Origin of the sequence: Streptomyces sp. NPDC057743, from assembly GCF_042798755.1 — a bacterium.
Classification (GTDB): Bacteria; Actinomycetota; Actinomycetes; order Streptomycetales; family Streptomycetaceae; genus Streptomyces.
Genome location: NZ_JBHVJX010000011.1, coordinates 169888 through 227558, shown reverse-complemented (window position 1 = coordinate 227558; position 57671 = coordinate 169888). Strand labels below are relative to the sequence as shown.

Sequence of the window (57671 nt, the reverse complement as noted above, 5' to 3'; positions counted from 1 at the left end):
CGGCCCCCGTCTCCGCCGCCACCGCGCCCGCACACAGCACGGTGACCGCCACCCTCGACGGCCGCTCCGGCACCTGGCCGGTCCACGACGGCGAATCGCTCCTGGAAGCCGTGCTCCGCAACCGCCCGGACGCCCCCTACGCCTGCAAGGGCGGCGTCTGCGGCACCTGCCGCGCCTTCCTGGTCTCCGGCGACGTCCGCATGGACCGGAACTTCGCCCTGGAGGCCGAAGAGGTCGACTCCGGCTATGTGTTGGCGTGCCAGTCCCACCCCGGCACGGAGCGGGTCGAGCTGGACTTCGACCGCTGAGCCCCGGCCACCGCCGTCCACACCATTCCCAATTCCTGCAACATGTTCTACCTTGACGCCTCGTCAGATCTCGCTCTCTGATTCCGGCGGCGCGCAGGAGGACGGACCAGTGGACTTCACCTTCACCGAAGAACAACAGGCTGCCCTCGAAGCGGCCCGCGCCGTCTTCGCCGACGTCGCCCCGGACACCGTCCCCAGCCCGGCACTCACCCACGGCCCCGTCACCGACGACTTCGACCGCCCCCTATGGCGCACGCTCGCCGGCGCCGACCTGCTCGGCCTGCCCATCGCAGCCGAGCACGGCGGCGCGGGCCTCGACCCGATCGCCCTCTGCCTGGTCCTGCGCGCCGCCGCCCAAGCGCTCGCCCGCGTCCCCCTCCTGGAGACCTACGCCGCCGCCCACACCCTGCAACGGCACGCCCCCGCCGAACTCCAGGCGGACGTACTGCCGCGGATCGCCGCCGGCGAACTCGCCCTCACCGCCGCCTCCGCCGGCCGCACCGGCCACGACCCGGCCGAACTCGCCGTCAACGCTCGCCCGGACGGCACCACTTGGATACTCGACGGCGCCCAGACCGCCGTCCCCTGGGCCGCCACCGCCGACCGGATCCTGCTCCCCGCCAGCGCCCCCGACGGCCGCGCCGTCCTCGCGCTCGTCCCCCGGAGCAGCCCCGGCCTCACCCTCAACGACCAGACGTCCACCAACGGCGAGCGCTACGCCGAGGTCCGCCTCGACTCCGTACGGGTGGATGCCCCAGAAACCCTCACCGACCCGGCCGCCTGGGAAACCCTGCGCGACCTGCTCACCACCGGCACCTGCGCGCTCGCCCTGGGCATCGGCGACCGCGTCCTCGCCATGACCAGCAACTACACCGGAAAACGCGAGCAGTTCGGCTTCCCCCTGGCCACCTTCCAGGCCGTCGCGGTGCAGACCGCCGACCGGTTCATCGACCTGCGCGCCATGGAGGCCACCCTCTGGCAGGCCGCCTGGCGCCTCACCACCGGCGCCGCTGGCGCCCTACCGCCCGCCGGGGACATCGCGGTCGCCAAGATCTGGGCCGCCGAGGGCATCCGCCGCATCGTCCAGACCGCGCAGCATCTGCACGGCGGCTTCGGCGCCGACACCGACTACCCGCTACACCGCTACCACGCCTGGGCCAAACAGCTGGAACTCTCCCTGGGCCCCGCCGCCGCCCACGAGGAGGCCCTCGGCGAACTCCTCGCCGCGCACCCGCTGAGCTGATCCGACGACGCACCGGAAACGACACGGGGGCGTGACCGTCAAGCCCGCCCCCGCGCGGCGACCTAGATGACCGTCCCCACGCCACCCTTGCCGTCCGACACCGGTCGCCCGGCCGCCTCCCACGCCTGCATGCCACCCGCGACGTTCACCGCGTCGAGGCCCTGCTGGACCAGGTACTGCGCCACCTGAGCCGACCGCCCGCCGACCCGGCACAGCACATAGATCTTGCCGTCCTCGGGCGCCGCCTCGGTCAACTCCCCGTAACGGGCGACGAATTCGCTCATCGGGATGTGCAGCGCACCCTCGGCGTGCCCGGCCGCCCACTCGTCGTCCTCCCGGACGTCCAGGAGGAAGGCCCCGGGCGTGAGGGCATCGACACCGACCGTGGGAACAGAACCAAATTGCATGCTTCCGACGCTACCCGACCAGCTGAGCGAGGTATGCCTCGCGCTCCCGGACGTCGGCCAGCAGCTTCTCGGCGATCTCGTCCAGCAGGCCGTCCGGATCGTCCGGCGCCATCCGGATCATCGCGCCGATCGCGCTGCCCTCCAGCTCCACGACCAACGACGCCAGCATCTCCTTGCGCTCGGCCAGCCACTCCAGCCGGGCGTAGAGCTCCTCGCTCTCGCTCGGCCGCCGCTCGACGGGCGCCGGACCGGCCTCCCACTCCCGGACCAGCGCCAGCAGCGTCGCCTCGTCGCCCCGCCCGTACGCGGCATTGACCCGCGCGATGAACCCGTCCCGCCGGGCCCGCTCCGCGTCGTCCCGCGCCAGATCCGGGTGCGCCCGGCGGACCAGATCGCGGTAGATCTTGCGGGCCTCCTCGCTGGGCCGCACCTTCTGCGGCGGCTGCACCGGCTGGTCCGTGAGCATCGCCTGCGCCTCGGGGAACAGCCCCTCCGACCCGAGCCAGCCGTGGAAGAGCTCCTCCACCTCCGGCATCGGCAACACCGACGCCCGCGCCTCACGGGCCTTGCGGATGTCCTCGGGGTCGCCGGTACGCGCCGCCACGGCCTCGGCGATCTGCGCGTCCAGCTCATCAAGCCGCGCATACATGGGGCCGAGCCGCTGGTGGTGCAGCCGGGAGAAGTTCTCCACCTCCACCCGGAAGGTCTCGACGGCGATCTCGAACTCGATCAGCGCCTGCTCCGCCGCCAGCACGGCCTTCGCCAACCGCCGGGTCGCCTCCTCGTCACGGGCGCCTTCACCGCCGCCCGCACCCTCTCGGCTCCCTCCCAGTGCAGCGGCGCCCCCGCCGCTCTGCTCCGCGCCCGACGCCTCCCCGCGGGCATCCGCCGCTCGCGGTTCGCCCGGGTCACCGGGTGCCCCCGGCACCTCCGGTCGGTCCTGGCCGTCCTGCGCGTTCTCCGCCTGCGAGTTCGTCACCCGGTCAGCGTACGGCCCCACCGGGCCGGGGGACTGGGGCACGTCTGGGAGCTGGGGCGGGGGTGAGGAGAACCGGGAGCGGGAGGGCCGCCAGGCGGTGGGGCGGGAGGAGGTGAGGGGTGGGGCACGCCGGGAGGCAGGTGGCGGGCCGACGGCGGGCAAGGGGCAACGGGCAACGGGCAACGGGCAACGGGCAACGGGCAACGCTACGCAAACCTCACGCCCCGGGGCCCCTCCCCCCCCCGCCCCTCCCCTCGCCCCCCGTCAGATCGCCCCCACAACCCATCACACCCCCGTAGCCCTCACACCCCCCCTCTCCGCGGCAATGCGTCCGCTGCGGATTGCCGCGACCAGGTCCGCGTGATCCGCTTCCATGCGCTCCGCGTAGGCAACCGCGAAGGTCGCTATCGCCTCGTCGAGCGCATCCCCCTTCCCGCCGTAGCCGGCCACCACGCGTGGGTCGGCGCTGTGGGCGTGAGCGCGGGCCAGGAGCGCGCCGGTCATCCGGGCGTAGTCGTCGAGCTGCCCGCCGGACAGCCGGACCGGGTCCACGCTGCCCTTGTGGTTGCGGAACTGCCGCACCTGGAACGGAAGCCCCGCCCCCGCACCGCCCGCCGCTCCCGAAGCACCCGAACCACCCGGCCGACGACGCCCACCGGCTATCCCCGGTATGCCACCCGACCGCCTCTCACCTGCCACTGCCGTCACATGCGCGCCAGCTCCCCGTCCGCGTGCTCCTCTCCCGTGTTCGCCGTTCGCCCTGTCCTCCTGCACCGTCGTCCATCCCACCGTCGTCCATCCCAGCAGCGGGTCGCTGACCACCTGCATCCGCTGCTGGCCGAGCACCACGCGCCGCCCCTCGTGTCCCGCCGGAGGTGCCGGGAGGCCGGCCTTCGCCAGGTAGGGCGCAAGCACCGAGCGCCGGGCCTCCTTCACCTGAAGGACCAGCGGCTCGCCTCGGTGATCCAGCAACAGCACCACGTACGACCGCAGTCCGACGCTGCCGGTCCCGACTATTCGAAAGGCCACGTCGTGCACCGCATATCTGGCCAGCAGCGGCAGCCGGTCCTCGGGCAGCGTCTGGAGATAACCGGCGAGTGACGCTGCGACCGCCGCCGCCTCGTCGTCCGGCACCCGGCGCAGCACAGGCGGGGCATCCACGAACCTCAGGCCGCCGTCCGGCCCGCGCTCGGTGGATCGGGCCACGAACCGTGCGCTGGTGTTCTTGCGTGCCTGGGCCTCGGCCCGTTCCAAGGTGTCCAGCAGGTCCCGGGCGTCGCTGTGCGTACCCAACTCCTCGTCGGCGAGGGCGTTCCAGGCTTCGGTCACCGGGAGCTTCGCCAGCAGCCGCATGGTGCGCCGGTAGGTGCCGGCGGCGTCCCGGGCCGCGGTCCGGCAGTCGTCCTCGCTCGCGCCCGCTTCCCGGCCGGCCAGGACCAGCGAGGTCGAGAGCCGTTTGACATCCCATTCCCACGGGCCGTGGACGGTTTCGTCGAAGTCGTTGAGGTCGATGACCAGTTCGCCACGGGCATCGCCGTAGAGGCCGAAGTTGGCGGCGTGCGCGTCCCCGCAGAGCTGGGCCCCGATTCCCGTGACGGGGCCTTCCGCCAGATCGTGGGCCATGAGTCCGGCCGAGCCGCGGAGGAAGGCGAAGGGACTGGCGGCCATCCGCCCGACGCGGATGGGCGTCAGCTCGGGCAGCCGCCCGGCGTTGGATGTCTCGACCGCCGTCACCGCATCGGGCCGCTCGGCGGCAATCCGCAGCACCGCCTGTTCCTCGCGCGGTAGTTGCTCCCGCAGGGCCCGACCCACGGCCTTGGCCGACGGCCCCTCCTCGTCCGCCCTTGCGAACCCCGGTACGTATGGCACTCGCGTCATGGCGGGCCACCTCCCCCTTCACGCCCCTGGCTTCCCGCACGCCCTTGTTTCACGCGACGGTTCAGGGATGCCCCGCACCCCCGACAGCCGCCGCGTCCGTCGGCTCGCCGGTCTTTCCGGCTCGCTGGTCATCGACGTTACCGAGATCCGCCCGCGACCGATCGGGCCTGTGGATAACTTTCCCAGGCGGGTCCCATGCCACCCAACGCACCGCCCCAAAGCCCCACTTGGGCACCTCACTCGCCCCCTCGACCAAGCACACCCAACAGCAGGCGCTCAAGCCCCCTTCGCCCCACCCCACCCTTCTCCACCGCGCTTAACCCCACACCCGCGACGAAAGGCCCGCCCCTCACACCTCGAAGACAAAAGGCAAGGCCGAGCAGGGCACTGCAAGGCAGGGCAGAGCACGGCAAAAGGCAGCGCGGGGCAGGCCACCAAGCCCCGCCCCGCGCCCCCACCGCCCACGGCCTCCCCGCCGTCCCCTACACCCCCACGGCCTCCTCCATCTCCTCCTCCGTCGCCAACTCCGCCTGTCCGAGCCCCCGTTCCGGCATGGCCGCGGCCACCGCGGCGGCCGCCACCGCGCCGGCGTTGGCCACCGCTTCCGCCTCGGCCGCGCGCCGCCGCCTCTCGGCGAGGCCCGCCACGCCGACCATCAGGAGGCCGACGAGCAGCCACGCCACCAGGGTCCAGACGTGTCCGGCGAGGCCGTGGCCGTCGAAGTAGACGTGGCTACGGGTGCCCTCCATGAAGCCGGCGCCGTTCCAGAACGAGTGCAGCGAGGCGAAGAAGCCGTTCTGCATCTCGGGGCGGAAGATCCCGCCGGAGGAGGTGAAGTTGAGCATTACGAAGAGCGCCATGACGCCGAGGGTGGTCCAGCGCTTGAGGAAGGTGTGCAGGCCGGTGCCTATGAGGAGGATGCCGGCGGAGTACAGCCAGGCCATGCCCCACAGGCCCGTCAGGCCGTGGTCGACGAGATGGAAGACCGGCCCGGCGAAGAGCGTCCCGATGACGCTGACCACGATGGAGGTGCCGATCGCCAGCGCCGCCCGGATGCGCATGGGGAGGACGGCGCCGGCGCCGCCGATGACGGCGACCGAGGCGTAGGAGCCAATGCTGAGGGCGACGAGCAGGAAGAAGATGCCCTGACCGGTCGGGTCGTCCTTGGCGGTGGGTGCCACGTCGGTGACCTTCAGAGGCGCGCCCTGTTGGGCGGCGAGCGGGGTGAAGACCTTCTGGACGACGCTGGCGCTGGTGTCGGATCCGGCGGTTGCCACGAGCAGTTCGGGGCCGCCCTGCCCGCCCTTACCGGAGGCGGCGGTGGCCCGGCCGGTAGCGCCACCACCCGTAGCAGCAGCCCCCGTAGCAGCGCCACCGTGGCCACCGGGTGCGTGGCCGCCGACCAGGTAGGCGCCGAAGATCTCCTGCTTCTTGAGCTGGTCGATGCCGGTGGCCCGGTCGGGGACGGTGTGGACCTCCAGTTCACCGTGCGCCTTGTCGTTGAGCGTCTGGGCGAGCACCTGGGCCTGGGTGCCGTTGCCGACGATGGCGACGGGGAGGTGGTGCGGTGACGGGTTGGCGAACGCGCCGAGGTAGGCGAGCCCCATTCCGACGCACATCAGGAGCGGGGTGATCAGGTGCGTCAGCACGTGGCGCAGCTCGCCCGGGCGGACGGTGCGGCGCTGGCTCCGGTGGTTGCTGCGGTGGTGGTCGGGACGTTGGTCCGCGGTCATGGGCAAGGCTTCTCCGTGGTCGTCCGGGGCCGGCCGGTGGGGCGGCTGCCCGGTCGTGGTGCAGGTGTGGCCGGTGGGTGACCGGTTTCGGGCGGAGACAGTAGTTGGCTATTACAACTCTCACGCCACGTTGTACTATACAACTACTTCACCGAAAGGCAACCCGTGACCCACCGCGACGACTCCGTCGAGACCATCCAGCAGGAGATGACCGCGTTCGCCCGGCGCGCCCGCGCGACCGCCGCCCGGATGCACCCCGAGCTCTCCCTGGTCTCCTACACCCTGCTCGCCCACCTCGACGACCAGCAGGGCTGCCGCGCCACCGACCTCGCGGCGCACTACTACCTGGACAAGTCCACGGTCAGCCGACAGATCGCCGCCCTGGAGAAACTCGGCTTCGTGGAGCGACGGATCGACCCGGACGACCACCGCGTCCAGGTACTGCACCCCACCGAGGCGGGCGCCCAGGTACTGGCGAACGTGACCGCCAGCCGCCGCCAGGCGTTCCACGAGCGACTCGCGGACTGGGACGAGGCGGACCTCGACCGCTTCGCCTCGTACCTGCTGCGCTACAACGCCGCCCAGGAGCGGCTCGGTTGAGCTACCGGGACCGGCAGCGCGCCCGGTATACCCGGGCTACTTCCGGAAGCGCTCCGGACACTGCCCACCGTCGGCAAGGTAGGTCTCGGCCCAGCGACCCAGCTCCTTGAGCGCGGGCTCCATGGCGCGGCCGGCCTCGGTGAGGCGATAGGAGACACGCAGCGGCGGCCCGGCGTCGACCTCGCGGACGACCAGGCCGGTCGCCGCCAGCTCCATCAAGCGGTCGGAGAGCATCCGCTCACTGATGCCGGGGATGGCCCGCCGCAGATCGGCGAAGTGGACGGGGCCAGGCATGAGGGTGGCCACGATCAGGCCCGTCCAGCGCTTCCCGAACAGCTCGAAGACGCGCGTCATGTCGCCGTCGACCTGCCTGCACATCGCCTCGCCGTGGTCCGCCATGCACCCAGGGTACCGCCCTCCCGTTGGCTACTGCAGAAAAGTAAGTCCCTGTGCTATGAATAGTGACGTACGGATTTCAATTAACCGGCCGGTCCCGCCCGGCCCGTAGCGAAGGACCGATCCCCATGGCCACGCTCCTGCTCATCGACTCGTCCGTCTTCCCCGAGGGCGGCTCCGCCTCCCGTTCGGTGACCGCCGCCTTCCGCACGTCCTGGGAGGAGCAGCACCCCGACGGCACCGTCATCCACCGCGACCTGGCCGCCGAGCCGCTGCCGCACCTCGACGCCGTCGCCGCCTCCGCGGGCTTCTCCGACCCGGCCACGCACACCCCGGAGCAGCAGGCCGCCTTCGCGCTGCGCACGCAGCTCGCCGAGGAGTTGGAGCAGGCCGACGCCATCGTCATAGGCGCGCCGATGTACAACTTCACGATCCCCTCGACCCTCAAGGCGTGGCTCGACCAGGCGATCATCATGGGCCGCACCGCCGGCGAGAACGCCTCGGTGAAGGGCAAGCCGGTCATCGTGGTCGCCAGCCGTGGTGGCTCCTACGCGCCGGGCACCCCGCGCGAGCCGTTCGAGTACGTCCAGAACTACCTGGAGGCCGTCCTGAACGGCGCCTTCGGCCTCGACGTGGAGTTCATCGTGCCGGAGCTGACCATGGCCCCCAGCAACCCGGCGATGGCCGAGCTGATCCCGCTCTACGAGACCTCCCGCGAGCAGGCCCACGAGCAGGCCGCCGCCAAGGCCAAGGAACTGGTCGCACGCTTCGCCGCCTGAAGGGGGCGCGCGACAGCGCACCGCCCCGGGGACGCGGGCGGGCCCGCCGGCCCGTAGTCCCGCGCCCCGGGCGCGCACCCGTTCACCTCAGTGCGCCGCCGCGGTCTTCCGGGCCGGAGCCTTGCCCAGTGCCACGGCCAGCAGCGCCCCCACCGCGAGCGCGCCGCCCAGCCCGATCACGCCGCCGGTCCCCCAGCAGTCCGCGGCCTGCCCACCGGCCAACGAGCCCGCCGCGATGGCCCCGTTGAACACCCCCACGAACAGCGCGGAGGCCGCCTCCCGCGCATCCGGCGCGGCCGTCATCAACCAGGTCTGCGTGCTCACCGACACGCCCCCGTAGGCCAGCCCCCACACCGCGACCAGGGCCGCGGCGCCCAGTACACCGGCGGTGCGCCCCATCGGGGGCACCAACATGACCGCGCCCGCCAGGACCGCGCAGATCACCAGCAGCGTGGCCCGCGGGGAGCGCGCCGCGCCGGCGCCGGCCGCGAAGTTCCCCACCAGCCCGGCGATCCCGAAGGCCAACAGCACGGTGCTGATCTGCCCGGGCTGCGCGCCGGCCACCGCCTCCAGAACCGGTCGCACATAGGTGTACGCCGCGAAGTGCCCCGCTACCAGGAGCGCGACCAGCACCAGCCCGGTGCACACCGGGGGCCGCCGCAACAGCCCCAGCACCCCGCCCAGCCGTACGGCACCGGGCGCGGGCAGCGGCGGCAGCACCACGATCAGGGCCACCATCACGACCGCGCACACCCCGGCCATCGCCGCGAAGGCCGCGCGCCAGCCGCCCAGTTCACCCACCAGCGCACCGGCGGGCACACCCAGGACGGACGCCGCCGCGACCCCGCTGAATATCAGGGAGGTGGCCGCGGCCACCCGCCGCTCCGGAACCAGCCGCACCGCCAGCCCCGAGGCAATCGCCCACACCCCACCCATCCCGAACCCCACCAACACCCGGGCCACCAGCAGCACCGCGACGTTCGGGGCGTACATGGCCAGGAGGTTGGCCGCGGTCAACGTGGCCATCAGGGCGGCCAGTACGGTGCGACGGTCCCGGCGCCCGATGAGCAGCGTCAGCACCGGTGCGGCGAGGGCCGCGACCACGCCGGTGACGGTCACCGTCAGCCCGGCCGTCCCGTCCGACACCCCCAGGTCCCGGCCGATCGGCGTGAGCAGCCCCACCGGCAGCATCTCCGACGTCACCACCGTGAACGTCCCCGCCGCCAACACCCCCACGGCCGGCCACCCACCACCTGGCCGACGCCTCAACACATCACCAGACACACCTGGTTGACGTTCACTCACCTCCGCGACGGCACCCACGGTGTCCCCCGCCCTCTCGCTCTTCACCATGGCTCCAGCCAACGCCCACCGCCACAGGGGAACAACGGCGAACTCCTCACCCTTCTATGAGCAGAACTCATCGATCGCCCACCCCTGGAAGGGACTCATGAGCGGCCCGACCGCCCCCGCCGACCCCGTCGGCGCGCCCGGCCTCGAACTCCGCGAGCTGGAGTGCTTCCTGGTGCTCTCCGAGGAGCTGCACTTCGGCCGCACCGGCGAGCGCCTCTACGTCTCGCAGAGCCGGATCAGCCAGCTGCTGCGCTCCCTGGAGTCCCGGATCGGCGCGCGCCTGGTGGACCGCACCAGCCGCCGGGTGTGCCTCACGCCCCTGGGGGAGGAGTTCCGCGCGTCCCTGCGCCCGGCCTACGACGCACTGCGCGCCACGGTGGACAGCGCCCGCACCGCCGCCCGCGGCATCGAGGGCCGGCTCACCGTCGGCTTCCAGGGGACCGCGGACGACCGGATCATGCGGGCCATCGACGCCTTCCACACCCGGCATCCGCGCTGTGCCACCAGGGTCGTGGAGATCCCGCTCTGCGACCCGTTCGGTGCGCTGCGCAGCGGTGCGGTGGACGTCGCCGTGACGCTGCTCCCAGTTGCCGAGCCGGACCTCGTACTGGGCCCGGTGTTCTCGGCCCAACAACAGACGGTGGCGCTGTCCGTACGCCACCCCCTGGCGTCCCGCGCCTCCCTGAGCGCCGAGGAGCTGGCGGGGCTGCCCCTGATTTCCCCGGACGAGCCGGCGCCGGTGTACTGGCGCACCGCGCACGCGCCCACCGCCACCCCCGGAGGCCGCCCGATCCCCGCCGGCCCCAGGGTCAGCACGCTGCAGGAGGGCCTGACGCTGGCCGCGGCGGGCCGGGGCGGAATGCTGCTGTGCCGGCCGACGGCCGAGTACCACGGCCGCCGCGACGTCGTCTTCGTCCCGGTCACCGGCCTGCCGGACTCGGCGCTGGGCGTGGTGCACCACGCGGCCCGGGAGACCGCCCGGGTCCGCGCCTTCGCCGCCACGGTGCGCGATGTGACGGCAGTCACCCCCGCGCCGGCCTGAGGTCGCGAACGCCCTCGCCCCACACGGGATGTGACGTAGAACTCACGTCTCCCCGGTCACGTGGCGGCCCTCACTTCGGAGTTGGCCCCGCGCACCGCCGAGGCCCGTGGGAACAGCGGGAGTCGAGGGAACAAACGAGAGACCCCCGGTCTCCGGATTTCTCCGGAGACCGGGGGTCTCATTCTGTGCGCGAGGGGGGAGTTGAACCCCCACGCCCTTTCGGGCACTGGAACCTGAATCCAGCGCGTCTGCCTATTCCGCCACCCGCGCATGGGTGCTGCCGGTTTATTCTCTCACGCGATCCGGGCCGTTCGGTCCGGGTCTTGCGGGAGCGCCTTCCGACATCGAGAACATTAGCACGGTGTTGGGGGTGCCTTCACACGCCTTTCCCCCGGTCCCCGGCCTGCGGGACCGCGGGGGCACTCCGGTGCGCCCCCGCGCGTTCCTCGGAGGGGTTCGGGGGGCGCTGGCCGGAGTCGGCCCCCGCGCCCGGATGCGGGTCCGCGGTTGCGGGACACTGGTAACGGGGCACATCTACGATCGCAGTGCACAACAGGCGGCATAAGGAGAGCGACGGAAGGACGACGGTCACCGGGCAACCCTGTGGTGGGCGACACTCGTCCTCCAGGCAGGAAAGGGGAACCAGCCGATTTCCCGGCGCGTGGATACGATCAGTAAGCAGTATCAGGACGACCCTGAGGAAGACTGAGGAAGGAGGTGCCCCGTGGGAGTACTGAAGCGTTTCGAGCAGCGACTCGAAGGTCTCGTCAACGGCACCTTCGCCAAGGTGTTCAAGTCCGAAGTGCAGCCCGTTGAGATCGCCGGCGCGCTCCAGCGCGAGTGCGACAACAACGCCAGCATCTGGAACCGCGACCGCACGGTCGTCCCCAATGACTTCATCGTCGAGCTGAGCACCCCGGACTACGAGCGGTTGAGCCCGTACAGCGGCCAGCTCGGCGACGAGTTGTCGGGCATGGTCCGCGACTACGCCAAGCAGCAGCGGTACACCTTCATGGGCCCGATCAAGGTGCACCTGGAGAAGGCCGAGGACCTCGACACCGGTCTGTACCGCGTCCGCAGTCGCACCCTCGCCTCCAGCACGTCCCAGGACCGGCCCGGGCAGGCCGCGGCCTCCCGCGCCACCGGGGCGCCGAGCCAGCCCGGCGGTCATGTGGCCCCGCCCATGCCGTCGTCCCCGCCGCCCGGCGCACCGCCCGCGGCGCGTACGGGAGCGCCCGGTGCCGGGCCGCAGCCCTACGCACAGACCAGGCGCTGGATCGAGATCAACGGCACCCGCCACCAGATCTCCCGGCAGACCCTGGTGCTGGGCCGCAGCACCGACGCCGACGTGCGGATCGATGACCCGGGAGTCTCCCGGCGCCACTGTGAGATCCGGGTCGGAACGCCCCCCACGATCCAGGATCTGGGTTCCACCAACGGCATCGTGGTGGACGGGCAGCACACCACCCGCGCTAATCTCCGCGACGGCTCGCGGATCGTCGTGGGCAGTACCACCATCGTTTACCGGCAAGCCGAAGGGTGAAGCGGGGGCAATGTCAGAGCTGACCCTCACGGTCATGCGGTTGGGTTTCCTCGCCGTACTGTGGCTGTTCGTCATCGTGGCCGTCCAGGTCATCCGCAGCGATCTGTTCGGCACGCGCGTCACACAGCGCGGCGCCGCCCGGCGCGGCGGGCCAGAACCACGCACCCAGCGCCAGGCCGCTCCGCAGCAACAGCAGCGCCGCCAGGACCGCCGTCAGGAAGGCGGCCGCGCCGGCCGACAGCGGCGCGGGGCCCCCACCAAGCTGGTGGTCTCCGAAGGCACGCTGGCCGGCACGACCGTCGCCCTCCAGGGCCAGACGATCACCCTGGGGCGGGCACACGACTCCACGATCGTGCTGGACGACGACTACGCGTCGAGCCGGCATGCCAGGATCTACCCGGACCGTGACGGCCAGTGGATCGTCGAGGACCTCGGATCCACCAACGGCACGTACCTTGACCGGACCCGACTGACGACCGCGACTCCGATTCCCCTGGGAGCCCCGATCCGCATCGGCAAGACCGTCATCGAGCTGCGGAAGTAGTACGAAATGAGCGAGCGGAGCGAGCGAGCCGTAACGGTCCACTCGGCGGACCCGGGCGTGCTCCCGACCGGAGGGTGGGCAGTGTGGCTCGTCGAGGAGACCGGCTGTACCCCGAGCCGACGGGTGAGGTGCGCATGAGTCTGTCGCTGCGCTTCGCCGCCGGATCGCACAAGGGCATGATCCGTGAGGGCAACGAGGACTCCGGTTATGCCGGTCCCCGACTGCTCGCCATCGCCGACGGCATGGGCGGCCAGGCCGCCGGCGAGGTCGCCTCGTCCGAGGTGATCTCCACGCTCGTCCAGCTCGACGACGACGTTCCCGGTTCCGACATCCTCACCTCCCTTGGCACCGCCGTGCAGCGCGCCAACGACCAGCTGCGGGTGCTGGTCGAGGAGGACCCCCAGCTGGAAGGCATGGGGACGACCCTGACCGCGCTGCTGTGGACGGGCCAGCGGCTCGGCCTGGTGCACGTCGGCGACTCCCGGGCGTATCTGCTCCGGGACGGCATGCTGACGCAGATCACGCAGGACCACACGTGGGTGCAGCGGCTGGTCGACGAGGGCCGGATCACCGAGGAGGAGGCCACCACCCACCCTCAACGGTCGCTGCTGATGCGGGCGTTGGGCAGCGGCGACCACGTCGAGCCGGACCTGTCGATCCGCGAGGTGCGGGCCGGGGACCGGTACCTGATCTGCTCGGACGGGCTGTCCGGGGTGGTCAGCCACCAGACGCTGGAAGAGACCCTGGCCGGCTACCACGGGCCGCATGAGACGGTGCAGGAGCTGATCCAGCTCGCGCTGCGCGGCGGTGGGCCGGACAACATCACCTGCATCGTCGCCGACGTGCTGGACGTGGACGGCACCGAGGCGGCGGCCGGCCAGCTCAACGACACCCCGGTCGTGGTCGGTGCGGTCGCCGAGAACCAGCACCAGCTCAACGACCCCAGCACGCTCCAGACGCCGGCGGCCCGCGCCGCCGAACTGGGCCGCCGGGACACCCCGGCTCCGGCGGGCGGCTTCGGGCCGCCCGGGAGCGGGGACGTGGAGGTCGACGGGATGCCGCAGGGCTCCTTCGGTGCGTTCACGGACGAGGACTTCCTCAAGCCGCGGCGGCGCGGCAAGTGGCTCAAGGCGTCGCTGTTCACCGTCCTCGCGCTGGGGGTGATCGGCGGTGGGCTGTACGCGGGCTACCAGTGGACGCAGACGCAGTACTTCGTCGGCGCCAAGGACGACCACGTCGCGCTGTACCGCGGCATCAGCCAGGACCTGGCCTGGATCAAGCTGAACTCGGTCGACGAGGACCACCCCGAGATCGAACTCAAGTACCTGCCGGTGTACCAGCGCAACCAGGTCAAGGAGACCATCGCGGTCGACAACCGCAACCAGGCCAGCGAGAAGGTCACCGAGCTCGGCAAGCAGGCCAACGCCTGCCTGGCCAAGGAGCAGCGGGAGGCCGCCGAGCGGGCCGCCGCGGCCAACAAGGACAAGGGCGGCAAGCCCGGCAAGACCGGCACGCCCCCGGCCGGCGAGAAGGCGGGCACGGCCGGTACCGGCACCGGCGTGGCCGGTGCGCTGTCCACGGCGGCCGGTTCCACCCCCACTCCCACCCCCACCCAGGCTCCCTCCGAGGAGCAGCAGAAGCTGGAGAAGAATTGCAGCACCCAGCAGTGAGGGCGTAGGGGGCCGGAGATTTCATGAGCAGTACCACGACCACGACGACCGTGGGCACGTTCACCGCCCCCAGCCGTCGCAACACCGAGCTGGCCCTGCTCGTCTTCGCGGTGCTGATCCCGGTGTTCGCGTACGTCAACGTCGGCCTGGCGAAGGACGGTTCGGTGCCGCCCGGGGCGCTGGGTTACACGCTGGGGCTGGGGCTGCTGGCCGGGGTGACGCATCTGGTGATGCGCAAGTGGGCCCCGTACGCGGACCCGTTGATGCTGCCGATCGCGACCCTGCTGAACGGCATCGGCCTGGTCTTCATCTGGCGGCTGGACCAGGAACCCTCGCTGGGCCGGGCGATGGCGCCGAACCAGCTCATGTGGTCGACACTGGGCGTCGCGCTGTTCCTGGCCATCCTGTTCTTCCTCAAGGACCACCGGGTCCTGCAGCGCTACACCTACATCTCGATGGTGATCGCGCTGGTGCTGCTGATCGCGCCGGTGTTCTTCCCGGGTGTGAACGGCGCGAAGATCTGGATCACCATCCCGGGGCTGGGGTCGCTCCAGCCGGGCGAGTTCGCCAAGATCGTCATCGCGGTGTTCTTCGCCGGCTACCTGATGGTGAAGCGGGACGCGCTGGCGCTGGCCAGCCGCCGCTTCATGGGGCTGTACCTGCCGCGCGGCCGGGACCTCGGGCCGATCCTGGTGGTCTGGGCGCTGAGCCTGATGATCCTGGTCTTCGAGACCGACCTGGGGACGTCGCTGCTCTTCTTCGGGCTGTTCGTGGTGATGCTGTACGTCGCCACCGAGCGCACCAGTTGGATCGTGTTCGGCCTGCTGCTCAGCGGCGGAGGCGCGGTGGCGGTGGCGATGTTCGAGCCGCACGTCCAGGTCCGGGTGCACAACTGGCTCCACCCGCTGGAGCTGCTCAACGGCGGGGTCACCGAGACCGCCCAGGCGATGTACTCCTTCGGGTCCGGCGGGCTGCTGGGCTCCGGCCTCGGCCAGGGCTACTCCCGGCTGATCCAGGGCATCGCGCCGAAGAGCGACTACATTCTCGCCACCGTCGGCGAGGAGATCGGTCTGGCCGGGCTGATGGGCCTGCTGCTGCTGTACGGTCTGCTGATCGAGCGCGGGATCCGCACGGCGCTGGGGGCCCGCGACCCGTTCGGGAAGCTGCTGGCCGTCGGCCTGTCGGGCGCCTTCGCGCTGCAGGTCTTCGTCGTCGCCGGCGGCGTGACCGGCCTGATCCCGCTGACCGGCATGACGATGCCGTTCCTGGCGCAGGGCGGTTCGTCCGTCATCGCCAACTGGGCGCTGGTGGCGATCCTGTTGCGGATCAGTGACACCGCGCGCCGTCCCGCTCCCACCCCCGCACCGTCCACCGACGCCGAGATGACCCAGGTGGTCCGCCCGTGAACAAGCCCCTGCGACGGGTCGCGGTCTTCTGCGGCCTGCTCGTCCTCGCCCTGCTCATCCGCGTCAACTGGGTGCAGTTCGTCCAGAGCGACCAGCTCAAGAACGATCCGCACAACCGCCGGGTGGCGATCGAGCGGTACAGCACGCCGCGCGGCAACATCATCGTCGACGGCAAGGCCGTCACCGGGTCGACCACCACCGACATCGGTGACTTCAAGTACAAGCGCACGTACAAGAACGGCGCGATGTGGGCCCCGGTGACCGGCTACGCCTCGCAGGCGTTCGACTCCAACCAGTTGGAGAAGCTGAACGACGCGATCCTCACCGGCACCGACGACCGTCTCTTCTTCAGCCGCACGGTCGACATGTTCACCGGCGGCAAGCAGAAGGGCGGCAACGTGGTGACCACCCTCGACGCCAAGGCGCAGAAGGCGGCCTTCGACGGGCTCGGGAAGAGCAAGGGCGCCGTGGTGGCGCTCAACCCGGAGACCGGGGCGATCCTGGCGCTGGCGAGCACGCCGTCCTACGACCCGTCGACGTTCGCGGGCATGAGCAACAAGGACGCCGAGGCGTACAACGCGCTGCTGAAGAAGAACGACCCGGACGACCCGATGCTGAACCGGGCGCTGCGGCAGACGTACCCGCCGGGCTCGACGTTCAAGGTGGTGACCGCCGCGGCGGCGCTGGAGAACGGCCTCTACACCGACCCGGACGCCAAGACCAACTCGCCCGACCCCTACCTGCTGCCGGACACCGCGGGCCTCCCGCTGCGCAACGAGGGCAGCCTCCCGTGCGAGAACGCAACGATGCGGGTGGCCCTCCAGTGGTCCTGCAACACCGTCTTCGGCAAGATCAGCGCGGACCTCGGCAACGCGAAGATGAAGGCCGAGGCGGAGAAGTTCGGCTTCAACAACGGGAAGATCGACACCCCGGTGCGGGCCGCGGAGAGCATCTTCCCCAAGGACAACCGCCCGCAGAACGCGCAGGCCGGCATCGGACAGGCGTCGAACCGCGCCACGCCGCTCCAGATGGCGATGGTCGCCTCGGCGGTCGCCAACGGCGGCAAGCTGATGAAGCCGTACATGGTCGAGCAGCTGGTGGCGCCGAACCTCAACGTGGTGCAGCAGCACACGCCGCAGGAGATGAGCCGGCCGCTGAAGCCCGAGAACGCGCAGAAGCTCCAGAGCATGATGGAGACCGTGGTCAAGGAGGGCACGGGCAAGACCGCGCAGATCGACGGGGTGACGGTCGGCGGCAAGACCGGTACCGCCCAGCACGGTGAGAACAACAAGGACAACCCCTACGCCTGGTTCATCTCGTACGCGAAGACCGCCAAGGGCACCCCGGTCGCGGTCGCCGTCGTGATCGAGGGGTCGGACACCCTCCGCGACGACATCGCCGGTGGCAAGCTGGCCGCCCCGATCGCGAAGAACGTGATGAAGGCCGTCATCGACGGCGAGCGGTGAGGCGGATGCGGGCGGTACCGGTCACATATCAGGTTGCGGCTCCGGTCCGGTCCGGTACGGCGTGCCGGGTACGGTATGCCCGGACAGCACACCGCCGGACCACACACGGGTGCGGTCGGGACTGACGGAGAGGGCTGGAGAAGCTTATGGAAGAGCCGCGTCGCCTCGGCGGCCGGTACGAGCTGGGCTCGGTGCTCGGCCGTGGTGGCATGGCGGAGGTCTACCTCGCGCATGACACCCGCCTGGGCCGCACCGTGGCGGTGAAGACGCTGCGGGTGGACCTCGCCCGCGATCCGTCCTTCCAGGCCCGGTTCCGCCGTGAGGCCCAGTCGGCCGCCTCGCTGAACCACCCGTCGATCGTCGCGGTCTACGACACCGGCGAGGACTACGTCGACGGGGTGTCGATCCCGTACATCGTCATGGAGTACGTGGACGGGTCCACGCTGCGTGAGCTGCTGCACTCCGGGCGGAAGCTGCTGCCCGAGCGGTCGTTGGAGATGACCACCGGTGTGCTGCAGGCGCTGGAGTACTCGCACCGCGCCGGGATCGTGCACCGCGACATCAAGCCGGCCAACGTGATGTTGACCCGCACCGGCCAGGTCAAGGTGATGGACTTCGGCATCGCCCGGGCGATGGGCGATGCCGGGATGACCATGACGCAGACCGCGGCGGTGATCGGCACCGCGCAGTACCTGTCGCCGGAGCAGGCCAAGGGCGAGCAGGTCGACGCCCGCTCCGACCTGTACTCGACGGGCTGCCTGCTCTACGAGCTGCTGACGGTGCGGCCGCCGTTCGTCGGGGACTCCCCGGTCGCGGTGGCCTACCAGCACGTGCGGGAGGAGCCGCAGCCGCCGAGCACCTTCGATCCGGAGATCTCCCCGGAGATGGACGCGATCGTGCTGAAGGCGCTGGTCAAGGACCCGGACTACCGCTATCAGTCGGCCGACGAGATGCGGGCCGACATCGAGGCGGCGCTGGACGGGCAGCCCGTCGCGGCGACCACCGCGCTCGGCGCGGTCGGCTACGGCGAGCAGGACCAGCCGACGACGCTGCTGCGGGCGCAGGACCCGGGCGGCCCGAAGACCTCGATGATGCCGCCGATAAACCCGGACGACGGCGGCTACGACGACCGCGGGGACCGGCGGCGCGGCGGCCAGAAGAAGAGCAACGTCTCGACGATCCTGCTGGTACTGGCGGCGGTCCTGGTCCTGGTCGGCGCGATCTTCATCGGCAAGGCGATGTTCGGCGGCGGGAACAAGAACAACAGCATCTCGGTGCCCAACCTTCAGGGCAAGACGCTGGCCGAGGCGAAGTCCTACGGCGAGAACAGCTCCTTCAAGGTCGTCAAGGGCGGCAGCAAGCAGTGCGACAACGCCCAGAAGGGGCAGATCACCGAGCAGGCCCCGGCGGCCGACACCAAGATCAATAAGGGCGACACGGTCACCGTGACCATGTGCTCGGGCGCGGTGAAGGTCGCGGTGCCCGATGTGCGGGGCATGCCCTACGACGAGGCCGTGAAGCAGCTCAATGACAAGGGCTTCAAGAACGTCACCAAGACGGAAGAGGTGTCCGACCGGACGCCGGACGTCGTCACCAAGCAGGACCCCAACGCCCAGTCCCAGTCGACCAAGGACACCCAGATCACGCTGACGGTGGCCAAGGCGGCGCCCAAGGCGACCGTCCCGGACGTCACGGGCCAGGACTACGACGCGGCGAAGAAGCAGCTGGAGGACCTGGGCTTCACGGTCAACCGCACCGACCAGAACGTGAACGACCCCTCGCAGAACAACAAGGTCATCTCGCAGTCCCCGACCGGCAATTCGCAGGCGGAGCAGAAGTCCGCGGTCACGCTGACGGTGGGCAAGGCGGCGCAGGCGCAGATGCCGAGCGTGATGGGTCAGAAGGTGAAGGACGCCAAGAAGGCCCTTCAGGACGCCGGTTACACCAACATCCAGTTCGCCGACGGCAGTTCGCAGGACGACAACGCCGTGGTCATGGCCCAGGACCCGCAGCCGGGGACGCAGGGCGACCCCGCGTCGACCACCGTGAAGCTGACCACCGTGGGCGGCAACAACGGTGACAACGGCAACCAGAACGGCGGCGGCATCTTCGGCGGCCCGTTCGGCTGGGGCAAGAAGCACTAGCCCAGGGCGGCCCCGCACGACGGAGCCCCGGCGGCCCTTGGTGGGCGGCCGGGGCTCCGTCGTGTGCGGGACGCCCTAGCGGAGTTCCTTCGGGGGCGTGCGGTCCGCGTCGACCTTCTGGGTGCGGACCAGTTCGCCCCAGACGACGTAGCGGTACTCCGAGGTGAAGACCGGGGTGCAGGTGGTGAGGGTGAGGTAGCGGCCGGCCTGGTGCTTGCCGGATTCCGCGGGGACCTTGTCGAGGACGTCGACGTTGTACTTCGAGGTCTGCGGCAGCGTCGCGTAGACCTTGTAGACGTACCAGGTGTCCTTGGTCTCGAAGACGATCGGGTCGCCGACCTTGATCTTGTCGATGTTGTGGAACTTCGCGCCGTGGCCGTCGCGGTGCGCGGCGAGCGTGAAGTTGCCCTTCTTGTCCTGCGGCAGCGCGGACTTGACGGGCTTGGTGTAGTAGCCGGCCACCCCTTCGTTGAGGACGTCGGTGTCGGTGCCCTTCTTGACCAGCACCTCACCGTTGTCCATCGCCGGGACGTGCAGGAAGCCGATGCCGTCCTTGGTGTCCAGCTCCCCCGGCCCCTTGGGCCCCGGTTTCGCCGCCCAGTGCTTGCGTACCTGGTCGCCCTGCTTGTGCGACTCGCGGTCGGCCAGGACGTTGGTCCACCACAGTGAGTAGGCGACGAAGAGACCGAGGATCAGCCCGGCCGTGATGAGCAGTTCACCGACGACGCTGACGACGGAGGCGAAGATCCGCCACCCCCGGCGCGGCTCCGGTGACGGCGCGGACCGTTCGGTCTCCTCGTCGATTCCGCTGGCAGTCACCGCGTAGCTCTCCTCCAGTAATCCGCTCAGCCGCCGGCGAGCGCTTCCGGTTTGCCCTTGCTGCGCGGCCGTTCGTCGACCATCTTGCCCCAGACGATCAACCGATAGGTACTGGTGAATTCCGGGGTGCAGGTGGTCAGGGTGAGGTAGCGGCCGGGCTTGGTGAAGCCCGATCCGGGCGGCACCGGACCGATCACGCTGGTGTTGCTCGGAGAGGTCTGTGGGAGGACGCTCTCCATCTCGTACGTGTAGTAGGCGCTCTGCGTCTCCACGACGATCTTGTCGCCCTTGGTGAGGCGGTTGATGTAGCGGAACGGCTCGCCGTGGGTGTTGCGGTGGGCGGCGACGGCGAAGTTGCCGGTGCGGTCCCAGGGCATCGCGGTGTTGATGCCGCTGTCGGCGTCGTAGTGGCCGACCATGCCGTGGTCGAGGACGGAGGTCTTGTCGACGCCCTGGGCGATCGGGGCCTTCACGTCCAGCTTGGGGATGTACATGATTCCGAAGCGCTCGCCGGCCGCGAGGTTCTTCTTCTCGCCACCGCCCCGCTCCCACTGGTGCTGGAGGTTGTTGGCAGCGCCGCCGGCCTCCTCGTCGGCCCGGACGTTCGTCCACCACAGCTGGTAGGTGACGAACAGCAGCATCAGCACGCCGAGGGTGATGAAGACCTCGCCCAGCACCCGGCTGGCGATCAGGCCCGGGCTGTCCTTGGCCGCCCGCTGGGCCCGGCGGGCCTCGACGCGGGTCATCGGCCTCGACGGGTCGGCGGCCGGCGCGGCGGCAGCGGAGGGGGCGCGGCGACGGCCGTGGCGCCCGCCGCGCTTGGCGGCCTCCTGGGCGGCCTTGCGGCGGGCCGCGCGCCCGCCCGTCGCCGGGGCCGCCGTGGTTTCACGTGAAACAGCGGCCTCGCCCTGCCGGCCGGGCTGGCGCAGCGCCATGGTCTCCTCGTCCGACCCCGGCGAGGCGTCGGCCGGTGCGGACCGCGGCGGCCGCGGGGACCGCGAGGGAAGCAGCGGGGGGATGGTGGGGAGGGGCGCCGTGAGGGCCTCCGTGATCCCCGACGGCCCGGGTATCGGCTCGGCGGGCCGGACGTAACTGCCGTGGCCAAGGCCGCCGTTCACCTGGCCGTAGGCGTCGGCCTCGGGGCCGAAGCCGTGCGACGGGCAGGGCGCGGAGGGACTGCTGTCGGGGCCGACGGGTCTGCGGTGCCGGGCCGGCGGACGCGGCTGGGCCGACGCCTCCGGCCGGGCGGCGGGCCCCGACGCGTCCTGGCGGGGCCGGAACCAGGGGGAGCCCTCCGCGGCAGCTCCCCCGTCGGCCCGGGCCGCCCGGCCGCCCTGCGTGTACGGGTCCGGGTGCGGGGCCTCGGGCCGGCCCGGGAGGGGGTCGTTCAGCGGGTCGCTGAGCCGTCCCACTGCCGCCTCGAACGCATCGTCCGGCCCGTAGGAGTCGCCGTCCGCTGCGTACGGTTCGTGCGGCGTGCGCGGCTGCTCCCCGTACGGCTGGTAGGGCCGCCCTTCACGCTCGGGGCGCAGCGCGGTCACGCCCCGGCCTTGCCGACCACCGGGGCAAGTCCCGCCGAACGCTCCACCGCCCCCTTGTCGCCGCACTCCACCAGCCAGTTGGCGAGCATCTGGTGGCCCCACTCCGTCAGCACCGACTCGGGGTGGAACTGCACGCCCTCCACGGGGAGTTCGCGGTGCCGCAGCCCCATGATGATCCGGCCGCCGGGGGCGTCGTCGGCCTCCGTCCAGGCGGTGACGGCCAGTTCGTCGGGAAGGGTGTCCGGCTCGACGGCCAGCGAGTGGTAACGGGTGGCGGTGAACGGCGAGGGCAGTCCGGCGAAGACGCCGACGCCCTCGTGGAGGACGGGCGAGGTCTTGCCGTGCAGCAGCTCGGGGGCCCGGTCCACCACCCCGCCGTAGGCGACCGCCATCGACTGCAGGCCCAGGCACACGCCGAAGACCGGGACACCGGTGTCCGCGCAGTGCCGGACCATCTCGACGCAGATGCCGGCCTGTTCGGGCGTACCGGGGCCCGGGGAGAGCAGCACGCCGTCGAAGCCGTCCTGGGCATGGCGCGGTGCGACCTCGTCGTTGCGCAGCACCTCGCACTCGGCGCCGAGTTGGTAGAGGTACTGGACGAGGTTGAAGACGAAGCTGTCGTAGTTGTCGACGACGAGAATCCGTGCGGTCATCGGGTGGCTGCCATCCCTTGGTCGACAGTGACGTCATTGAAGGGGAGCAGCGGCTCCGCCCACGGAAAGACCCACTGGAAGAGCACGAAGACCACCGCCAGGACGAGCACCGCGGAGATCAGCGCCTTCACCCACGTGGTGCCCGGCAGATGCCGCCAGATCCAGCCGTACATGCTGTCGCTGTCCCCTTGCCGATGCCGTTGACGATGTCGATTGCGACACCAGAGTACGGGGAGAGGCTGTGGGCGGGGGCTCAGCCGGTCAAAGCCGACGGCCTTCCCTGGGCGACGGGTTGGGTGGAGTCGAGGTGGGCCCAGGCGATCAGGCGGTGGCTGTGGCCCCACTCCGGTTCGCAGGTGGTCAGGGTGAGATAGCGACCGGGTCCGGTGAAGCCGGACTCCCGCGGCACCGGGTCGATCACGCCGATGTCGGTGGGCAGGGTCGTGTAGGGGTGGTTGTCGACGCGGTAGGTGAACCAGGTGGTGCCGTCGGTGAGGATCACGGCGTCCCCGGGGCGGAGTTGGGGGAAGTCCTTGAAGGGGTCGCCGTAGGTGCGCCGGTGACCGGCCACCGCGAAGTTGCCGGTCGCGCCGAGGCGGGCGGTGCCGTCGTAGTGGCCCAGGCCGCGTTGGAGGACGTCGGTGCCGGTGCCCTCCAGGACGGGCTTGGCCCAATCCCGGCCGAAGCGGGGGATGTACATCACGGCGAAGGACCGGCCGGGCTCGTAGCGGCGGGGCGGGGCGGTGGCCGTGGGGGCCGGATGGGCGGCGGCGACCGGGCCGGTGGACCACTGGTCCTGGAGCCTGCCGATCTCGCCGTCCATCGCGCTGTCGGCCCGGACGCCGGTCCAGTAGAGGAGGTAGACGACGAAGAGGACGATCAACGTCCCGGTGGTGAGGCAGATTTCGCTGATCGTGCGGACGATCCACCGCGCCGTCATCCGGCCGCCCCTCCCCGCCGACCCGCGGGACGCGGGCTACGGCTTCACAGGCTGTGCGTAGTGGAGGTCCACTGTGCCGGAGTAGCCGGGCAGAGTCACCGCCTCGTGCTGGTCGACTTTCCAGCCGAGGCCGTAGGCGTTGACGTACTGGAGGTAGTTCTGGAGGGCGGGGGACGCGGTGAGCGCGCGGGTGAGCGCGTCCCGGTCGCCGACCGCGGTGATCTTGTAGGGCGGTGAGTAGACCTGCCCCTGGAGGATCAGGGTGTTGCCAACGCAGCGGACCGCGCTGGTGGAGATCAGCCGCTGGTCCATGACCTTGATGCCCTTGGCGCCGCCGTGCCAGAGGGCGTTGACGACGGCCTGGAGGTCCTGCTGATGGATGACCAGGTCGTTGGGCTGCGGCTCGGGGATGCCGGGGATCTTGGCGGTGGCGTTCGGCGGGGCGTCGGTGAGCGTGACGGTCAGGCCCGGGCCGGACACCTCTTTGGTGCCGGCGTTCTTCGCCAGCCCCTGGAGCTTGCTCTCGTCCCCGGCGGAGGGGCTGTTGTCGCGGTGGGCGAGGGCGTCGACCTCCGCGCGCAGACCGGCGTTGCTCTCGTCCTGGGCGCCGTTCTTGTGGCTGCGTTCCTGGATGAGGTCGGAGAGCCGGAGCATCGAGTCGTCGGAGCGGAGGTTGGTGCCGCGGGCGGTGTCGAAGCTCAGCCAGAACAGCAGACCGGCGAGGGCGAAGACGAGGAGGGTGAGGAGCCGGACGGGCCGCAACCGGGGCCGCGGCGGGCGCCCGGAGGAGCCGGCGGATGTGCTCAACGTACCCTTACTCCTTACGACGCCGCGGAAGCACTACGCTAACGGACGCCGGGAAGGAAATCCGTTCCCCTGTGTCCGTACCCTGGCTCCCGACCCGCGCCACCTCCGTGCGGAGGGGGACCGCCCGCTCATCGTGGAGAGCGGGGGAGCAGCACATCGACAGGAGAGTTCCTCGTGCCGAAGTCACGGATCCGCAAGAAGGACGACTTCACGCCGCCGCCGGCGAAGACCACCAGCTTGAAGATGAACTCCGGCCGCGGCTGGGTCGCACCACTGATGCTGGCGATGTTCGTGATCGGACTGGCGTGGATCGTGCTGTTCTACGTGTCCGAGGGCGATCTGCCGATCAAGGCGATGGGCAACTGGAACATCGTCTGTGGCTTCGGCTTCATCGCGGTGGGGTTCGGCGTCTCCACGCAGTGGAAGTAGCGGCGGCGGACGTGGGCGCGCCCGCCTCTCCGGCAAAGTGAGCGCAAGCCCTACCCAAGGCCATCCACACAGTTATCCACAGCCGGGGAAAACTTCAGAAGATCTGTGGATAACCCTCGGCAGGTTGACGCCGGTGTGACCGGTGGTGATCTACGCCACCGGCCTCCGCCCCCGCCCCTTCCTGCGGAAACGTCGGTTGAGGGGGTGCGGGGGCCGGTTTCTGCACAGCATGCACAAGATCCTTCACGGACTGTGGACAACGTGCTGCGCGGAGCGTCGCCGGGCCGTCAGCCCAGCAGTTGGACGGTCCGTACCCACACCACCGCGACGATCGCGAGCAGCGTCACCGCGCATGTCCCGATGTGCACCAGCGTCCGGTGCTGCCGCGGTGCGTGCACCATCCCGAACGCCACCGCGGCGCCCACGACCAGCCCGCCGACGTGTGCCTGCCAGGCGATGTTCGGCCACAGGAACGTGAAGGCCAGGTTGATGCCGAGCAGGATCAGTACCGGCTTCATGTCGTACTGGAGCCGGCGCATCAGCACGGCCGTGGCGCCCAACAGCCCGAAGATCGCGCCGGACGCCCCGAGCGAGGGCTGGTTCTGCGCGGTGACGAGGTAGGACAGGGCGCTGCCGCCCAGGCCGGCGAGCAGGTAGAGCGCGGTGTAGCGGAGCCTGCCGAGCGCCGCCTCCAGCGGCGGGCCCAGCCACCACAGCGAGAGCATGTTGAAGCCGATGTGCGCGAACTGCTGGTGCAGGAAGACCGCGGTCAGCAGGCGGTACCACTCGCCGTGCGCGACGCCGACCAGTTGGTAGCGGCTGGGGTCGACGGCGAGGCCGAGCATGTCGAGCCGTTCGACCAACCAACCGCCGGAGAACTGCTCGTTGAGCAGCACCGCGACGAAGACGGCGACATTGAGGCCCAGCAGGATCTTGGTGACCAGCCGGGGATCGGCGGTCACGGTGCCGCCGGCTATCGTGCGCGGCGCGCTGGCCCCCGGCGCCGGGCCGCTGCCGCCGCCGGTGCGCACGCAGTCCGGGCACTGGAAGCCGACCGAGGCGCTGATCATGCACTCCGGGCAGATCGGCCGGTCGCAGCGGGTGCAGCGGATGCCGGTCGAGCGGTCCGGGTGGCGGTGGCAACGGGGCAGGCCGTCGTGGCCATGTGCCTGCTGCGGCTCCTGCGGGCTGCCTGGCTGGTCCATCGGTCCCCTCGTCCTCGTCTCACCGGGGCGCCGCTGCGAACGGACCGCCCCTCGGCGCCCGGCGCCTCGACCGGCCGCGCGCCCTCCAGCCCGCCTCAAACGAGCCTCGCGCCCCGTCTCAATCTACGACCGGACGGGGCGCGATGGTTCCCCGGATCGGGCCGGGGCACGAGATCCGGGTCAGCGGGTCTCGATGACCACCGACTCGATGACGACGTCCTGGAGCGGACGGTCGGTGCGCGGGTTGGTCTGCGTCTTGGCGATCGCGTCCACGACCTTCTTGCTGGCCTCGTTGGTGACCTCACCGAAGATGGTGTGCTTGCCGGTCAGCCAGGCCGTCGGGGAGACGGTGATGAAGAACTGCGAACCGTTGGTGCCCGGGCCGGCGTTGGCCATGGCCAGCAGGTACGGCTTGTTGAACGCCAGGTCGGGGTGGAACTCGTCGGCGAACTGGTAGCCGGGGCCACCGGTGCCGTTGCCCAGCGGGTCGCCGCCCTGGAGCATGAAGCCGCTGATCACGCGGTGGAAGACCGTGCCGTCGTAGAGCGGGGCCTGGGTCGGCTGGCCGGTCTTCGGGTCGGTCCACTCCCGCTCGCCCTTGGCGAGCTCGACGAAGTTCTTCACCGTCTTCGGAGCGTGGTTCGGCAGAAGCCGAAGTTCGATGTCGCCCTGGTTCGTCTTCAGGGTGGCGTAGAGCTGCTCAGCCACGATCTACCTTCCATAAGTCTTCACTGACGGTCCCCGATCCTCGCACGAAGCGTCGGCCGGGCGCCGGGCCGCCACCTCATGACGGGACTTCGTACTGATTTCCCGCGCGGGCGGCGCTCCCGCATGGCATCGTCGCCAGAAAGGGCCCCGGAAAATCCCGGATGACCCGGATGCCCGCGCACACATGCCGTGCGTCCGGCAAGCGGGCATGCTCGTCAATCGGGTGGACAGGCGACACAACAGAGGTGGGGGAGCAGCCCCCAGACCCGGACCCCACCGAGGAGGAGGATCCCCGTGACCCGCAAGGACAGCGTGCGCGCCGCGACCCATTCGGCCAAGGACGGCGTGCGGCACGCAGCGGAGGTGGTGGCTCCTTACGCCGGTACGGCCAAGGACACCGCTGTCCACTACACCCAGGAGGCGCGCGCCCGGCTCGCTCCCAGGGTCGCAGGGGCGGCCCAGCAGGCCAGGGCCCAGTACGACACCCATCTTCAGCCGCGGATCGAGCACGCCCGCGGGTCGCTGCCGCCCAAGGTGGACGCGGCCGCGACCCGGGCCGCCGTCCGCACCCGCCAGGCCGCCCGGCAGGCCGCCGACTACACCAGCCCGCGGCTGGAGAACGCCGTGGTCAACGCCCGTGCGGCGGCCGAGCCGGTGCGCGAGGAGGCGCTCGCCCGGGGCGCCGCGGCGCTGGCCGCGCTGCGCGGGCAGGTGACGGCCGCGGAGATCGAGAAGCTGCAGCGGAAGCAGTGCCGCCGGGCCGCCTGCGGCAAGGCCGCCAAGCGGCTGGCGCTGCTGGGCATCGTGGTCGCCGGCGCGGTCGCCGCCTGGAAGTGGTGGGACAAGCAGGCCAACCCGGACTGGCTGGTCGAGCCGCCGGCACCCACCGAGGTCGGCCAGGACGCCCCGCTCGACCCCGAGGTCCAGGCCAAGCAGGCCGAGACCGACCCCGACAAACGGCGCGGCGGCAACGCCTGATCCCCTTCCGCCCCGCCCCCGGGCCGCGCCCCTCCACCAGGGCGCGGCCCGGCCGCGTGTCGGGGAAGGGTGGCGTCCTGCGTCCAATGCGTGGGCGGGGAAGGGGAGTTCGGTGGGCGGGGCGCCGGGATCACCTCGGCAGCCCGCTTTCAGAAGGGGCGCCCCAGCCCGCCGGACCGCCGCCGTCGCCACCGACCGCGAGCCCGTCCCACCGCGGTACGGAAGCGGGCACAAAAAATCCCCTCCGACCACGTTTTCGCAGGTCGGAGGGGGATTGAAGTGGAGCCTAGGGGAGTCGAACCCCTGACATCTGCCATGCAAAGACAGCGCTCTACCAACTGAGCTAAGGCCCCTTCGCCGAACAGGGTACCCGGTGTCGGGGCCCTTTCCCGACCGGGTATCGCCGCACACCGTCGCTCTCCGTAGGATGCTTCGCGAGATTCGCGGCAGCGAAGCGCGATCGGGGAGACAGGGGAGACGGCATGGATGCAGCACAGCAGGAAGCCACCGCACGGGCCCGGGAGCTCCAGCGCAGTTGGTACGGGGAACCCCTGGGCGCGCTGTTTCGCCGTCTCATCGACGACCTCGGGCTGAACCAGGCCCGGCTGGCCGCGGTGCTCGGCCTGTCCGCGCCGATGCTGTCGCAGCTGATGAGCGGGCAGCGCGCGAAGATAGGCAACCCCGCCGTGGTCCAGCGGGTGCAGGCGCTCCAGGAGTTGGCCGGTCAGGTGGCGGACGGCAGCGTCAGCGCCGCCGAGGCCACCGACCGGATGGAGGAGATCAAGAAGACGGCGGGCGGCTCGGTGCTGAACAACACCGCGCAGACCACGTCGTCGACGGGGGCCACCACCGTGCGCCGGGTGGTGCGGGAGATCCAGTCGCTGCTGCGGTCGGTCTCCGACGCCGGCGAGATCATCGACGCGGCGAACAGCCTCACCGCCACCCACCCCGAACTCGCGGAGTTCCTGCGGGTCTACGGTGCCGGTCGCACCTCCGACGCGGTCGCCCACTACGAGTCGCACCAGAGCTAGCCAAGCGCGGGCGGCCACCGGGGAGTTGGCCTGAAGGAGTCGTGATCCAGCAGCGGACGGGGCGCAATGGGTGAGATCTTCGCCGGCCGGTACGAGCTCGTGGACCCGATCGGCCGGGGCGGCGTGGGCGCGGTCTGGCGGGCCTGGGACCACCGGCGCCGCCGCTACGTGGCGGCCAAGGTGCTGCAACAGAGCGACGCACACACGCTGTTGAGGTTCGTCCGCGAGCAGGCGCTGCGGATCGACCATCCGCATGTGCTGGCCCCGGCGAGCTGGGCCGCCGACGACGACCAGGTGCTGTTCACCATGGACCTGGTGCACGGCGGCTCGCTGGCCCATCTGACCGGGGACTACGGCCCGTTGCCGGCGCGGATGGTGTGCACGCTGATGGACCAGTTGCTGGCCGGGCTGACCGCCGTGCACGCCGAGGGCGTGGTGCACCGGGACATCAAACCGGCGAACATCCTGCTGGAGGCCACCGGCACCGGCCGCCCGCACCTGCGGCTGTCCGACTTCGGCATCGCGATGCGCAAGGGCGAGCCGCGGCTGACCGAGGCCAACTACGTGGTGGGAACGCCGGGTTACTTCGCACCGGAGCAGATGCTGGGCGCCGAGCCGGACTTCCCCGCGGACCTGTTCGCCGCCGGGCTGGTCGCGCTGAGCCTGATCACCGGGGCCAAGCCGGACGCCGAGGCGCTGATCCGGCGGTTCGCGGAGCAGGGCATACCGCCGGCTCCGGAGGACGTTCCGGAGCCCCTGTGGCAGGTGCTGGCGTCGCTGCTGCACCCGGATCCGGAGGCCCGCTTCAAGACCGCGACGGGGGCGCGGAAGGCGCTGCTGGCGGCCGCCGAGCTGCTGCCGGAGGCGACGCTTGAGGACGAGGTCATCGAGGTCTTCGACCACATCGGCCCGCTGCCGTCCGGGTTCGGACCGGACGGGCCGCTGCACTCGTCGAAGGGCCGGCACGGCGCCGCACGGCCCGCCGGCGGCTCCCCCGGGACACCGGCGGCCGGGGGCGGCGGTGCGCCGTTGGGCCCCTCGTCCATGTCGGACACCGGCAGCTTCCACCTCGCGCCGCCGGCCCCGGCGACGCCGCCCGTTCCGCCGCCGCCGAGCACCCCGCCGCCGATCCCGCCGGCCGGCGCACCGCCGTTGGGCACCCCGCCGCGCGGCACCGTCCCGGCCCCGCCGACCACCCCGCCCCGTACGCCTCCCCCGGAGCCCATCGAGCCGACGGACATCGTGCCCACCTCCTCGGTGCGCCCGCAGGCAGCCGCGACCCGCCCGTACACCACCGGTCAGCCGCCGCTGCCGGCGCAGCCCCCGACCGGCGACGGCCCCGGAGCGCCGGCGGTGGCTCCCTCGGCCGCCCCGGTACGTCCACCGGGACCGCCCCCGAAGGTCGCGGTCCCGGTCCTGGTCGTGGCGCTGCTGTGCATCGCCGTCGGGGTGTGGGCGCTGCTCGCCGGCTGAACCGGGCACCGCGGCCCGGCGCACCGCTTCGCACGCGAGCGCCGGCACCTCAACTCCCCCGCCGCGGGCGGCACTACCGCCGGCGGTCCGCGCCGGCCTCGTTCACCGCGCGCCTCCCCCGGTGTCCGCGCCCCGCGACCACGGCCTCCGGCCGGCCCGTGCGTACGCCGTCCCCAGCCCGGCCAGCAGCAGGAGGCCCAGCACGCCGACGGAGACCCCGGCGATCCGGAGCGCGGGCCAGTGGCCGCCCCCGGACCCAGTGGCTCCGGAGCCCGAACCGCCCCCGGACGCCTCGTCCTTGACGGACATCGCATCGGCCTCCGGTCCGGCCTTCGCCCGGCCCAGGACGGCGACCCGCAGCACCACGCCGATCCGCGGGTTCTGGGTGATCTGCGCGGCCCGGGCCCCGAGGGTGACCGCGATGTAGAAGGTGCCGTTGGCGTGGACGGGGACGACGTTGGGGTGGGTCTCGTAGCGGTTGGTCCAGGAGACCGGGACCGTCCCCATGCTCAGCGAGGCCGCCCGCCCCGTGTACGGCACCTGCGGGGTGAACTCACCGGTCCCGCTGCCGACCGGGGCGCGGAACGGCGTATAGACCTGGGTGCTGCCGAACGAGACGTGGGAGGCGGCCCCGGAGCGCGGTGCGGTGCCGAACTGGACGTCGTAGCGGAGCTGTTGGCCCCAACTGACCGGCACCTTGTACCAACGGGTCTGCGCGGGAAGGATCGTGTCCTGCCAGACGCCGGTACCCAGCTCGTGGGCGTCGTTGAAGCCGGTGCCGCCGGAGACGTCCTTGGGCGCGGTGGTGGGCAGCGTGGCGTCCTTGCCGCCGGTGCCGTACTGCGGCGTCGCCTGCGCGGGGGTGACGCCCTTCTTCAGCGGATGTTCCACGTGAAACACCAGCTCGATCGGCCAGCGCGCGGCGTCCGAGCCGGTGGCGGCGCGGCGTTCGACGGCCAGCCAGTACCGGCCCGCCTTGTCGCAGCGGGCGCTGCCGCCGCGCGACGGGATGCGGCTGACGCTGGCGGTCAGTGGTGTGGCCCCCTCCCGCTGACCGAAGCGCGCGGTGGAGGACTGGCAACTGCCGTCCGTGCCCTGGACGATGCGGGCGCTGACGGTGTCGAGGAGGTCCACCGAGGCGCCGGAGGGCGGCACCGCGGTGGCCGAGAAATCGGCGGTCGAGGCCGCGTCCAGATCGGTGGCGTAGTAGCGCACCTCGTTGGGGCCGATGCTGTCCAGATACTGGCCGGGGGCGAGGGTGGGCGCGCCCTTCTGGTCATCAGTGCCGTGGACCTGGGTGCCCCGGAACCGGTAGCTGTCCGCGGCGAGTTGACCGGCGCGCTGCACCTGGCGGGCGAGCGACGCGGCGTCAGGAGCGTCGTAGTACTGGCCGTTGCCGGACTTGGCGATGCACTGGAGCTGGGGGCGGTCCTTGGCGGCCGGGTGGAATCCGACGACGTCGATGTGCAGATCGGCGCCGGAGGAGGCGAGTTGGGCGGCTACCTGGCAGGGCGGCGGGGACGGGCAGCCGCTCTGGCCGTTGGAGATCAGCAGGATGGTGCGCTTGCCGGAGGCACCGGTCGCGGCCTTGGGGAGGTCCTGGGCGGCCCTGGTCAGCGAGAGCCCAATGGGGGCGTCGCCCTTGGGCGTTAGGCCCGCCACGGCCCGTGTGAGGCCGCCGCGGTCCAACGGGCCGACGGGCTGCGCGAGACGGGTGTCGTCGCACCCCTTGGGCTTGTCCGCGCCGTAGACCCGCAGACCGGTGGGGTAGCCCTCGGGCAGGGCGTCCGCGACGCCACCGACTGCCTTGCGGGCGGCGGCGATGAGGGTGCCGCCGGCGCCGTCGCTCCCGGCCATCGAGCGCGAGGAGTCCAGGACCGTCACCAGTCCGCTGCCGTCGGCCGCCGGCGCCGCCCGCGGGGCCGCCGAGGCCGGCAGCACCGCCGCGGTCAGCGCCAGTACCACCGCCCCCCAAGTCCCCCGGGTTCTCCACCTCGTTCGCGCCGTGGAGGCCCCCGCCTCCGGCGCCGCCGCCCGCCTGCGTGGTGGTCGTGCCATCTCTCGTCCCCCTCGTGTCCCGCCGGTCACCACCCGGACTTCGGCCTCACGACCAGCGACTTTGCCACTGCAATCCATAGGTGTGCGATAGCAAAATCAGGAGCCCCTCTGCCCACCCCCGACACGTACGAAACCCCGGCCGCCCTTGGGGCAACCGGGGTCCATACGAACTGTGCTGTGCGTGTGGTCTCACACACCGGAACCTGCGGGCACGGAGTCGGTCGCCTCCGTCCACAGATCCTGCTCGGCGCGATCCGCCTGGATCTGGCGGTACACGAGGAGCCCGCCGATGGCGGCCAGTGCGACCAGGATCAGCTTCTTCACCGCGCGACCTCGTCTTTCGTTGACGTAGGGGACCTCTATGTCGGCCGATGATACACACCGGCCGATATCGATCGGTTATCTAGCCCGCACTCGGCAACACCCCGTCCGGAGGCGCCGAGGGAGCCCAACTCCCGCTTCTTCAGAACGAATCGCGCCCGGCTTCGGTTCCCGGAACCGGGAAGTGCCGACAAAGGCATCGGCCCGGTCGGAGAAACCTCCGACCGGGCCGATTCTGCGGTGCGGCTACCAGGACTTGAACCTGGGGCCTCTTCCTTATCAGGGAAGCGCTCTAACCGTCTGAGCTATAGCCGCTCGCTCGCTGCACCAGAAGATTAGCGCACTTCAGAGGCGTTCCCAAAATCGGTTCCGCAGGCCCTCGGAACGCCCGGCGCAGACGGCCCGCCAGAGGCCCTCACTCGTCCTCCGCGAGCGTCAGCTCCACGCCACCGACGAAGCCCGCCGACAGGTTGTAGATGAAGGACCCGAGGGTGGCCAGCGCGGTCGCCAGCACCACGTCGATCACCGCGATGACGGAGGTGAACAGCAGCACCCGCGGCAGCGAGAGGAACGACTGGAGGTCGAAGCCACCGCCCTCGGCGGAGCCGGTCGCCTCGCTGATCGTCTTGCCGACGGTGGAGAAGACGCCCATCGCGTCCATCACCATCCACAGCACCGCCACCGCCACCACGGTGCAGATGCCGAGCGCGACGGAGAGCAGGAAGCTGACCTTCATCACCGACCAGGGGTCGGTGCGCGCCACCCGGAGGCGGGCCTTGCGGGTCCGCGGCGCCGTGCTGGCGCCCGTACGCGGCTTGCGCACGGCCTGTTCGGCACCGGGGCCCCCGGCGCCCGTGTGGTACGCCTGCGGCGGCTGGTAGGGCTGCTGGGCGCCGCCCTGCGGCTGCCCCTGGCCGGTGGTCTTCGTCTGCGGCCGGGACTGGGGTTGTGGCTGGGACTGGGGTTGTGGCTGGGGCTGCGGCTGGGGCTGCGGCTGACGGGTGTTGCTCACGGTTCCCCCCTCGTGGGCGCCCTTCTCCCGGGCGCCGTCGGACGCGACGGAGCCACGGGCGCTGCGTTCCTTGGGGGCGGGCTCCGCCGCGGAGTCCGAGGTGACTCCCGCCTTGCCCGTCGCAGCGCCCGTGGCTCCACTCACGACCTACTCCTCGTGTTACTCCGCCGCGGGCTGCTCGCCCTCGACTGCGGTGGACCCGGACTCCTCGGCCGCGCCGGTCTCCTCGACCCCGTCGGGCCCGTCGACCTCCTCGGCCTCCCGGCCGGCCTCGGCGTTGCGCGCGATGCCGACGACGGCATCTCGCTTGCCCAGGTTGATCAGTTGGACGCCCATGGTGTCACGGCCGGTCTCCCGGACCTCGCTGACCCGCGTGCGGATCACGCCACCGCTGAGCGTGATCGCGAGGATCTCGTCGGCCTCCTCGACGATCAACGCGCCGACCAGCGAACCGCGGTCCTCGACGATCTTCGCGGCCTTGATGCCGAGGCCACCGCGACCCTGGACGCGGTACTCGTCGACCGCGGTGCGCTTGGCGTAGCCGCCGTCGGTCGCGGTGAAGACGAAGGTGTCCGCGCGGACCACGTTCAGCGAGAGCAGCTCGTCACCCTCGCGGAAACTCATGCCCTTCACACCGGAGGTGGCCCGGCCCATCGGGCGCAGCGCCTCGTCGGTCGCGGTGAAGCGGATCGACTGGGCCTTCTTGCTGATCAGCAGCAGGTCGTCGCTCTCCGAGACCAACTCGGCGCCGATCAGCTCGTCGTCGCTGCCGTCCGCCTGCTCGCGCAGGTTGATCGCGATCACGCCGCCGGAGCGGGGCGAGTCGTAGTCCTTGAGCGGGGTCTTCTTCACCAGGCCGGCCTTGGTGGCGAGGACCAGGTAGGGCGCCGCCTCGTAGTCGCGGATCGCCAGGATCTGCGCGATCTGCTCGTCCGGCTGGAAGGCCAGGAGGTTGGCGACGTGCTGACCGCGCGCATCCCGTCCCGCGTCCGGGAGTTCGTACGCCTTGGCGCGGTAGACCCGGCCCTTGTTGGTGAAGAACAGCAGCCAGTGGTGGGTGGTGGAGACGAAGAAGTGGTCGACGATGTCGTCTTCCTTGAGCTTGGTGCCCCGTACGCCCTTGCCGCCGCGCTTCTGCGAGCGGTAGTCGTCGGTCTTCGTCCGCTTCACGTAGCCACCACGGCTGATGGTGACGACGATGTCCTCTTCGGCGATCAGGTCCTCGATGGACATGTCGCCCTCGAACGGCACCAGCTTGCTGCGCCGGTCGTCGCCGAACTTCTCGACGATCGCGGCCAGTTCGTCGCTGATGATCTGGCGCTGCCGCTCCGGGGAGGCCAGGATCGCGTTGTACTCGTTGATCTTCCGCTGGAGCTCGTCGTGCTCGGCGGTGATCTTCTGACGCTCCAGGGCGGCCAGCCGGCGGAGCTGCATCTCCAGGATCGCGTTGGCCTGGATCTCGTCGATCTGCAGCAGGCCCATCAGGCCCTCGCGGGCCACCTCGACCGTATCGCTGCGCCGGATCAGCGCGATGACCTCGTCGATCGCGTCCAGCGCCTTGAGCAGACCGCGCAGGATGTGGGCCCGCTCCTCGGCCTTGCGCAGCCGGAACTTCGTCCGGCGGACGATGACCTCGATCTGGTGCGTGACCCAGCTCCGGATGAAGGCGTCCAGGGAGAGGGTGCGCGGCACGCCGTCGACCAGCGCGAGCATGTTCGCGCCGAAGTTGGTCTGCAGATCGGTGTGCTTGTAGAGGTTGTTGAGGACGACCTTGGCGACCGCGTCCCGCTTGAGGACGATGACCAGCCGCTGGCCGGTGCGCGAGGAGGTCTCGTCGCGGACGTCCGCGATGCCGCCGATCTTGCCGTCCTTGACCAGGTCGGCGATCTTCTGCGCGAGGTTGTCCGGGTTGACCTGGTAGGGGAGTTCGGTGACCACCAGGCACTGGCGGTTCTGGATCTCCTCGACCTCGACGACCGCGCGCATCGTGATGGAGCCGCGGCCGGTGCGGTACGCCTCCTCGATGCCCTTGCGACCCACCACCAGCGCGCCGGTGGGGAAGTCGGGGCCCTTGATCCGCTCGATCAGCGCGTCCAGCAGCTCCTCGCTGGACGCCTCCGGGTGCGCCAGCGCCCACTGCGCGCCCTCGGCGACCTCGCGGAGGTTGTGCGGCGGGATGTTGGTCGCCATGCCGACCGCGATGCCGGCCGAGCCGTTGATCAACAGGTTGGGGAAACGGGCCGGCAGGACCGTCGGCTCCTGGTTCCGGCCGTCGTAGTTGTCCTGGAAGTCGACGGTCTCCTCGTCGATGTCCCGGAGCATCTCCATCGACAGCGGCGCCATCTTGCACTCGGTGTACCGCATGGCGGCGGCCGGGTCGTTGCCCGGAGAGCCGAAGTTGCCGTTGGAGTCGACCAGCGGCATCCGCATCGACCACGGCTGCGCGAGGCGGACCAGCGCGTCGTAGATGGAGGTGTCACCGTGCGGGTGGTACGTACCCATGACGTCGCCGACGACGCGGGCGCACTTGTAGAAGCCCTTCTCGGGGCGGTAGCCGCCGTCGTACATCGCGTACAACACGCGGCGGTGCACCGGCTTGAGGCCGTCGCGGATGTCGGGCAGCGCACGCGAGACGATGACGGACATCGCGTAGTCGAGGTAGGAGCGCTGCATCTCCGTTTCGAGCCCGACGGGCTCGACGCGCATCCCGACGCCTTCGATGGCGGCGGGCGCGCCCTCGGCGGTCACGCCGTCCGGGGTCACAGGGGGGTTCTCGTCGGCCATGGTGGTTCAAAGTCCTTTCGAGCTGCGGCTGTTGTGCGGGCCGACAGGGCTCAGATGTCGAGGAAGCGGACGTCCTTGGCGTTGCGCTGGATGAACGAGCGGCGCGCCTCGACGTCCTCGCCCATGAGGACGGAGAACAGGTCGTCCGCGCGGGCCGCGTCGTCCAACGAGACCTGGCCGAGCACCCGGTGGTCGGCGTCCATGGTCGTCACGCGCAGCTCCTCGGCGTTCATCTCGCCGAGACCCTTGAACCGCTGGACCGAGTCGTCCTTGATCCGCTTGCCGTTGCGCTTGCCGAGCTCGATCAGCTGGTCCCGCTCCGGGTCGGAGTAGGCGTACTCGAAGTCGTCCCGGCCCCACTTGATCTTGTACAGCGGCGGGCGGGAGAGGTAGACGTGGCCGGCCTCGACGAGCGGGCGCATGAAGCGGAACAGGAAGGTCAGCAGCAGGGTGTTGATGTGCTGACCGTCGACGTCGGCGTCCGCCATCAAGATGATCTTGTGGTACCGGAGCTTCTCGATGTCGAAGTCCTCGTGCACGCCGGTGCCGAAGGCCGAGATCAGCGCCTGGACCTCGTTGTTCTGCAGGATCTTGTCGACCCGGGCCTTCTCGACGTTGAGGATCTTGCCGCGGATCGGGAGGATCGCCTGGTACTCCGGGTTACGACCGGACTTGGCCGAGCCACCGGCGGAGTCACCCTCGACGATGAAGATCTCGCACTTGGTGGGGTCGTTGGACTGGCAGTCGCTGAGCTTGCCGGGCAGCGACGCGGTCTCCAACAGGCCCTTGCGGCGCGTCAGATCGCGCGCCTTGCGGGCCGCGACCCGGGCGGTGGCCGCCTGGATGCCCTTGCGGACGATGTCCGCGGCCTCGTTGGGATTGCGGTCCAGCCAGTCGTTGAGGTGCTCGTGGACGACCTTCTGGACGAAGGTCTTCACCTCGGTGTTGCCCAGCTTGGTCTTGGTCTGGCCCTCGAACTGCGGCTCGGAGAGCTTCACCGAGATGATCGCGGTCAGACCCTCGCGGATGTCCTCGCCCGTGAGGTTGTCGTCCTTCTCGCGCAGCAGCTTCTTGTCGCGCGCGTAGCGGTTGACGAGACCGGTCAACGCGGCGCGGAAGCCCTCCTCGTGGGTGCCGCCCTCATGGGTGTGGATGATGTTCGCGAAGCTGTAGACACCCTCGCTGTACTGGGTGTTCCACTGCATCGCGAGGTCGACGGAGAGGTTCCGCTCCTTGTCCTCGGCCTCGACCGAGACGACCGTCGGGTGAACCAGCTCCCCCTTGCGGGAGTTGAGGTACTTCACGAAGTCGACGATGCCGCCCTCGTAGTGGTACCGCACCGAGAGCGGCTTGCCCTCCTCGTCCACATGGTCCGGGCGCTCGTCCGTGAGCGAGATGGTCAGCCCCTTGTTGAGGAACGCCATCTCCTGGAAGCGCCGCGACAGCGTCTCGAAGCTGTAGGTGGTGGTCTCGAAGATCTCGGGGTCGGCCCAGAAGGTCACCGAGGTGCCGGACTCGTCGGTGGCCTCGTGCTTGGCCAGCGGGGCGGTCGGCACGCCCTGCTTGTACTCCTGCGTCCAGCGGTAGCCGTCCGTGCGGATCTCGACCGCGACCCGGGTCGACAGGGCGTTCACGACGGAGACACCCACACCGTGCAGACCACCGGAGACCGCGTACCCGCCGCCGCCGAACTTGCCGCCGGCGTGCAGAACGGTCAGCACGACCTCGACGGCCGGCTTGTTCTCGGACGGCACGATGCCGACGGGGATACCGCGACCGTTGTCGACGACCTGCACACCGCCGTCGGCGAGGATCGTCACCTCGATGGTGTCGGCGTGACCGGCCAGCGCCTCGTCGACGGAGTTGTCGACGACCTCCTGCACGAGGTGGTGCAGACCGCGCTCGCCCGTGGAGCCGATGTACATGCCGGGGCGCTTACGAACCGCGTCCAGGCCCTCAAGGACGGTGATCGCGCTGGCGTCATACGACTTCTCCACCGAGGAGTCGCCCACGGCGCCGGCCGAACCCCCCTCTTCGGTAGAAGCCATGTTGTTCTCGTTGAGGTCGCCGGAGTCGGCCACGAAGCGCCCTTTCTGGCACAGCACGAGCCCTTCCACACCTGTTGCGATCTCCCCGCGAAGAACAGATGGGAGCGGCTCGTCGTTCGACTTGTTCCGCGAGTGGGCGGGATTGCCACCAGTCTACCGGTAGCGCCGACACTCATGGGGGTTTGCAGGCGCCTGAGTCGTCATGTGCCGCCCTGAACCAGCATCCGCCGACTCCCCATATGCGAGACGGGGCCTCAGGACGCTCACACGGGCACTCAGCGCTTCGAGATGTCAACCGGTGGCGACCGCCTGTGAAGTCTCATGCGTCACACGTGTTTACACGGCTCGTACGGACGTGCGCCGTTTCACGTGAAACGGTCCGTGACCGGCCACGGACGTGCGATGGGGGCGGTGTTTCCCGTGAAACACCGCCCCCATCGGCGGGATTCTCGATCGTGTGGCGGCCCTCACCCGTAGGTGTCGCCGGGCCCCTTACTGCCCGGCGCGCGCAGGGCTCCGTACCGGCGCGCCGGACCGCCCGGCCCCAGCACCTTGAGCATCTTCACCGTGCCGTGGCCCAGGTCCTCGTTGAGGCGGGCCACCAGCTGCGGTGCCAGCAGCCGCAGTTGGGTCGCCCAGGCCGTCGAGTCGCACTGGACCGTCAGGATGCGGGCGTCCTCGTCGTACCGCTGCGGCTCGCAGTGCTGTGCCACCTCGGGACCCACCAGCTGAGGCCAACGGCCCATCACCCCGCCGACCGCGGCGGGGGTCTCCCAGCCGCGCTCGGTGATCAGGCGGTTGATCGCGGCGCCCAACGGCAGCGGATCCCGGCCGTCCGCCCGCGCGCCCGAGCGCAGTCCGCCGCGACGGGCCTGCTTCTTCTGCTGCACGGCCGCGCCCCGGGCGCGCGCCTGTTCTTTCGCGGCCACCAGCGCCTGCCGGGCCAGGTCCACCCCGGACAGCTCGGGGGTTTTGGGCTGCTCCGGCTGCGGTTCGGTCACCGGTCCACCCTCTCCACGGTGCCGCCGGAGACCGCGTACCGCGCCCCGGCCAGCACGCCCGGCACGTCGTCGTCCACCGCCGCGGTCACCAGTACCTGCTCGCCCGGCGCGACCAGCTCCGCCAGCCGCTCCCGGCGCCGGCTGTCCAACTCGGCGAAGACGTCGTCGAGCACCAGCACCGGTTCGTTGCCCTCGGCGCGCAGCAGCTCGTACGAGGCCAGCCGCAGGGCCAGCGCGTACGACCAGGACTCGCCGTGGCTCGCATAGCCCTTGGCCGGCAACTGCCCCAGTTTCAGCAACAGTTCGTCGCGGTGCGGCCCCACCAGGGTCACCCCGCGCTCGATCTCGTTCTTGCGGGCCTCGCCCAGCGCCGCCAGCAGCGCGCCGTACAACTCCTCGCGGCTCGCGGCGGCAGTCATCGCCTCGCCCGCCGAACCGCGGTACTCCAGCCCCAACGGGCCGCCGCCCGGCGCCAGTTGCTCGTACGCCTTGTCCGCCAGCGGCCGCAGCGTGGCGATCAGGTCGAGCCGCTGGGCCAGGAGTTCGGCGCCGGCGCGGGCCAGGTGCTGGTCCCAGACGTCCAGCGTCGACAGGTCCGCCCCCACGCTCGAATCCGCTCGCGCGGGAGGTGCCCCCCTCCGGCCGCCGTGCCGACGGGCCAGCGCCGCCGTCTTCAGAAGGGTGTTGCGCTGCTTGAGGACGCGGTCGTAGTCCGCGCGCACGCCCGCCATCCGCGGAGAACGGGCGGTGATCAGCTCGTCGAGGAACCGCCGGCGCTCGCCGGGGTCGCCCTTGACCAGCGCCAGGTCCTCGGGCGCGAACAGCACCGTCCGCACGATCCCCAGCACGTCGCGCGGTCTGACCTGAGACGACCTGTTGATCCGGGCGCGGTTCGCCTTGCCCGGATTGAGCTCCAGCTCGATGAGCTGCTGCCGCTCGCCCTGGGCGACCGCGGCCCGGACGATGGCCCGGTCGGCGCCCATCCGCACCAGGGGAGCGTCCGAGGAGACCCGGTGGCTGCCGAGCGTGGCCAGATAGCCGACCGCCTCGACGAGGTTGGTCTTGCCCTGCCCGTTGGGCCCCACGAACGCCGTGACGCCCGGGTCGAGCGGGACCTCGACCCGGGCGTACGAGCGGAAGTCGGCGAGCGACAGATGCGTGACATGCATGGTTCCGCGCCGACCTCCCCCGGCTGCTGTGCTGGTGGTGCTTACTACTTGCTCTCGACCGCGTGGCCACCGAACTGGTTGCGCAGCGCGGCGATCATCTTCATCTGCGGCGAGTCGTCCTGACGGGACGCGAAGCGGGCGAAGAGCGACGCGGTGATCGCCGGCAGCGGCACGGCGTTGTCGATCGCGGCCTCGACCGTCCAGCGGCCCTCACCGGAGTCGGCGGCGTAACCGCGCAGCTTCTCCAGGTGCTCGTCGTCGTCGAGGGCGTTGACCGCCAGGTCCAGCAGCCAGGAACGGATGACCGTGCCCTCCTGCCAAGAGCGGAAGATCTCGCGGACGTTGTCCACGGAGTCGACCTTCTCCAGCAGCTCCCAGCCCTCGGCGTAGGCCTGCATCATCGCGTACTCGATGCCGTTGTGGACCATCTTCGCGAAGTGGCCCGCGCCCACCTTGCCGGCGTGCACGGAGCCGAACTCGCCCTCGGGCTTGAGGGCGTCGAAGATCGGCTGCACCTTGGCGACGTTCTCCTTGTCGCCGCCGTACATCAGCGCGTAGCCGTTCTCCAGGCCCCAGACGCCGCCGGAGACGCCGCAGTCCACGAAGCCGATGCCCTTGGCCGCCAGCTCCTCGGCGTGCTTCTCGTCGTCGGTCCAGCGGGAGTTGCCGCCGTCCACGACGAGGTCGCCGGGCGAGAGCAGCTCGGCCAGCTCGTCGATCGTCGCCTGGGTGGCGGCGCCGGCCGGGACCATGACCCAGACCACCCGCGGACCCTGGAGCCTGTCCACAAGCCCCTTGAGGCTGTCCACATCGGCCAGGTCCGGGTTGCGGTCGTATCCGATGACGGTGTGGCCAGCGCGGCGAATGCGCTCGCGCATGTTGCCGCCCATCTTGCCGAGACCGACGAGACCGAGCTCCATCAGAGACCCTCTTTGCACATAGTCGTTGCTGTTCGTACCCGAGTCCGAGCCTACGCCCGGGACCCCGTGCACAGCTGTGGGCTCAGCCGCTCATCAGGAGGCCGTCAGCCAGTCGCCGCAAGGGCCCCGGCGGATGGCCGGGGCCCGGTCGGTACGAGGTCGATCGCCCGCGTCAGCCCGAGAGGCGGACGGGCATGATCAGGTACTTGTACGCGTCGTCGGCCTCGGCGTCCTTGGCCGGGCGGCCGCTGAGCAGCGCGGGCTTGGTCGAGGTGGTGAAGGACAGCTGGGCCACGGGGGAGTCGATGGCCGACAGGCCCTCCAGGAGGAAGCCCGGGTTGAAGGCGATCGAGATGTCGTCGCCCTCCAGGTCGGCGTCGACCCTTTCCACAGCCTGTGCATCGTCGCTGGAGCCGGCCTCCAGGATCAGCACGCCCTGCTCGAAGCTCAGCCGCACCGGGGTGTTCCGCTCGGCGACCAGCGCCACGCGCTTGACGGCCTCGACGAACGGGGCGGTCTCGATCACGGCGACGGAGTTGAACTCGGTCGGGAAGAGCGTCCGGTACTTCGGCAGGTCGCCCTCAAGCAGACGGGTCGTGGTCCGGCGGCCGGCGCCCTCGAAACCGATCAGGCCCTCGCCCTGCCCGGAACCGGACAGCGCCAGGGTGACGGAGTCGCCGCCGCTCAGGGACTTGGCGGTGTCCAACAGGGTCTTGGCGGGCACCAGGGCGACCGCGGAGGCGTCCGGGCTCTCCGGCTTCCACAGGAACTCGCGGACCGCGAAGCGGTAGCGGTCGGTGGAGGCGAGGGTGACGGTGTCGCCCTCGATCTCGATCCGCACACCGGTCAGCACCGGCAGGGTGTCGTCGCGGCCGGCGGCGATGGCCACCTGGGCGGCGGCCGCGGCGAAGACCTCACCGGGGACGGTGCCGGTGGCGGTGGGCATCGTCGGCAGGGACGGGTACTCCTCCACAGGCAGGGTGTGGAGGGTGAAGCGGGAGGAGCCGCAGACCACGGTCACTCGTACACCGTCGGTGGAAATCTCCACCGGGCGGTTGGGGAGCGCACGGCAGATGTCGGCGAGCAGCCGGCCGGAGACGAGGACGGTGCCCTCCTCTTCCACCTCGGCATCCACCGAGACCCGCGCGGAGACCTCGTAGTCGAAGCCGGACAGGCTCAGCGCGCCGTCGTCCGCCTTCAGGAGCAGGCCCGCGAGGACGGGCACCGGCGGACGGGCCGGGAGGCTCTTGGCCGCCCAGGCCACTGCCTCCGCGAGTACATCGCGCTCCACCCGGATCTTCACCGGAAACCGCCTCCTGCTGTTGCTGGCTCTCGCCCTGCTGGCTCTTCGTCGTCGGCTGAGTTGCCGGAGACCAGTCTGACGCACACCAGCGACAGTCGGTGCGGCTCGGGGTCAAGTCGACTCGACCGGAGCGACGGGCTCTCGGGCCGAGTTGTGCACAGGGCCCGTTTCGAAGCGAATTCCCCGGTAGATACCCGTGGTCGTAGTAGTAGGCCCTGTGGAAACCGTGGACAACTGACTTTGTGCAGGTCAGCGCCGATTTTTTGTCCACCGCGCCTGTGGGCGGCGGCCGTGGATAAGCGGCCTCGGCTGTGGACCACGTGAAGTTCTGCACACCCCATGCACAGGGCCGAGGCACTTCTCCCCAGTGCCATCCCCAGCTTTACCCCCGTTCCCCACAGCCCAACCCCGCACCTTGGTGTGACCGCTTTCACTCGGCGCGGTGAGGGCGGGTGTTGCGTTGCCGAACAGTGGACAGCGGTGTGGAGAAGCTGGGGATCACTGGGGACAACCCCGCTCTACCTGTGGGCGGCCAGTGGACAAGCTCGCGCGACGCCTGTGGACGAAAACTCTGTCCACAGGCTGTGGATTTCGTTTGGCCACAATTCCACATGCGGCTGACCTCGTCCGATGGCCCGTCAGCAGACCAGCCTGTGGATCCCACAGGGATAACTTTCCTCTCCCCAGGCTGTGGACGGAAGATTCTTGCCCAATCTGTGGAGAGAGGCCGTGACCAGGCCCGGAATCGAACAGCGCCGGCGCGCTCCACAGGTTTGGGACGACGACCGACGGCTCACAGAACCCACCGACCGGCCCGTCCACCACCCCGGAACGCCCCTCCGTGACCGTCCCGCGGGCCCCGCCGACGGCACAGACGACGGCACGGGACGTCGTCTCCCTCCCCTGCCCCGCGCACGACGAAGGGCGCCCCGGGAGCGGATCCCGGAGCGCCCTGGTGGCGGTCGCGGCCGGCGGTGACCGCCCGTCAGCCGTTCTTGATGCGGTTGGTCAGCTCGGTGACCTGGTTGTAGATGGAGCGCCGCTCGGCCATCAGCGCGCGGATCTTGCGATCGGCGTGCATCACCGTCGTGTGGTCGCGGCCGCCGAACTGTGCGCCGATCTTCGGCAGCGAGAGGTCGGTGAGCTCCCGGCACAGGTACATCGCGATCTGGCGGGCCGTCACCAGCACCCGGCTGCGCGAGGATCCACACAGATCGTCCACGGTGAGCCCGAAGTAGTCCGCGGTCGACGCCATGATCGCGGTCGCGGTGATCTCCGGCGCGGTGTCCTCGCCCCCGGGGATCAGGTCCTTCAGCACGATCTCGGTGAGCCCGAGGTCCACCGGCTGACGGTTGAGCGACGCGAACGCGGTGACCCGGATCAGCGCGCCCTCCAACTCGCGGATGTTGCGCGAGATTCGGGACGCGATGAACTCCAGCACCTCCGGCGGCGCGTTCAGCTGCTCCTGCACCGCCTTCTTGCGGAGGATCGCGATCCGGGTCTCCAACTCCGGCGGCTGTACGTCGGTGATCAGGCCCCACTCGAAGCGGTTGCGCAACCGGTCTTCCAGGGTGACCAGCTGCTTCGGCGGCCGGTCACTGGAGAGCACGATCTGCTTGTTCGCGTTGTGCAGGGTGTTGAAGGTGTGGAAGAACTCCTCCTGCGTCGACTCCTTGCTCGCCAGGAACTGGATGTCGTCGACGAGCAGGATGTCCATGTCCCGGTAGCGCTTGCGGAACGCGTCCGCCTTGCCGTCCCGGATGGAGTTGATGAACTCGTTGGTGAACTCCTCTGAGCTCACGTACCGCACCCGGGTGCCGGGGTAGAGGCTGCGGGCGTAGTGCCCGATGGCGTGCAGCAGGTGGGTCTTGCCCAGGCCCGACTCCCCATAGATGAAGAGGGGGTTGTACGCCTTGGCCGGCGCCTCGGCGACCGCGACCGCCGCGGCGTGCGCGAAACGGTTGGAGGCACCGATGACGAAGGTGTCGAAGAGGTACTTGGGGTTCAGCCGCGCGGTCGGCTCGCCGGGACCGGTCGCCGGTGCCGGCTGCGCGGCGAGCGGACTGGGTGCACCGCTGGGCGCCGGCAAAGAGGAACCGGGAGCGCCGGGCCGGCCACCAGGGCCGGGCGGGGGGAAGTCGGGAAGATCGTGCCGCTGCTGCTCGTACCCCGGGCGCGAGCCGTCCGAGGGGCGCGGTCCGCTGCGGTCGGGACCCTGCGAGCGGTAGTCGTTCTGGTGCTGCTGGAGATGGGCGGGCGGCGGGGCGCCGTACGGCTCGCGCCACTGCTCCGTGGAGGTCTCGCGGTCGGGGTAGCCGCCCAGGGGCTGCTGCTGCCAGCCGTACTCCTCGCGCGGCCCGACCGCGTCGGTGGCGGCGTGCTGGGGCCACGCCCCGGGCTCGTGCCGCGGCTGCGGGTAATCCGGGTACGCGGGCCGGACGCTGGGCAGGTCGTCGCCCTGGTGTCCGTAGCCCTGCCGGGAGTCGCGCCGCCCGTCGTAGCCGTCGTACGCGTCGTGCTGCGCCGGCTGGTGGTGGGCCTGCTGATGCTGCGCCGGCTGGTGCTGGGTGTGCTGCTGCGGAGGCGAGGGCGGCTGGGGCGCGGGCTCTTCCGAGGAGTCGTCAACGGTGATCGCGATCCGGATCGACCGCCCGCATTCGTGGCTGAGCGCTTCCCCGATCAGCGGCGCCAGCCGTCCTTCGAGGACGCCCTTGGCGAACTCGTTGGGCACGGCGAGCAGTGCGGTGTCCGCGACCAGCGCCAGGGGCTGGGTCCGCTTGAGCCAGTCCTGGTCCTTGGGCTTCAGGCCGTCGGCGTCGGCCCGCAAGAGGTGATCGAGTACACGTGGCCACACTGCGGCAAGATCGGCAGGTACATCAGCCACAGGGCACGCTCTCTCACAGTCCCACGAATGTGTGATTCTCAGGACGGGCGGGAAGGAAATGAAGTTCAGCCACGGTAGTCAGGGCGGGCCTGGGGATTCAAGTTGTTGTCCACAGGCTGTGCATAGTGTGTCCTGGCCGAGGCCCTCCGCGCTGTCACGGAGCTGGTTTGACCGGATGGCGTAGCCCCGCGTACCGTGCACAGGTCGAGTTGTCGATGGCTGCTGCCGCCTGCCTCCGATGGGCAAAGATCGCGCTCTCGTGATCGTGTAGCGGTGCACTTGGGCGTGGCGAGCTACTCGTGGGCGCACGGTGACAGCCAGTCGACGCCCCACACATCTGTCCTTCCGAGACAGCAAGATTTCTGGAGCCCCCGAGTGAGCAAGCGCACCTTCCAGCCGAACAACCGCCGTCGCGCGAAGACCCACGGCTTCCGTCTGCGCATGCGGACCCGTGCCGGCCGCGCGATCCTCGCGTCGCGCCGCAGCAAGGGTCGCGCCCGCCTGTCCGCCTGAGCAGCCCGACCTAGGTCCATGACGTGCTGCCTACCGAACATCGGCTGAGGCGGCGCGAGGACTTCGCGACCGCGGTACGCCGGGGACGCAGGGCCGGGCGCCCGCTCCTCGTCGTGCACTGTCGTAGCGGCGTAACGGACCCGCACGCAGCGGGGGGAACTGTCCCCCCGACGCGTGCGGGTTTCGTCGTCAGCAAGGCCATTGGCATTGCGGTCGTCCGCAACAAGGTCAAGCGGAGACTTCGCCATCTCATGCGCGACCGGCTGGACCGGCTGCCCGCCGGTAGCCTGGTTGTCGTACGGGCCCTGCCCGGCGCGGGCGCGGCGGAGTACGACCAGCTGGCCCGCGACCTGGACGCTGCTCTCCAGCGGCTGCTGGGAGGGGCGCCGAAAGGCAGCAATCCCATCGGGGCCGCAACCGGCGACGCCGTAGGCCCCCGGGCTCCCGGACGGGACCCGGGAGGGAGCGCACAGTGAAGTACCCGCTGCTGCTTTTGATCAAGATCTACCAGTGGACCATCAGCCCGCTGTTGGGCCCGGTCTGCAAGTACTACCCGTCGTGTTCGCACTATGGCTACACCGCCATCGATCGACACGGCGCGGTGAAGGGGACTGCGCTGACCGCTTGGCGCATCCTGCGGTGCAATCCGTGGTCGCTCGGTGGCGTCGACCACGTCCCTCCCCGGAAGCGTCCGGTTTGGCATCAGCGGCTGAGGAGCCGCCTGGGCGGGCCTGCCGTCCCTGAGCCTGTCGCCCAGCCCGAGACTCAGCCCAACGCCCAAGGAGCCTGATTCGTGGACACGATCCTCAAACCCCTTTATTACGCAGTTTCCTGGATCATCGTCCAGTTCCACTCGTTCTTCAGCCTGATCTTCGATCCGAACAGTGGCGCGGCTTGGGGCCTGTCCATCGTCTCGCTGGTGGTGCTGATCCGCATCTGCCTGATCCCGCTCTTCGTGAAGCAGATCAAGGCGACGCGGAACATGCAGGCGCTCCAGCCGAAGATGAAGGCGATCCAGGAGCGTTACAAGAGCGACAAGCAGCGCCAGTCCGAAGAGATGATGAAGCTCTACAAGGAGTCGGGTACCAACCCGCTTTCGAGCTGTCTCCCGATCCTGGCGCAGTCCCCGTTCTTCATCTCCCTGTACCAGGTCCTCAGCCACATCGCGCAGAACAAGACCGTCGGCGTCATCGACCCGGCGCTGTTGGCGAGCGCGCAGAAGGCGCACATCTTCGGTGCGCCGCTCGCGGCGAAGTTCATGGACAGCGCCTCGAAGATCCAGGCCCTGGGCGCCTCGGTGACCGACGTCCGCGTGGTCACAGTCATCATGATCGTCCTGATGTCGGCGTCGCAGTTCTACACCCAGCGCCAGCTGATGACGAAGAACGTCGACCTGACGGTGAAGACGCCGTTCATGCAGCAGCAGAAGATGCTGATGTACGTCTTCCCGGTCATGTTCGCCGTCTTCGGCATCAACTTCCCGGTCGGTGTTCTCGTCTACTGGCTGACCACCAACGTGTGGACCATGGGTCAGCAGATGTACGTCATCCGCCGCAACCCCACCCCGGGCAGCAAGGCGTTCACCGAGCGCCAGGAGCGGCTGCGCGCCAGCGGCAAGCTGGTGGAGAGCCCCGCCGAGATCGAGGCGAAGAAGGCCGCAGAGGAGGCGCGTCAGAACCGTCAGCAGCCCAAGCGGCAGACGAAGGCCAAGCGTCAGACCGGTGCCGCCGCGCCGACCGGTGCCGCGCGGAACCGCACGCGTGCGAGCTCGTCGTCGGGTGATGCTGCGGCTTCGCAGGACAGCGCGGCCACGCAGGACGACAAGGGGAAGGGTGGTACGCCCGCCAAGGGCGGCGCCGCCTCCGGATCCCGTAACACCAAGTCCGGGCAGCGCAAGGGCCAGCAGCGCCCCAAGCACCCGTCCAAGAAGTAAGAAGGAGTCCTTACGTGACGGACACGACCCCTGGCACCAAGGGCGCCGACACCCTGACCCGCCTGGAGCAGGAAGGCGAGATCGCGGCCGACTACCTGGAGGGTCTGCTGGACATCGCGGACCTCGACGGTGACATCGACATGGACGTCGAGGCGGACCGCGCCTCGGTGTCGATCGTGGGTGACTCGACCAGCCGCGATCTGCAGAAGCTGGTCGGCCGCGACGGTGAGGTGCTGGAGGCGCTGCAGGAGCTGACGCGGCTGGCGGTGCACCGGGAGACCGGCGACCGCAGCCGCCTGATGCTCGATATCGCCGGCTTCCGGGCGCGTAGGCGCGAGGAGCTCGCCAAGGTCGGCGCGAGCGCCGCGGCGGAGGCCAAGAGCACCGGTCAGCCGGTGAAGCTCGACCCGATGACGCCGTTCGAGCGCAAGGTCGTGCACGACGCGGTGGCCGCGGCCGGACTGCAGAGCGAGTCCGAGGGCGAGGAGCCGCAGCGTCGCGTGGTGGTCCTCCCGGCCTGACGCTTCGCGCTCGGTCTTCTTTGGCCCCGTCTGCTCGCAGGCGGGGCCAAAACTTGTCAGCCTTCTGTGTTATCCCCGGTCGTAACGCCGGGACCCCGGCAGGAAAAGCAGTCCAGAGGAAGGGCGGTTCCCGTGACGGAGGCATCAGCGGAGCTCCCTCCTGCGCCGAAGACGGCGCAGGAGGTTTTCGGCGAGCGCTTTCCGGAGGCCGTGCGGTACGGCGAACTGCTCGCCGACGCGGGCGTGAAGCGCGGACTGATCGGTCCGCGGGAGGTGCCACGGCTGTGGGAGCGGCATCTGCTGAACTGTGCGGTGCTCTCCGAGGTGGTCCCTGAGGGCGTCTCGGTGTGTGACGTGGGTTCGGGAGCCGGGCTGCCCGGTATTCCACTGGCGCTGGTGCGCCCGGACCTCAAGATCACACTCCTGGAGCCGCTGCTGCGACGGACCAACTTCCTTCAGGAGGTCGTCGAACTGCTCGGGCTGGACCACGTCACCGTCGTGCGGGGCCGCGCCGAAGAGGTCATGGGCAAGCTCCCGCAGGTGCATGTGGTGACCGCGCGGGCGGTCGCGCCGCTCGACCGGTTGGCCGGCTGGGGGGTGCCGCTGTTGCGCCCTTACGGAGAGATGCTGGCGCTCAAGGGCGACACCGCGGAGGAAGAACTCAAGGCGGCCCGGGCTGCGTTGAGCAAGTTGGGCGTGGTGGATACGTCGATCGTGCACGTTGGTGAGGGCGTGGTGGATCCGCTGTCGACCGTGGTGCGCGTCGAGGTGGGCGAGAGCCCCGGTGGGGTGCGCTTTGCAGCCAAGCGGGCGAAGGCGGCCCGTACGAGCCGGGCGACTAGGGGGCGTCGGCGCTGATGCCGGGATGCCGGAGAAATCCGGCACGGATTCCTGGCGGCGGGCATAGCCATCCGCGGATTAGCGGATAGGGCAAATTCCGCAGACGCCACAAAGAGTCACAAGACGGAGTGTCGCGGCTTAATCGGACGCGGCGCTGGCATCGTGTTTCACGTGAAACGTCGTTCTCTGCTGCAAGGGATCATCGGCCGCGGTCGTGCGGCTGCCGAGCCGCACGACCGGAAACCCACACGGGTCACGAAAGTATCCACAGGGATGGGTTCATCCACAGGAGAACGGACCTCACTGGTTCGCGATACCGAAAGCATGGCAGGCTCTCACCATCGTGAGCCTGATGTCGAGGAGAGTGAATCCTTGCGGTCCGACGCCAACATCGCGGGACCGATGACCGATCCGGTCCCCGGTCCCCGCAACGAGTCGTTCGGGGACGACGTTTCACGTGAAACGCCGCCCCTGATGGACAACACACCGGTAGGTCGCGCAGCGCAGCTCGCGGTAGGGGCAATGGGCCGCGCAGGCGAGGGGATGCCCCGTCCTGAAGAGACCCGGGTCATCGTGGTCGCCAATCAGAAGGGCGGAGTTGGCAAGACCACCACCACGGTGAACCTTGCGGCTTCGCTGGCGCTGCACGGAGCCCGGGTGCTGGTGATTGACCTTGACCCGCAGGGCAATGCGTCGACGGCCCTGGGGATCGACCATCACGCCGAAGTGCCGTCCATCTACGACGTGCTGGTCGAGAGCAAGCCACTCTCTGACGTCGTGCAGCCGGTAGTGGAGGTGGAGGGGCTCTTCTGCGCGCCCGCAACCATCGACCTGGCCGGTGCCGAGATCGAGTTGGTCTCTCTGGTGGCGCGCGAGAGCCGGCTGGACCGCGCCATCAAGGCGTATGAGCAGCCGTTGGACTACATCCTCATCGACTGCCCGCCGTCGCTCGGTCTGCTGACCGTCAACGCCTTGGTCGCCAGTGCCGAGGTGCTGATCCCGATCCAGTGCGAGTATTACGCGCTGGAAGGGCTGGGCCAGTTGCTGCGAAACGTTGACCTGGTCCGGGGTCACCTGAACCCCAAGCTCCACGTCTCGACGATTCTGCTCACCATGTACGACGGACGTACCCGCCTGGCCTCGCAGGTCGCTGACGAGGTGCGTAGCCACTTCGGCAACGAGGTGCTCCGGACGAGCATCCCCCGTTCGGTACGCATCTCGGAGGCCCCCAGCTACGGGCAGACGGTGCTTACCTACGACCCGGGTTCCACTGGTGCGCTCTCGTATCTCGAAGCGGCGAAAGAGATCGCGCTGCGAGGGGCGGCACAACCCGGAGAGCAGGGCCTGAGTGTGAACTACCAAGCACAGCACAGCATCTCGGAGGGGACCCAGTGAGCGAACGACGTAGAGGGCTGGGCCGTGGGCTCGGCGCGCTGATCCCCGCAGCACCGCAGAGCTCTGATCCTTCCGGGCCTGCGGCAGGAAGGGGAGCGGCGTCGCCGTCGTCCGCACCGGTTCTGGCCCCGGACCGAGGGGTGGCGGCCGCCAAGGTGGCCTCGCTGCCGACGCCCGGTGTTTCACGTGAAACCGAAGCATCGGCCGGGGCGGAGAACGGCGTCCCGCCGGAGGTGGCAGGTGCCCACTTCGCCGAGGTGTCCCTGGATGCGATTAGGCCGAACCCGCGGCAGCCGCGGGAGGTCTTCGACGAGGACGCCCTCGCCGAACTGGTCACCTCCATCAAGGAGGTGGGCCTGCTTCAGCCGGTGGTGGTCCGTCAGACTGCGTCCGGGCGCTACGAGCTCATCATGGGCGAGCGGCGCTGGCGAGCCTGCCGCGAGGCTGGTCTGGAGAAGATCCCCGCGATCGTGCGGGCCACGGAAGACGAGCGCCTGCTACTCGACGCGCTTCTGGAGAATCTCCACCGTGCCCAGCTGAACCCACTGGAAGAGGCCGCCGCCTACGACCAGTTGCTGCAGGACTTCAAGTGCACGCATGACGAGCTGGCTGACCGGATCGGACGGTCGCGCCCGCAGGTCACCAACACGCTGCGGTTGTTGAAGCTCTCGCCGTCCGTGCAGAAGCGGCTCGCCGCGGGGGTGCTCTCCGCGGGCCATGCGCGGGCGCTGCTGTCCGTGGAGGATGCGGAGGAGCAGGACAACCTGGCTCGACGGATCGTGGCGGAGGGGCTGTCGGTCCGTTCGGTCGAGGAGATCGTGACGCTCATGGGGTCGGATCCCAAGGGCGCGGGCAAGGGCAAGAAGCCCCGGGCGGGTGCTCGGGTGTCCCCCGCGCTCACCGGTCTTGCTACCCGGCTTTCCGACCGCTTCGAAACTCGGGTGAAGGTCGATCTCGGCCAGAAGAAGGGAAAGATCGTCGTCGAATTCGCTTCGATGGAAGACCTGGAGCGCATTCTCGGCACACTCGCTCCGGGCGAGGGCCGTGTCCTGGGGAAGTCGCTGGCCGAGGGCGGCGACGAAGAAGGCTGAGCTGACGTATGCGGCTCGTGGGCGAGCCGTGTTCCGGCATCGATACCGGAACACGGCTCGCCCTTTGCTTTCAGGCAGTACCCGCGCCCGGAAAGGGCGGATACGATGCGATCGGGTATGGCACGCATCCACATGGAGAGACCTCGTATCGAGGAGAGGGCCATGCGATCAGTGAGCCGCACCGGACTACTGGCGGCGGGGTTCGGCCTCGCAGCCCTCGGAGGGTTCGTTGGTGGTCTGCTCAGGGGGCAGGCGGCGCTGACAGCGCTGCGCGGTGCGGCAGGCGAGGGAAGCGAGGACCTGGTTCCATGGGCCGTCGGCTCGTACCGCTCACGCTGGACAACCTTCCGGATCTCCCGAAGCGCTGTCGCTCCTGCGTCTTCTGGGAGCTCGACCCCGTCAGTGGCGAGGCCGCGGTAAAGGCGGGGCGCCCCGAACTGGAGAAGGAAGCCTGGATCTCGGCGGTTCTGTTGGAGTGGGGATCCTGCGGGCGCGTTGTCTATGTCGACGACGTGCCGGCCGGATTCGTCATGTACGCCCCGCCGGCTTATGTACCGCGTTCGACGGCCTTCCCCACCAGCCCGGTATCGCCGGATGCCGTGCAACTGCTGACGGCATGGCTGACGCCTGGTTACCAGGGGCAGGGGTTGGGGCGAGTGATGGTCCAGACGGTTGCCAAGGACCTCATCCAACGAGGCTTCAAAGCCATCGAAGCCTTCGGCGACGCGCGTTGGTCCGAGCCGGCGTGTGTGTTGCCCGCCGACCATCTCCTCGCGGTCGGCTTCAAGACGGTCCGCCCTCATCCCCGCTTCCCGCGATTGCGGCTCGAACTGCGGACGACGATTTCGTGGAAGGAAGACGTGGAGCTAGCGCTGGACCGGCTGCTGGGTGCCGTCCAAAAGGAGCCCGCGCTCAGGCCGTTGTAGACAGATCATCTGGTGTTTCACGTGAAACACTGCCTCGGTTTCACGTGAAACAGGCCCGCCCCCACGAGGGGGCGAGCCTGTTTCACGTGAAACGTATGGGCGTTCCTCAGGCGAGGTAGTCCGTGAGGTCACGCTCGATGGCGGCCTTCGGCTTGGCGCCGACGATCGTCTTCACGACCTCGCCGTCCTTGTAGACGTTCATGGTCGGGATCGACATGACGCCGTACTTGGCGGTGGTTGCCGGGTTCTCGTCGGTGTTCAGCTTTGCGATGACGATCTCGTCGTGCTCGGCAGCAATGGCCTCCAGGGACGGAGCGATCTGGCGGCACGGGCCGCACCAGGTGGCCCAGAAGTCCACGAGGACGGGCTTGTCGCTCTTGAGGACGACCTCTTCGAAGTTGGCGTCCGTCACGGTCACCGTGGCACCAGCCATGGCAATCTCCTTACTGGGTGGGTGGTGGAAAGCGGGGTGCGCGGGTCAGGCGGAAGCGGTCTTCTCCGGCTCGGCCGTGGCCTCACCGTCAGAGAGCGCTGCGAGGAACCGCTCGGCGTCGAGGGCGGCGGAGCAGCCGGTGCCGGCGGCGGTGATGGCCTGGCGGTAGGTGTGGTCGACGACGTCGCCGGCGGCGAAGACGCCCGACAGGTTGGTCCGGGTGCTCGGGGAGTCGACGGTGAGGTAGCCCTCGTCGTCGAGGGTCAGCTGGCCCTTGAACAGCTCGGTGCGCGGGTCGTGGCCGATCGCGATGAACAGGCCGGTGACCGGAAGCTCGGACGTCTCGCCGGTCTTGACGTTGCGCAGCGTCAGGCCGGAGAGCTTGGTCTCGCCGTGGATCTCGGCGACCTCGCTGTCCCAGACGAAACGGATCTTCGGGTCGGCGAAGGCGCGCTCCTGCATGGCCTTGCTGGCGCGGAGGGTGTCGCGGCGGTGGACGACGGTGACGGTCTTGGCGAAGCGGGAGAGGAAGGTGGCCTCTTCCATGGCGGTGTCGCCGCCGCCGATCACGGCGATGTCCTGGTCCTTGAAGAAGAATCCGTCGCAGGTAGCGCACCAGGAGACACCGCGGCCGGAGAGCTCGTCCTCGCGGGGCAGACCCAGCTTGCGGTGCTGGGAGCCGGTGGTGACGATGACGGCCTTGGCGCGGTGCACGGTGCCGGCGGTGTCGGTGACGGTCTTGATCTCCTCGGACAGATCGACGGAGACGATGTCGTCAGGGACCAGTTCGGCGCCGAAGCGTTCGGCCTGGGCGCGCATGTTGTCCATGAGGTCGGGGCCCATGATGCCGTCGCGGAAGCCGGGGAAGTTCTCCACGTCGGTGGTGTTCATCAGGGCGCCGCCGGCGGTGACGGCACCTTCGAAGACCAGGGGCTTGAGGGATGCGCGGGCGGTGTAGAGCGCTGCGGTGTAGCCCGCGGGCCCGGAGCCGATGATGATCACGTTGCGGACGTCGCTCACGGGTGTCTTCCTTGTCTCTGCCGACGGCTTGCTGGGGTCTCGGAACTCTCACCCCACCCAACGGATCCTAAGGGGCGAGCATTCCCGGAGTGCCACAGCGCACAGACCGGCGCTCAGTCTCGCCGATACGAGTGGGTCAGCAAAACCTTCCCAGGAGTTGGCGGAGCGGCGGACACACACGAGGCAGTGACGATGTAGGCAGAGACACTCTTGGGGTCGGCGGGGTGCGGGAGCACGACCAGGAAGGCGTCCTTGCCCTCGTAGGTGCTGCGGGTCGAGGCCAGTGGCTGCTCGGTGCGGCCGATGCCCTGGCGCACACATGACGGAACGGCGTCCGTCTTGCCCCGGAGCGGGGTCTCGGGCGAGCTTCGTGTGCCGATCTCCGGTGCCGGGTGCGCCTTTTTGTCGGCGAGCAACCTGTGGACGTCCGCCCTGAGTGTGGCAGCGCTCAGGCCCGATGGGGCTCCTGCGCCGGAGGAAGAGGAGGCGTCCGGTTTGGTGGCTTGGATGCCGCTGGTGCCGGCGCCCTGGATAAGGAGGCCACCGACTCCAAGCACCGCCGCGGCTGCCGCGGAGCCGAGCAGGATTCGAGGCCACCGTCGCGAGCGTGACGAACGTCGCCCTGGAGCCTGGCGACCTGGCCCGGAAGTACCACGGGCTCGCCCGGGCGGAGGTGCGGCCGCGGCAGCAGATGGCGGCGCCTGCACGCTGGTTTCACGTGAAACGGAGAGAGGCGCGGCCGATGTTTCACGTGAAACCGAAGCGGGATCGAGCGACGTTTCACGTGAAACCGTGCCAGCGGAAGGTGAAACACCAGGCTCGCCCTCGGCGGAGTCCAGCAGTGCCTCAGCGGCAAGTGCCGCATCGATGCGCCCGGCGACGTCGGCGGGCATCCGCGTCGGGCCGGGCAACGTACCGAGGAGCCCGCGGATTTCCTCCAGGGAGGCGTAGACGTCTTCGCACAACCCACAGCCAGCGAGGTGATCCCGCAGGTCTGCCGTGCGTGAGGGGGAGAGCAACCCATCTGTGAGATCGGAAATCTCAGAGACCTCTGGGTGCTCGCCCGCGCCGGTCGTCGACGTCACGCTCGCCCACCTCCGCCCTTCACGGCACCTGTGCCCTTCGGTCCTGCCGTCGGTGGGACGGATGTCCCCTGCGCCCGGTTCCTTCCCCCGCTCTCGGGATCGCTATCCCCGCCTTCGTCGCGCAGATGGGTGACCAACGGAAGCAGGCGCGCGCGCCCACGCGAGCAGCGGCTTTTCACCGTTCCGGTCGGAACGTCGAGGATCGCGGCAGCCTCCGCGACGGAATACCCCTGCATATCGACGAGGACGAGAGCGGCGCGCTGTTCCTCGGGGAGAGTGCGCAGCGCGATGAGCAGTTCGCGGTGCACGTCCTGGCGCTCGGCCGGGAGGGCAGCGGACTCTTCGGGTTCGAGGAGCTGCTCCAGGCGCTCGGTCTCGGCGACCGGAGAGGTGCGTCGGGACGCGGTCTTGCGGGCCCGGTCCAGGCAGGCGTTGACCGTGATGCGATGCAGCCAGGTCGTCACGGCCGACTGGCCGCGGAAGGTGTGGGCGGCGCGATAGGCGGAGACCAGCGCGTCCTGTACGGCGTCGGCGGCTTCCTCGCGATCACCGAGGGTGCGTAAGGCCACGGCCCAGAGCCGGTTGCGATGACGTCGGACGATCTCCCCGAACGCATCGGGGTCGCCCTTTACGTGCAGCGCAAGGAGATCGGCGTCGGTTGGTGTCGAAGCCTTGTCGCTGTCGGTGGACACGGGCCCCCCGGCCGTAGCTGCCTGATCTCGATCCCATTGAAGCCGGCCGGATGACGAAAGTAAATGCTGGGAAAGGCACCTCGCCGACCGGAAACGATCTCGATGGAGGAAGGGGCGTGGATAGGGGTCCGACCTGTCGGTCGATCGAAACCCGTACCCACGCCCCTCTCGAAAGGCGAGCGTGCTCAGCCGGTGAAGGAGACCTCGGTCACGCCCTGCTTGTAACCGGCCTTGCTGTAGGACTCGGCGTCGGCCTCCGAGTAGGGCATCGCGGTGATCCACACGACGACGTACCGTGCCTTCGCCGGTGACTTCAGCGAGACCTTGGCGGTGTTTCCCGACGTCTTGGCCGTACCGAGCTCCCGCATGGAGCTCAGTGGTTCGGACGGTGAGAGCGAGTTGGCGGCGTAGAGCGCCACCGTCGTGTGGTTGCCGCTGTAGCGCAGCCCGATCGACGCGCTGCTCACCTGCTGCTCCGAGCCGAGGTCGTAGACCAGCCCGACGCCCTTCTTGTAGGCCGGGTTCAGGTCGGGGCCTTCAAGGAAGCTCTTGCTGCGCCAGAAGGTCGAGGGGTCTCCGTCGTAGGTGGCCCTCGCCTGCTCGGGGTGCTGCGGCTGGCCGTCCGGGTAGTACTCGGCGCCGTCCTCGATCTTGATCGGCTTGCCGGTCGGCTTCTTGGCTCCGCTGCCTGCGCTCTGCGAGTTCCCGGGGGCGTCCTGGTCGCCCTCGCGCTTCAGCAGGGTGTCCGCCAGCTGCCAGCTGCCCAGTCCGAGCGCCGCGATCAGCAGCGCGGAGACGGACCACTTCAGCGCCTTGCCGGTGCGGCTCTGGAGTGGGGGCGGCGGGGCGGCGACGGGCTGCGTCGCCCGCGCGGACTGACCGTTGCGGGCCGCCGCCTGCCCATAGGAGCCCTGCTGGTATCCCGTGCGCTGATACGGCGGGGGCGTCGAGAACGCCGTCTCCGGAGGACGGATGCGCGGCATCGCCGCGACGGCCTTGGCCAGTTCCTCCGGGGTGGTGCACGGCGGCTCCTGGCGGGACGCGGTGGCCCCGTCGTTGACCAGCGCACGCATGGCGAGCTCGGACAGCCCCCGGTGGATGCCCGCGCGCACCTGGTCGGGCGCGATCAGTCCGACGCCCTTGGGGAGGCCGGCGAGTCCGTAGGCGTCGTTCTCGTACGGCCAGCGCTGGGTGAGGGCGGCGTACAGGAGGGCGCCGATGGCCTCGGTGTCGGTGCGCTGCGGGTGTTCGCAGGTGATGCCGCGGAGCGCTGCCATCACGGCGAGGCCGCGGATGCGGTACTGCCCGGATTCGGTGCGCAGCACCGAGCTCGGGGTGAGTCGCAGATGGGCCAGGCCCTCGCGGTGGGCGGCGGTCATGGCCTGCGAGACCTGGCTGACGAGTTGGTAGGCGTCGTGGGGTTCGAGCGGGCCGTTGGCCAGGACGGTGGCCAGCTCGGTGGCGTCCGGCAGCCACTCGTGGACGACGTAGACGAGGTCGCTGTCCTCGACGGCGTCGAGGACCTGCACGAAACGCGGATCGCCGAGGAGTGCGGAGGCCCGGGCGGCGGAGAGCACCGGACGAGCGCGGGGGTGGTCGGCGGGCAGCACGTGCACGCCGACGGCCCGGCGGAGCTTCTCGTCGACG

The 57671-nt window shown here is 70.1% G+C and carries 52 protein-coding genes, 3 tRNA genes and 1 pseudogene (2 of these 56 only partly in view); 24 read left to right on the top strand and 32 right to left on the bottom strand.

Going from position 1 to position 57671, the window contains the following annotated elements; genetic code table 11:
• Positions 1-308: the final stretch of a 2Fe-2S iron-sulfur cluster-binding protein gene (locus ACFVFQ_RS15450; protein ID WP_383414941.1), read on the top strand. The gene continues 739 nt to the left of window position 1, outside the view; the window shows 308 of its 1047 coding nt (coding positions 740-1047); its start codon lies beyond the left edge, outside the window; its stop codon occupies positions 306-308.
• Between the two features lie 109 nt (positions 309-417).
• Entirely contained in the window at positions 418-1551 is a 1134-nt protein-coding gene (locus tag ACFVFQ_RS15445; protein ID WP_383415041.1) for an acyl-CoA dehydrogenase family protein, read from the top strand.
• Between the two features lie 62 nt (positions 1552-1613).
• Here the strand turns inward: ACFVFQ_RS15445 and ACFVFQ_RS15440 are convergent, their stop codons facing one another.
• From ACFVFQ_RS15440 to ACFVFQ_RS15425, 4 genes are all read right to left on the bottom strand, one after another.
• Positions 1614-1958, bottom strand: coding sequence for a rhodanese-like domain-containing protein (locus ACFVFQ_RS15440; RefSeq protein ID WP_383414938.1), 345 nt, complete (start codon positions 1956-1958; stop codon positions 1614-1616).
• 10 nt (positions 1959-1968) lie between these two features.
• Positions 1969-2937, bottom strand: a complete 969-nt coding sequence (locus tag ACFVFQ_RS15435; protein ID WP_383414935.1) for a J domain-containing protein — start codon at positions 2935-2937, stop codon at positions 1969-1971.
• A gap of 285 nt (positions 2938-3222) precedes the next feature.
• Positions 3223-4815, bottom strand: a complete 1593-nt coding sequence (locus ACFVFQ_RS15430) for a DUF2252 domain-containing protein (RefSeq protein WP_383414932.1) — start codon at positions 4813-4815, stop codon at positions 3223-3225.
• A 482-nt stretch (positions 4816-5297) separates the two neighbouring features.
• On the bottom strand, positions 5298-6548 hold the full coding sequence (locus ACFVFQ_RS15425; RefSeq protein WP_383414929.1) for an ABC transporter permease: 1251 nt from the start codon (positions 6546-6548) through the stop codon (positions 5298-5300).
• Between the two features lie 165 nt (positions 6549-6713).
• Here ACFVFQ_RS15425 and ACFVFQ_RS15420 point away from each other — a divergent pair, with 165 nt between their 5' ends.
• Positions 6714-7148: a MarR family winged helix-turn-helix transcriptional regulator gene (locus tag ACFVFQ_RS15420; RefSeq protein ID WP_383414926.1), complete on the top strand. Its 435-nt coding sequence runs from the start codon at positions 6714-6716 to the stop codon at positions 7146-7148.
• A gap of 36 nt (positions 7149-7184) precedes the next feature.
• Here ACFVFQ_RS15420 and ACFVFQ_RS15415 read toward each other — a convergent pair whose 3' ends face one another.
• Complete coding sequence (locus ACFVFQ_RS15415; protein ID WP_383414923.1) at positions 7185-7547, bottom strand: winged helix-turn-helix transcriptional regulator; 363 nt, start codon at positions 7545-7547, stop codon at positions 7185-7187.
• A gap of 125 nt (positions 7548-7672) precedes the next feature.
• On the opposite strand from ACFVFQ_RS15415, the gene ACFVFQ_RS15410 reads away from it, so the two are divergent.
• Positions 7673-8323, top strand: coding sequence for an FMN-dependent NADH-azoreductase (locus tag ACFVFQ_RS15410; protein WP_383414920.1), 651 nt, complete (start codon positions 7673-7675; stop codon positions 8321-8323).
• Between the two features lie 87 nt (positions 8324-8410).
• Here the strand turns inward: ACFVFQ_RS15410 and ACFVFQ_RS15405 are convergent, their stop codons facing one another.
• Positions 8411-9526, bottom strand: coding sequence for an MFS transporter (locus tag ACFVFQ_RS15405; RefSeq protein ID WP_383414917.1), 1116 nt, complete (start codon positions 9524-9526; stop codon positions 8411-8413).
• Positions 9527-9773: 247 nt separating this feature from the next.
• On the opposite strand from ACFVFQ_RS15405, the gene ACFVFQ_RS15400 reads away from it, so the two are divergent.
• Positions 9774-10718 (top strand): LysR family transcriptional regulator, encoded by a 945-nt coding sequence (locus ACFVFQ_RS15400; protein WP_383414912.1) that lies wholly within the window; start codon positions 9774-9776, stop codon positions 10716-10718.
• 186 nt (positions 10719-10904) lie between these two features.
• Here ACFVFQ_RS15400 and ACFVFQ_RS15395 read toward each other — a convergent pair.
• A tRNA-Leu gene (locus tag ACFVFQ_RS15395) sits at positions 10905-10988 on the bottom strand.
• A gap of 454 nt (positions 10989-11442) precedes the next feature.
• Between ACFVFQ_RS15395 and ACFVFQ_RS15390 the strand changes: the two genes are divergently transcribed.
• The 6 genes from ACFVFQ_RS15390 to pknB all read left to right on the top strand — a co-directional run bounded on the left by ACFVFQ_RS15390 (position 11443) and on the right by pknB (position 19491).
• Positions 11443-12261, top strand: a complete 819-nt coding sequence (locus ACFVFQ_RS15390) for an FhaA domain-containing protein (RefSeq protein WP_383414906.1) — start codon at positions 11443-11445, stop codon at positions 12259-12261.
• Positions 12262-12271: 10 nt separating this feature from the next.
• Positions 12272-12805, top strand: coding sequence for an FHA domain-containing protein (locus ACFVFQ_RS15385; protein WP_383414903.1), 534 nt, complete (start codon positions 12272-12274; stop codon positions 12803-12805).
• Positions 12806-12939: 134 nt separating this feature from the next.
• The gene (locus tag ACFVFQ_RS15380; RefSeq protein ID WP_383414901.1) at positions 12940-14475 is read left to right on the top strand and encodes a PP2C family protein-serine/threonine phosphatase; all 1536 of its coding nucleotides are present in this window, start codon (positions 12940-12942) and stop codon (positions 14473-14475) included.
• Between the two features lie 23 nt (positions 14476-14498).
• Complete coding sequence (locus tag ACFVFQ_RS15375; RefSeq protein WP_383414898.1) at positions 14499-15881, top strand: FtsW/RodA/SpoVE family cell cycle protein; 1383 nt, start codon at positions 14499-14501, stop codon at positions 15879-15881.
• Positions 15878-17347, top strand: coding sequence for a peptidoglycan D,D-transpeptidase FtsI family protein (locus ACFVFQ_RS15370; protein WP_383414895.1), 1470 nt, complete (start codon positions 15878-15880; stop codon positions 17345-17347). The genes ACFVFQ_RS15375 and ACFVFQ_RS15370 overlap by 4 nt, the downstream gene beginning before the upstream one ends.
• Before the next feature lie 146 nt (positions 17348-17493).
• On the top strand, positions 17494-19491 hold the full coding sequence (gene pknB / locus ACFVFQ_RS15365; protein WP_383414892.1) for a Stk1 family PASTA domain-containing Ser/Thr kinase: 1998 nt from the start codon (positions 17494-17496) through the stop codon (positions 19489-19491).
• A gap of 75 nt (positions 19492-19566) precedes the next feature.
• On the opposite strand, the gene ACFVFQ_RS15360 is transcribed toward pknB, so the two are convergent.
• The 6 genes from ACFVFQ_RS15360 to ACFVFQ_RS15335 form a co-directional block, all read right to left on the bottom strand.
• Positions 19567-20310, bottom strand: a complete 744-nt coding sequence (locus tag ACFVFQ_RS15360; protein ID WP_383414889.1) for a class E sortase — start codon at positions 20308-20310, stop codon at positions 19567-19569.
• 26 nt (positions 20311-20336) lie between these two features.
• Positions 20337-21851 (bottom strand): class E sortase, encoded by a 1515-nt coding sequence (locus tag ACFVFQ_RS15355; protein WP_383414886.1) that lies wholly within the window; start codon positions 21849-21851, stop codon positions 20337-20339.
• Entirely contained in the window at positions 21848-22504 is a 657-nt protein-coding gene (locus tag ACFVFQ_RS15350) for an aminodeoxychorismate/anthranilate synthase component II (RefSeq protein ID WP_383414883.1), read from the bottom strand. Before ACFVFQ_RS15350 ends, ACFVFQ_RS15355 begins: the two co-directional genes overlap by 4 nt.
• Entirely contained in the window at positions 22501-22677 is a 177-nt protein-coding gene (locus tag ACFVFQ_RS15345) for a hypothetical protein (RefSeq protein WP_274914659.1), read from the bottom strand. The genes ACFVFQ_RS15350 and ACFVFQ_RS15345 overlap by 4 nt, the downstream gene beginning before the upstream one ends.
• Before the next feature lie 80 nt (positions 22678-22757).
• Positions 22758-23444: a class E sortase gene (locus ACFVFQ_RS15340; RefSeq protein ID WP_383414880.1), complete on the bottom strand. Its 687-nt coding sequence runs from the start codon at positions 23442-23444 to the stop codon at positions 22758-22760.
• Between the two features lie 36 nt (positions 23445-23480).
• On the bottom strand, positions 23481-24251 hold the full coding sequence (locus ACFVFQ_RS15335; protein WP_383414878.1) for a DUF881 domain-containing protein: 771 nt from the start codon (positions 24249-24251) through the stop codon (positions 23481-23483).
• A gap of 174 nt (positions 24252-24425) precedes the next feature.
• Here ACFVFQ_RS15335 and crgA point away from each other — a divergent pair, with 174 nt between their 5' ends.
• Positions 24426-24680: a cell division protein CrgA gene (gene crgA / locus ACFVFQ_RS15330; RefSeq protein WP_039634763.1), complete on the top strand. Its 255-nt coding sequence runs from the start codon at positions 24426-24428 to the stop codon at positions 24678-24680.
• A gap of 287 nt (positions 24681-24967) precedes the next feature.
• On the opposite strand, the gene ACFVFQ_RS15325 is transcribed toward crgA, so the two are convergent.
• Together ACFVFQ_RS15325 and ACFVFQ_RS15320 are read right to left on the bottom strand one after the other, a co-directional pair.
• Complete coding sequence (locus ACFVFQ_RS15325; RefSeq protein WP_383414873.1) at positions 24968-25885, bottom strand: rhomboid family intramembrane serine protease; 918 nt, start codon at positions 25883-25885, stop codon at positions 24968-24970.
• 180 nt (positions 25886-26065) lie between these two features.
• A complete protein-coding gene (locus ACFVFQ_RS15320) occupies positions 26066-26593 on the bottom strand; it encodes a peptidylprolyl isomerase (RefSeq protein WP_383414870.1) in 528 nt (175 codons plus the stop codon).
• A 294-nt stretch (positions 26594-26887) separates the two neighbouring features.
• On the opposite strand from ACFVFQ_RS15320, the gene ACFVFQ_RS15315 reads away from it, so the two are divergent.
• Positions 26888-27571, top strand: a complete 684-nt coding sequence (locus ACFVFQ_RS15315; protein WP_383414867.1) for a DUF5324 family protein — start codon at positions 26888-26890, stop codon at positions 27569-27571.
• Positions 27572-27851: 280 nt separating this feature from the next.
• On the opposite strand, the gene ACFVFQ_RS15310 is transcribed toward ACFVFQ_RS15315, so the two are convergent.
• Positions 27852-27924, bottom strand: a tRNA-Ala gene (locus ACFVFQ_RS15310).
• Between the two features lie 129 nt (positions 27925-28053).
• On the opposite strand from ACFVFQ_RS15310, the gene ACFVFQ_RS15305 reads away from it, so the two are divergent.
• Together ACFVFQ_RS15305 and ACFVFQ_RS15300 are read left to right on the top strand one after the other, a co-directional pair.
• Entirely contained in the window at positions 28054-28602 is a 549-nt protein-coding gene (locus tag ACFVFQ_RS15305; RefSeq protein ID WP_383414864.1) for a helix-turn-helix domain-containing protein, read from the top strand.
• Positions 28603-28668: 66 nt separating this feature from the next.
• Positions 28669-30075 (top strand): serine/threonine-protein kinase, encoded by a 1407-nt coding sequence (locus tag ACFVFQ_RS15300; RefSeq protein WP_383414861.1) that lies wholly within the window; start codon positions 28669-28671, stop codon positions 30073-30075.
• A 102-nt stretch (positions 30076-30177) separates the two neighbouring features.
• On the opposite strand, the gene ACFVFQ_RS15295 is transcribed toward ACFVFQ_RS15300, so the two are convergent.
• The 11 genes from ACFVFQ_RS15295 to dnaA form a co-directional block, all read right to left on the bottom strand.
• Positions 30178-32133, bottom strand: a complete 1956-nt coding sequence (locus ACFVFQ_RS15295; protein ID WP_383414859.1) for a hypothetical protein — start codon at positions 32131-32133, stop codon at positions 30178-30180.
• 189 nt (positions 32134-32322) lie between these two features.
• On the bottom strand, positions 32323-32457 hold the full coding sequence (locus ACFVFQ_RS15290; RefSeq protein ID WP_016472047.1) for a DLW-39 family protein: 135 nt from the start codon (positions 32455-32457) through the stop codon (positions 32323-32325).
• Between the two features lie 238 nt (positions 32458-32695).
• Positions 32696-32769, bottom strand: a tRNA-Ile gene (locus tag ACFVFQ_RS15285).
• A gap of 100 nt (positions 32770-32869) precedes the next feature.
• On the bottom strand, positions 32870-33610 hold the full coding sequence (locus ACFVFQ_RS15280; RefSeq protein WP_383414856.1) for a DUF3566 domain-containing protein: 741 nt from the start codon (positions 33608-33610) through the stop codon (positions 32870-32872).
• Positions 33611-33625: 15 nt separating this feature from the next.
• Complete coding sequence (gene gyrA, locus ACFVFQ_RS15275) at positions 33626-36250, bottom strand: DNA gyrase subunit A (RefSeq protein WP_383414853.1); 2625 nt, start codon at positions 36248-36250, stop codon at positions 33626-33628.
• Between the two features lie 50 nt (positions 36251-36300).
• Entirely contained in the window at positions 36301-38355 is a 2055-nt protein-coding gene (gene gyrB, locus ACFVFQ_RS15270; RefSeq protein WP_383414849.1) for a DNA topoisomerase (ATP-hydrolyzing) subunit B, read from the bottom strand.
• A gap of 410 nt (positions 38356-38765) precedes the next feature.
• Positions 38766-39299: a DUF721 domain-containing protein gene (locus ACFVFQ_RS15265; protein ID WP_383414845.1), complete on the bottom strand. Its 534-nt coding sequence runs from the start codon at positions 39297-39299 to the stop codon at positions 38766-38768.
• Positions 39296-40468 (bottom strand): DNA replication/repair protein RecF, encoded by a 1173-nt coding sequence (gene recF / locus ACFVFQ_RS15260; RefSeq protein WP_383414843.1) that lies wholly within the window; start codon positions 40466-40468, stop codon positions 39296-39298. The genes ACFVFQ_RS15265 and recF overlap by 4 nt, the downstream gene beginning before the upstream one ends.
• Positions 40469-40512: 44 nt before the next feature.
• Entirely contained in the window at positions 40513-41388 is an 876-nt protein-coding gene (gene gnd, locus ACFVFQ_RS15255) for a phosphogluconate dehydrogenase (NAD(+)-dependent, decarboxylating) (RefSeq protein ID WP_383414840.1), read from the bottom strand.
• A 172-nt stretch (positions 41389-41560) separates the two neighbouring features.
• Positions 41561-42691 (bottom strand): DNA polymerase III subunit beta, encoded by a 1131-nt coding sequence (gene dnaN / locus ACFVFQ_RS15250; RefSeq protein ID WP_383414837.1) that lies wholly within the window; start codon positions 42689-42691, stop codon positions 41561-41563.
• A gap of 985 nt (positions 42692-43676) precedes the next feature.
• Complete coding sequence (dnaA, locus tag ACFVFQ_RS15245) at positions 43677-45575, bottom strand: chromosomal replication initiator protein DnaA (protein ID WP_383414834.1); 1899 nt, start codon at positions 45573-45575, stop codon at positions 43677-43679.
• A 375-nt stretch (positions 45576-45950) separates the two neighbouring features.
• Between dnaA and rpmH the strand changes: the two genes are divergently transcribed.
• The 9 genes and pseudogenes from rpmH to ACFVFQ_RS15200 all read left to right on the top strand — a co-directional run bounded on the left by rpmH (position 45951) and on the right by ACFVFQ_RS15200 (position 52794).
• On the top strand, positions 45951-46088 hold the full coding sequence (gene rpmH, locus ACFVFQ_RS15240; RefSeq protein ID WP_003956500.1) for a 50S ribosomal protein L34: 138 nt from the start codon (positions 45951-45953) through the stop codon (positions 46086-46088).
• A 23-nt stretch (positions 46089-46111) separates the two neighbouring features.
• Positions 46112-46480 (top strand): annotated as a pseudogene (rnpA, locus tag ACFVFQ_RS15235) (ribonuclease P protein component); the annotation flags it as partial.
• An 80-nt stretch (positions 46481-46560) separates the two neighbouring features.
• Positions 46561-46878 (top strand): membrane protein insertion efficiency factor YidD, encoded by a 318-nt coding sequence (yidD, locus tag ACFVFQ_RS15230; protein ID WP_248012778.1) that lies wholly within the window; start codon positions 46561-46563, stop codon positions 46876-46878.
• Between the two features lie 3 nt (positions 46879-46881).
• The gene (gene yidC, locus ACFVFQ_RS15225; protein WP_383414830.1) at positions 46882-48021 is read left to right on the top strand and encodes a membrane protein insertase YidC; all 1140 of its coding nucleotides are present in this window, start codon (positions 46882-46884) and stop codon (positions 48019-48021) included.
• Between the two features lie 14 nt (positions 48022-48035).
• Positions 48036-48542 (top strand): protein jag, encoded by a 507-nt coding sequence (locus tag ACFVFQ_RS15220; RefSeq protein WP_383414827.1) that lies wholly within the window; start codon positions 48036-48038, stop codon positions 48540-48542.
• Positions 48543-48674: 132 nt separating this feature from the next.
• Entirely contained in the window at positions 48675-49400 is a 726-nt protein-coding gene (rsmG, locus tag ACFVFQ_RS15215; protein ID WP_383414824.1) for a 16S rRNA (guanine(527)-N(7))-methyltransferase RsmG, read from the top strand.
• A 306-nt stretch (positions 49401-49706) separates the two neighbouring features.
• Entirely contained in the window at positions 49707-50777 is a 1071-nt protein-coding gene (locus ACFVFQ_RS15210; protein WP_383415038.1) for a ParA family protein, read from the top strand.
• Positions 50774-51868, top strand: coding sequence for a ParB/RepB/Spo0J family partition protein (locus ACFVFQ_RS15205; protein ID WP_383414821.1), 1095 nt, complete (start codon positions 50774-50776; stop codon positions 51866-51868). The genes ACFVFQ_RS15210 and ACFVFQ_RS15205 overlap by 4 nt, the downstream gene beginning before the upstream one ends.
• A gap of 308 nt (positions 51869-52176) precedes the next feature.
• On the top strand, positions 52177-52794 hold the full coding sequence (locus ACFVFQ_RS15200; protein ID WP_383414817.1) for a GNAT family N-acetyltransferase: 618 nt from the start codon (positions 52177-52179) through the stop codon (positions 52792-52794).
• 106 nt (positions 52795-52900) lie between these two features.
• Here ACFVFQ_RS15200 and trxA read toward each other — a convergent pair whose 3' ends face one another.
• The 5 genes from trxA to ACFVFQ_RS15175 all read right to left on the bottom strand — a co-directional run.
• Positions 52901-53227 carry a thioredoxin gene (gene trxA, locus ACFVFQ_RS15195; RefSeq protein ID WP_383414814.1) on the bottom strand — a complete coding sequence of 109 codons (327 nt, stop codon included), beginning with the start codon at positions 53225-53227 and terminating at the stop codon, positions 52901-52903.
• A gap of 45 nt (positions 53228-53272) precedes the next feature.
• Positions 53273-54247 carry a thioredoxin-disulfide reductase gene (trxB, locus tag ACFVFQ_RS15190; RefSeq protein ID WP_383414811.1) on the bottom strand — a complete coding sequence of 325 codons (975 nt, stop codon included), beginning with the start codon at positions 54245-54247 and terminating at the stop codon, positions 53273-53275.
• Between the two features lie 113 nt (positions 54248-54360).
• Positions 54361-55332 carry a hypothetical protein gene (locus ACFVFQ_RS15185; protein WP_383414808.1) on the bottom strand — a complete coding sequence of 324 codons (972 nt, stop codon included), beginning with the start codon at positions 55330-55332 and terminating at the stop codon, positions 54361-54363.
• The gene (gene sigM / locus ACFVFQ_RS15180) at positions 55329-56024 is read right to left on the bottom strand and encodes an RNA polymerase sigma factor SigM (protein ID WP_383414805.1); all 696 of its coding nucleotides are present in this window, start codon (positions 56022-56024) and stop codon (positions 55329-55331) included. The genes ACFVFQ_RS15185 and sigM overlap by 4 nt, the downstream gene beginning before the upstream one ends.
• Before the next feature lie 185 nt (positions 56025-56209).
• Positions 56210-57671, bottom strand: the 3' portion of a protein-coding gene (locus ACFVFQ_RS15175; protein ID WP_383414802.1) for a serine/threonine protein kinase. 266 nt of this gene lie beyond the right edge of the window; the window shows 1462 of its 1728 coding nt (coding positions 267-1728); the start codon falls outside the window, past its right edge — the gene reads right to left on this strand; the stop codon is at positions 56210-56212.

Coding starts and splice junctions, on each gene's coding strand:
- ACFVFQ_RS15440 (WP_383414938.1), bottom strand. CDS start 1,958: ATGCAATTTGGTTCTGTTCCCACGGTCGGTGTCGATGCCCTCACGCCC.
- ACFVFQ_RS15430 (WP_383414932.1), bottom strand. CDS start 4,815: ATGACGCGAGTGCCATACGTACCGGGGTTCGCAAGGGCGGACGAGGAG.
- ACFVFQ_RS15425 (WP_383414929.1), bottom strand. CDS start 6,548: ATGACCGCGGACCAACGTCCCGACCACCACCGCAGCAACCACCGGAGC.
- ACFVFQ_RS15415 (WP_383414923.1), bottom strand. CDS start 7,547: ATGGCGGACCACGGCGAGGCGATGTGCAGGCAGGTCGACGGCGACATG.
- ACFVFQ_RS15410 (WP_383414920.1), top strand. CDS start 7,673: ATGGCCACGCTCCTGCTCATCGACTCGTCCGTCTTCCCCGAGGGCGGC.
- ACFVFQ_RS15400 (WP_383414912.1), top strand. CDS start 9,774: ATGAGCGGCCCGACCGCCCCCGCCGACCCCGTCGGCGCGCCCGGCCTC.
- ACFVFQ_RS15385 (WP_383414903.1), top strand. CDS start 12,272: ATGTCAGAGCTGACCCTCACGGTCATGCGGTTGGGTTTCCTCGCCGTA.
- ACFVFQ_RS15380 (WP_383414901.1), top strand. CDS start 12,940: ATGAGTCTGTCGCTGCGCTTCGCCGCCGGATCGCACAAGGGCATGATC.
- ACFVFQ_RS15375 (WP_383414898.1), top strand. CDS start 14,499: ATGAGCAGTACCACGACCACGACGACCGTGGGCACGTTCACCGCCCCC.
- pknB (WP_383414892.1), top strand. CDS start 17,494: ATGGAAGAGCCGCGTCGCCTCGGCGGCCGGTACGAGCTGGGCTCGGTG.
- ACFVFQ_RS15350 (WP_383414883.1), bottom strand. CDS start 22,504: ATGACCGCACGGATTCTCGTCGTCGACAACTACGACAGCTTCGTCTTC.
- ACFVFQ_RS15345 (WP_274914659.1), bottom strand. CDS start 22,677: ATGTACGGCTGGATCTGGCGGCATCTGCCGGGCACCACGTGGGTGAAG.
- ACFVFQ_RS15340 (WP_383414880.1), bottom strand. CDS start 23,444: ATGACGGCGCGGTGGATCGTCCGCACGATCAGCGAAATCTGCCTCACC.
- ACFVFQ_RS15325 (WP_383414873.1), bottom strand. CDS start 25,885: ATGGACCAGCCAGGCAGCCCGCAGGAGCCGCAGCAGGCACATGGCCAC.
- ACFVFQ_RS15305 (WP_383414864.1), top strand. CDS start 28,054: ATGGATGCAGCACAGCAGGAAGCCACCGCACGGGCCCGGGAGCTCCAG.
- ACFVFQ_RS15300 (WP_383414861.1), top strand. CDS start 28,669: ATGGGTGAGATCTTCGCCGGCCGGTACGAGCTCGTGGACCCGATCGGC.
- ACFVFQ_RS15295 (WP_383414859.1), bottom strand. CDS start 32,133: ATGGCACGACCACCACGCAGGCGGGCGGCGGCGCCGGAGGCGGGGGCC.
- gyrA (WP_383414853.1), bottom strand. CDS start 36,250: ATGGCCGACGAGAACCCCCCTGTGACCCCGGACGGCGTGACCGCCGAG.
- recF (WP_383414843.1), bottom strand. CDS start 40,468: ATGCATGTCACGCATCTGTCGCTCGCCGACTTCCGCTCGTACGCCCGG.
- gnd (WP_383414840.1), bottom strand. CDS start 41,388: ATGGAGCTCGGTCTCGTCGGTCTCGGCAAGATGGGCGGCAACATGCGC.
- ACFVFQ_RS15210 (WP_383415038.1), top strand. CDS start 49,707: ATGGCAGGCTCTCACCATCGTGAGCCTGATGTCGAGGAGAGTGAATCC.
- ACFVFQ_RS15200 (WP_383414817.1), top strand. CDS start 52,177: ATGGGCCGTCGGCTCGTACCGCTCACGCTGGACAACCTTCCGGATCTC.
- trxA (WP_383414814.1), bottom strand. CDS start 53,227: ATGGCTGGTGCCACGGTGACCGTGACGGACGCCAACTTCGAAGAGGTC.